Source organism: Halomonas sp. DP8Y7-1 (genome assembly GCF_019801685.1).
GTDB lineage: Bacteria > Pseudomonadota > Gammaproteobacteria > Pseudomonadales > Halomonadaceae > Halomonas > Halomonas litopenaei_A.
On record NZ_JAHVIN010000010.1, the window covers coordinates 57,672 to 115,342 of the forward strand.

37 protein-coding genes (1 of these 37 only partly in view) are annotated in these 57,671 nt (G+C 62.2%); 20 read left to right on the forward strand and 17 right to left on the reverse strand.

Translation table 11 applies throughout. From position 1 onward, the window contains the following. Positions 1-12,233 carry the end of an Ig-like domain-containing protein gene (locus tag KUV41_RS13310; protein WP_222486503.1) on the forward strand. The gene continues 12,562 nt to the left of window position 1, outside the view, so the window shows 12,233 of its 24,795 coding nt (coding positions 12,563-24,795); the start codon falls outside the window, past its left edge; it ends in the stop codon at positions 12,231-12,233. Positions 12,234-12,415: 182 nt separating this feature from the next. Beyond that, positions 12,416-12,748, forward strand: a complete 333-nt coding sequence (locus KUV41_RS13315) for a tryptophan synthase subunit beta like protein (protein WP_206938103.1) — start codon at positions 12,416-12,418, stop codon at positions 12,746-12,748. A 150-nt stretch (positions 12,749-12,898) separates the two neighbouring features. Here KUV41_RS13315 and KUV41_RS13320 read toward each other — a convergent pair whose 3' ends face one another. Genes KUV41_RS13320 through KUV41_RS13340 form a run of 5 tightly spaced genes read right to left on the reverse strand, consistent with a single transcriptional unit; the run spans position 12,899 to position 18,888 of the window. Then, on the reverse strand, positions 12,899-14,827 hold the full coding sequence (locus KUV41_RS13320; protein WP_222486504.1) for an EAL domain-containing protein: 1,929 nt from the start codon (positions 14,825-14,827) through the stop codon (positions 12,899-12,901). Positions 14,828-14,872: 45 nt separating this feature from the next. After that, positions 14,873-15,586 carry a transglutaminase-like cysteine peptidase gene (locus KUV41_RS13325; protein ID WP_222486505.1) on the reverse strand — a complete coding sequence of 238 codons (714 nt, stop codon included), beginning with the start codon at positions 15,584-15,586 and terminating at the stop codon, positions 14,873-14,875. A 19-nt stretch (positions 15,587-15,605) separates the two neighbouring features. After that, positions 15,606-16,775, reverse strand: coding sequence for a cation diffusion facilitator family transporter (locus tag KUV41_RS13330; protein WP_315900590.1), 1,170 nt, complete (start codon positions 16,773-16,775; stop codon positions 15,606-15,608). Further along, on the reverse strand, positions 16,772-17,941 hold the full coding sequence (locus tag KUV41_RS13335) for a 1-acyl-sn-glycerol-3-phosphate acyltransferase (protein WP_206938124.1): 1,170 nt from the start codon (positions 17,939-17,941) through the stop codon (positions 16,772-16,774). Before KUV41_RS13335 ends, KUV41_RS13330 begins: the two co-directional genes overlap by 4 nt. Next, positions 17,938-18,888, reverse strand: a complete 951-nt coding sequence (locus tag KUV41_RS13340) for a recombination-associated protein RdgC (RefSeq protein WP_206938126.1) — start codon at positions 18,886-18,888, stop codon at positions 17,938-17,940. The genes KUV41_RS13335 and KUV41_RS13340 overlap by 4 nt, the downstream gene beginning before the upstream one ends. Positions 18,889-19,204: 316 nt before the next feature. Between KUV41_RS13340 and KUV41_RS13345 the strand changes: the two genes are divergently transcribed. The 8 genes from KUV41_RS13345 (at position 19,205) to KUV41_RS13380 (ending at position 31,549) form a co-directional block, all read left to right on the forward strand. Further along, positions 19,205-19,627 (forward strand): acyl-CoA thioesterase, encoded by a 423-nt coding sequence (locus tag KUV41_RS13345; protein WP_206938128.1) that lies wholly within the window; start codon positions 19,205-19,207, stop codon positions 19,625-19,627. A gap of 181 nt (positions 19,628-19,808) precedes the next feature. Beyond that, positions 19,809-22,580 (forward strand): DNA gyrase subunit A, encoded by a 2,772-nt coding sequence (gyrA, locus tag KUV41_RS13350; RefSeq protein WP_222486506.1) that lies wholly within the window; start codon positions 19,809-19,811, stop codon positions 22,578-22,580. Positions 22,581-22,681: 101 nt separating this feature from the next. Next, positions 22,682-23,785: a 3-phosphoserine/phosphohydroxythreonine transaminase gene (gene serC / locus KUV41_RS13355; protein ID WP_222486559.1), complete on the forward strand. Its 1,104-nt coding sequence runs from the start codon at positions 22,682-22,684 to the stop codon at positions 23,783-23,785. Between the two features lie 106 nt (positions 23,786-23,891). Then, positions 23,892-24,986: a prephenate dehydratase gene (gene pheA, locus KUV41_RS13360; RefSeq protein WP_222486507.1), complete on the forward strand. Its 1,095-nt coding sequence runs from the start codon at positions 23,892-23,894 to the stop codon at positions 24,984-24,986. A 2-nt stretch (positions 24,987-24,988) separates the two neighbouring features. Further along, positions 24,989-27,286, forward strand: coding sequence for a bifunctional prephenate dehydrogenase/3-phosphoshikimate 1-carboxyvinyltransferase (locus tag KUV41_RS13365; protein ID WP_222486508.1), 2,298 nt, complete (start codon positions 24,989-24,991; stop codon positions 27,284-27,286). Beyond that, on the forward strand, positions 27,283-27,975 hold the full coding sequence (gene cmk, locus KUV41_RS13370; RefSeq protein ID WP_206938136.1) for a (d)CMP kinase: 693 nt from the start codon (positions 27,283-27,285) through the stop codon (positions 27,973-27,975). The genes KUV41_RS13365 and cmk overlap by 4 nt, the downstream gene beginning before the upstream one ends. A gap of 185 nt (positions 27,976-28,160) precedes the next feature. Then, positions 28,161-29,837 carry a 30S ribosomal protein S1 gene (gene rpsA / locus KUV41_RS13375; RefSeq protein ID WP_206938138.1) on the forward strand — a complete coding sequence of 559 codons (1,677 nt, stop codon included), beginning with the start codon at positions 28,161-28,163 and terminating at the stop codon, positions 29,835-29,837. 1,334 nt (positions 29,838-31,171) lie between these two features. Next, positions 31,172-31,549, forward strand: coding sequence for a histone-like nucleoid-structuring protein, MvaT/MvaU family (locus KUV41_RS13380; protein WP_222239353.1), 378 nt, complete (start codon positions 31,172-31,174; stop codon positions 31,547-31,549). A gap of 834 nt (positions 31,550-32,383) precedes the next feature. Here KUV41_RS13380 and KUV41_RS13385 read toward each other — a convergent pair. Next, positions 32,384-33,190, reverse strand: coding sequence for a helix-turn-helix transcriptional regulator (locus tag KUV41_RS13385; protein WP_206938142.1), 807 nt, complete (start codon positions 33,188-33,190; stop codon positions 32,384-32,386). Between the two features lie 359 nt (positions 33,191-33,549). On the opposite strand from KUV41_RS13385, the gene KUV41_RS13390 reads away from it, so the two are divergent. After that, positions 33,550-33,846, forward strand: a complete 297-nt coding sequence (locus tag KUV41_RS13390; RefSeq protein WP_222163159.1) for a hypothetical protein — start codon at positions 33,550-33,552, stop codon at positions 33,844-33,846. 288 nt (positions 33,847-34,134) lie between these two features. Here KUV41_RS13390 and KUV41_RS13395 read toward each other — a convergent pair whose 3' ends face one another. From KUV41_RS13395 to KUV41_RS13410, 4 genes are all read right to left on the reverse strand, one after another. Continuing rightward, a complete protein-coding gene (locus KUV41_RS13395) occupies positions 34,135-35,019 on the reverse strand; it encodes a DNA replication terminus site-binding protein (RefSeq protein WP_206938147.1) in 885 nt (294 codons plus the stop codon). Between the two features lie 4 nt (positions 35,020-35,023). Next, complete coding sequence (gene yacG / locus KUV41_RS13400) at positions 35,024-35,260, reverse strand: DNA gyrase inhibitor YacG (protein WP_222163161.1); 237 nt, start codon at positions 35,258-35,260, stop codon at positions 35,024-35,026. A 179-nt stretch (positions 35,261-35,439) separates the two neighbouring features. Beyond that, positions 35,440-36,042, reverse strand: coding sequence for a dephospho-CoA kinase (coaE, locus tag KUV41_RS13405; RefSeq protein WP_222486509.1), 603 nt, complete (start codon positions 36,040-36,042; stop codon positions 35,440-35,442). 48 nt (positions 36,043-36,090) lie between these two features. Further along, entirely contained in the window at positions 36,091-36,930 is an 840-nt protein-coding gene (locus KUV41_RS13410; protein ID WP_222486510.1) for a prepilin peptidase, read from the reverse strand. A gap of 181 nt (positions 36,931-37,111) precedes the next feature. Between KUV41_RS13410 and nagZ the strand changes: the two genes are divergently transcribed. Together nagZ and KUV41_RS13420 are read left to right on the forward strand one after the other, a co-directional pair. Next, positions 37,112-38,125, forward strand: coding sequence for a beta-N-acetylhexosaminidase (gene nagZ, locus KUV41_RS13415; RefSeq protein ID WP_206938162.1), 1,014 nt, complete (start codon positions 37,112-37,114; stop codon positions 38,123-38,125). 22 nt (positions 38,126-38,147) lie between these two features. After that, positions 38,148-38,726 (forward strand): hypoxanthine-guanine phosphoribosyltransferase, encoded by a 579-nt coding sequence (locus KUV41_RS13420; protein WP_206938164.1) that lies wholly within the window; start codon positions 38,148-38,150, stop codon positions 38,724-38,726. A gap of 173 nt (positions 38,727-38,899) precedes the next feature. Here the strand turns inward: KUV41_RS13420 and KUV41_RS13425 are convergent, their stop codons facing one another. Then, positions 38,900-40,609, reverse strand: a complete 1,710-nt coding sequence (locus KUV41_RS13425; protein ID WP_222486511.1) for an AMP-binding protein — start codon at positions 40,607-40,609, stop codon at positions 38,900-38,902. Positions 40,610-40,746: 137 nt separating this feature from the next. Further along, positions 40,747-41,220, reverse strand: coding sequence for a MerR family transcriptional regulator (locus KUV41_RS13430; RefSeq protein ID WP_222163165.1), 474 nt, complete (start codon positions 41,218-41,220; stop codon positions 40,747-40,749). A gap of 460 nt (positions 41,221-41,680) precedes the next feature. On the opposite strand from KUV41_RS13430, the gene KUV41_RS13435 reads away from it, so the two are divergent. The 5 genes from KUV41_RS13435 (at position 41,681) to KUV41_RS13455 (ending at position 47,827) form a co-directional block, all read left to right on the forward strand. Beyond that, positions 41,681-42,847 carry an acyl-CoA dehydrogenase family protein gene (locus KUV41_RS13435; RefSeq protein WP_206938179.1) on the forward strand — a complete coding sequence of 389 codons (1,167 nt, stop codon included), beginning with the start codon at positions 41,681-41,683 and terminating at the stop codon, positions 42,845-42,847. Positions 42,848-42,959: 112 nt separating this feature from the next. Further along, positions 42,960-44,087, forward strand: coding sequence for an enoyl-CoA hydratase/isomerase family protein (locus KUV41_RS13440; RefSeq protein ID WP_222486512.1), 1,128 nt, complete (start codon positions 42,960-42,962; stop codon positions 44,085-44,087). 168 nt (positions 44,088-44,255) lie between these two features. Continuing rightward, positions 44,256-45,164 (forward strand): 3-hydroxyisobutyrate dehydrogenase, encoded by a 909-nt coding sequence (mmsB, locus tag KUV41_RS13445; protein ID WP_222486560.1) that lies wholly within the window; start codon positions 44,256-44,258, stop codon positions 45,162-45,164. Between the two features lie 219 nt (positions 45,165-45,383). Further along, on the forward strand, positions 45,384-46,565 hold the full coding sequence (locus KUV41_RS13450) for an acyl-CoA dehydrogenase (protein ID WP_222484626.1): 1,182 nt from the start codon (positions 45,384-45,386) through the stop codon (positions 46,563-46,565). A gap of 23 nt (positions 46,566-46,588) precedes the next feature. Next, positions 46,589-47,827, forward strand: a complete 1,239-nt coding sequence (locus KUV41_RS13455) for a CaiB/BaiF CoA transferase family protein (protein ID WP_222239420.1) — start codon at positions 46,589-46,591, stop codon at positions 47,825-47,827. 50 nt (positions 47,828-47,877) lie between these two features. Here KUV41_RS13455 and KUV41_RS13460 read toward each other — a convergent pair whose 3' ends face one another. From KUV41_RS13460 to KUV41_RS13480, 5 genes are all read right to left on the reverse strand, one after another. Next, complete coding sequence (locus tag KUV41_RS13460) at positions 47,878-49,050, reverse strand: DUF1513 domain-containing protein (protein ID WP_222486513.1); 1,173 nt, start codon at positions 49,048-49,050, stop codon at positions 47,878-47,880. Positions 49,051-49,054: 4 nt separating this feature from the next. Then, positions 49,055-50,113, reverse strand: coding sequence for an imelysin family protein (locus KUV41_RS13465; protein WP_261396048.1), 1,059 nt, complete (start codon positions 50,111-50,113; stop codon positions 49,055-49,057). After that, positions 50,110-51,528 carry a di-heme oxidoredictase family protein gene (locus tag KUV41_RS13470; protein ID WP_409995808.1) on the reverse strand — a complete coding sequence of 473 codons (1,419 nt, stop codon included), beginning with the start codon at positions 51,526-51,528 and terminating at the stop codon, positions 50,110-50,112. The genes KUV41_RS13465 and KUV41_RS13470 overlap by 4 nt, the downstream gene beginning before the upstream one ends. A gap of 131 nt (positions 51,529-51,659) precedes the next feature. Then, positions 51,660-52,940, reverse strand: coding sequence for an imelysin family protein (locus KUV41_RS13475; RefSeq protein WP_222163170.1), 1,281 nt, complete (start codon positions 52,938-52,940; stop codon positions 51,660-51,662). Between the two features lie 272 nt (positions 52,941-53,212). After that, the gene (locus KUV41_RS13480) at positions 53,213-54,046 is read right to left on the reverse strand and encodes a pyruvate, water dikinase regulatory protein (protein ID WP_206938193.1); all 834 of its coding nucleotides are present in this window, start codon (positions 54,044-54,046) and stop codon (positions 53,213-53,215) included. Positions 54,047-54,464: 418 nt separating this feature from the next. On the opposite strand from KUV41_RS13480, the gene ppsA reads away from it, so the two are divergent. Both ppsA and KUV41_RS13490 read left to right on the forward strand, forming a co-directional pair. After that, positions 54,465-56,837, forward strand: coding sequence for a phosphoenolpyruvate synthase (gene ppsA, locus KUV41_RS13485; RefSeq protein WP_222486562.1), 2,373 nt, complete (start codon positions 54,465-54,467; stop codon positions 56,835-56,837). A 260-nt stretch (positions 56,838-57,097) separates the two neighbouring features. Beyond that, complete coding sequence (locus KUV41_RS13490) at positions 57,098-57,604, forward strand: hypothetical protein (protein WP_222486515.1); 507 nt, start codon at positions 57,098-57,100, stop codon at positions 57,602-57,604. The last annotated feature ends 67 nt before the right edge of the window (positions 57,605-57,671 follow it).

Sequence of the window (57,671 nt, forward strand, 5' to 3'; positions counted from 1 at the left end):
CGGCCACGCTGGCCGACAGCCTGGCCCACGCCGATGGCGTCGATGCACTGACCATCAGCGGCATCACCGTGGTTGGTACTGACACCGACGGCACCAGTACGTCCGCTAGTGTGGTCGTGACGGTGGCCGACGATCAGCCGACGCTGCAGATCGGCGACTCCACTGAGCCTGGCACCGCGACAGTGGTGGAAGGCCAGAGCGTCAATGGCAGCTGGACCACCGATGCCGGTGCCGACGGTGCCATCGTTACCGTAAGCGTGGGCAGCGAGACGCTGACGTTGGGCGACGCCGACAACGACGTCGTGACCTTCAATACCGCCGAAGGCGTGTTGACCGTTGGCCGCGATGGCAGCTGGACCTTCGAGGCGAACAACAACCTCGACCAGGCCGAGAGCCCGTCGGTCAACTTCACCATCTCCACGGTTGATACCGATGGTGACACCGCCTCCGACAGCCACACCGTCACCATCACCGACGGCACTGGCCCGACGGTCACCGTCACCGACAGCGATCCGGCGAGCACCAATGCCGCCGTGTCCCTGGATGATGCTGACACTGAAGGCGACGCTTCCTCTACGGACGTGGCCAGCCTGACCTTTACCGCGGGCAGCGATGCCATTGCCAGCATCGGCTTTGGCAGCACAGATAATATTGATGTGGATGGCCTTAATGGCACCCTGACCTGGACCCTGAACTCCGCCGGTCAGCTGGAAGGGCGCACCGAGGCCGGTGGAGAGCCGGCCATCACCCTGACGCTGAACAACAACGGCTCTGTCGCCGCTGGCCAATCCGCGGTAGTGACCGTGACGGCCACGCTGGCCGACAGCTTGGCCCACGCCAATGGCGTCGATGCACTGACCATCAGCGGGATCACCGTGGTCGGCACCGACACCGACGGCACCAGCACGTCCGCCAATGTGGGCGTGACGGTGGCGGACGATCAGCCCGAAATCGCCATTACCGATGCCCCCGAAACAGTCGTGGAAGGCCAGAGCGTCAACGGCAGCTGGACCACCGATGCCGGTGCCGATGGCGCCACCGTTACCGTCAGCGTGGGTAGCGAGACGCTGACGCTGGGCGATGGCGATGCTGACGTCGTGATCTTCACCACTGCCGAAGGCGTGTTGACCGTCGGTCGCGATGGCAGCTGGACCTTCGAGGCCAACAACAACCTTGACCAGGCCGAGAGCCCGTCGATCAACTTCACCATCGAGACCGTCGATAGCGATGGTGACACCGCCTCCGACAGCCACACCGTCACCATCACCGACGGCACCGGCCCGACGGTCACCGTCACCAGTGGCGACGATGATCCGGCAACCGAGAGCCTGGATCTTACGCTGGACGAAGTGGGTACCATCGGTGGCGCAGAGCAGGACTCTGGCGTGCTGACCTTCACTGCAGGCAGCGACAACCTGACCAGTTTCAGGTTTGCCAATATTGCAACAGACGGCAGCGTGTCAGGCATTACCACCGCTGGGCTGGAGCCAGGGCAGACGCTGGTATGGACAGCGAATGCGAATGGCCAGCTCGAAGGCCGCTTGGGTGGTAGCACTGCTGTCGCGGTGACCCTGTCCCTTGCTGCTCCAGCGTCTGTGGAAGCGGGTGAGGACGGTATCGTGCGAGTTACCGCTGAACTCAGCGAGGCCCTCCCGCATGAGGTGGCCGATGCGCTGGCGAATTCGCTTTCTATTAGCGGCATCGGAGTTGTTGCGACCGAGGCTGACGGTGATAGTGCCACGGCCCAGGTGACCGTCAACGTCGTTGACTCTGCACCGCAGGCCGTAGCCGACGTTAACGCGATTACCGAAGACACGGCGTCCGTCTCTGGCAACGTGATTGACGGCGCTGCAGATGATGCCGGTGCCGATACCCTGGGAGCCGATGCCACCACGGTCACCGCGGTGACCAGCGACAACGCCAGCGGCAACACCGCCACCACCAATGCGGCTGGTGAGCTGGTGATCCAGGGCGAGTACGGCACCCTGACCATCGCGCCCGATGGCAGCTACAGCTACGCGCTGGATAACACCAACCCGGCGGTTCAGGGGCTGGACGGCAGCGAGTCGGTGACCGAGGTGTTCACCTACACCCTGACCGACGCCGACAGCGACGCCAGCAGCACCACTCTGACCCTGACCATCAACGGCCAGGAAGATGACCTGCCCACCATTACCGTGACCGACAGTGACGGTAACGTGACCGGCGCCGACAACAGCGTGGAGGAGGACAGCGGCGAGACCGTCACCGGCACCTTCACCGTGGGCGGCAGTGCAGGCATTGCGGGTGTGACCGTGGCTGGCATTGATGTCACCGGCGCCACCCAGGCGAACCCTGTGGTCATCACCACGGGCACCCAGGGAACCCTGACCATCACCGGCTTCGATGCCGCGACAGGCGAGTTCAGCTACAGCTACACCGAGACCGGCGGCCCAGCCGAGCACAACGCGGCCAACGACAATATCGTCGACAGCTTCGCGATCGTGGTGACCGACAACGAAGGCGATACCGCCAGCGACAGCCTGGATATCCAGATCCTGGATACCGCACCGCAGGCCGTGGCCGACGTTAACGCCATCACCGAAGACACCGCCTCCGTCTCTGGCAACGTCATTGACGGTGCTGCAGATGATGCCGGTGCCGACACCCTGGGAGCCGATGCCACCACGGTCACCGCGGTGACCAGCGACAACGCCAGCGGCAACACCGCCACCACCAATGCGGATGGTGAGCTGGTAATCCAGGGCGAGTACGGCACCCTGACCATCGCACCCGATGGCAGCTACAGCTACGCCCTGGACAACACCAACCCGGCGATACAGGGGCTGGACGGCAGCGAGTCGGTCATCGAGGTGTTCACCTACACCCTGACCGACGCTGACAGCGACGCCAGCAGCACCACTCTGACCCTGACCATCAACGGCCAGGAAGATGACCTGCCCACCATCACCGTGACCGACAGCGACGGTAACGTGACCGGCGCCGACAACAGCGTGGAGGAGGACAGCGGCGAGACCGTCACCGGCACCTTCACCGTGGGCGGCAGTGCGGGCATTGCGGGTGTGACGGTGGCAGGTCTTGATGTCACCGGCGCCACCCAGGCGAACCCTGTGGTCATCACCACGGGCACCCAGGGAACCCTTAGCATCACCGGCTTCGATGCCGCGACGGGTGAGTTCAGCTACAGCTACACCGAGACCGGCGGCCCGGCCGAGCACAACGCGGCCAACGACAATATCGTCGACAGCTTCGCGATCGTGGTGACCGACAACGAAGGCGACACCGCCAGCGACAGCCTGGATATCCAGATCCTGGATACCGCGCCGCAGGCCGTAGCCGACGTGAACGCCATCACCGAAGACACCGCGTCTGTGTCTGGCAACGTCATTGACGGTGCTGCAGATGATGCCGGTGCCGACACCCTGGGAGCCGATAGCACCACGGTCACCGCGGTGGCCAGCGACAACGCCAGCGGTAACACCGCCACCACCAATGCGGATGGCGAGCTGGTGATTCAGGGCGAGTACGGCACCCTGACCATCGCACCCGATGGCAGCTACAGCTACGCTCTGGACAACACCAACCCGGCCGTCCAGGGGCTGGACGGCAGCGAGTCGGTGACCGAGGTGTTCACCTACACCCTGACCGACGCGGACAGTGACGCCAGCAGCACCACCCTGACCCTGACCATCAACGGCCAGGAAGATGACCTGCCCACCATCACCGTGACCGACAGCGACGGTAACGTGACCGGCGCCGACAACAGCGTGGAGGAGGACAGCGGCGAGACCGTGACCGGCACCTTCACCGTGGGCGGCAGTGCAGGCATTGCGGGTGTGACGGTGGCTGGCATTGATGTCACTGGTGCCACCCAGGCGAACCCTGTGGTCATCACCACGGGCACCCAGGGAACCCTGACCATCACCGGCTTTAACGCCGCGACGGGTGAGTTCAGATACAGCTACACCGAGACCGGGGGTCCGGCCGAGCACAACGCGGCCAACGACAATATCGTCGACAGCTTCGCGATTGTGGTGACCGACAACGAAGGCGACACCGCCAGCGATAGCCTGGATATCCAGATCCTGGATACCGCACCGCAGGCCGTAGCCGACGTGAACGCCATCACCGAAGACGCCGCGTCTGTGTCTGGCAACGTGGTGTCTGGCGGCACTGGTGCCGACACCCTGGGAGCCGATGCCACCACGGTCACCGCGGTGACCAGCGACAACGCCAGCGGCAACACCGCCACCACCAATGCGGATGGTCAGCTGGTGATCCAGGGCGAGTACGGCACCCTGACCATCGCGCCCGATGGCAGCTACAGCTACGCGCTGGATAACGCCAACCCGGCGGTACAGGGGCTGGACGGCAGCGAGTCGGTGACCGAGGTGTTTACCTACACCCTGACCGACGCCGACAGCGACGCCAGCAGCACCACTCTGACCCTGACCATCAACGGCCAGGAAGATGACCTGCCCACCATCACCGTGACCGACAGCGACGGGAACGTGACCGGCGCCGACAACAGCGTGGAAGAGGACAGCGGCGATACCGTCACCGGCACCTTCACCGTGGGCGGCAGTGCGGGTGTGGCCAGCGTGACCATCGGCGGTGTGGAGCTGGTGGGAGCGGACTTCACTACTCCGGTGAGCATCCCCAATACCGGTGGCCAGGGCAGCCTGACTATCACCGGCTTCGATGCCGCGACGGGCGAGTTCAGCTACAGCTACACCGAGACCGGCGGCCCAGCCGAGCACAACGCGGCCAACGACAATATCGTCGACAGCTTCGCGATTGTGGTGACCGACAACGAAGGTGATACCGCCAGCGACAGCCTGGATATCCAGATCCTGGATACCGCACCGCAGGCCGTGGCCGACGTTAACGCCATTACCGAAGACACCGCGTCCGTCTCTGGCAACGTCATTGACGGTGCTGCAGATGATGCCGGTGCCGACACCCTGGGAGCCGATAGCACCACGGTCACCGCGGTGACCAGCGACAACGCCAGCGGTAACACCGCCACCACCAATGCGGCTGGTGAGCTGGTGATCCAGGGCGAGTACGGCACCCTGACCATCGCACCCGATGGCAGCTATAGCTACGCGCTGGATAACACCAACCCGGCGGTACAGGGGCTGGACGGCAGCGAGTCGGTCACCGAGGTGTTCACCTACACCCTGACCGACGCCGACAGCGACGCCAGCAGCACCACTCTGACCCTGACCATCAACGGCCAGGAAGATGACCTGCCCACCATCACCGTGACCGACAGTGACGGTAACGTGACCGGCGCCGACAACAGCGTGGAAGAGGACAGCGGTGAGACCGTGACCGGCACCTTCACCGTGGGCGGCAGTGCGGGCATTGCGGGTGTGACGGTGGCTGGCATTGATGTCACTGGCGCCACCCAGGCGAACCCTGTGGTCATCACCACGGGCACCCAGGGAACCCTGACTATCACCGGCTTTAACGCCGCGACAGGCGAGTTCAGCTACAGCTACACCGAGACCGGAGGCCCGGCCGACCACAACGCGGCCAACGACAATATCGTCGACAGCTTCGCGATTGTGGTGACCGACAACGAAGGTGATACCGCCAGCGATAGCCTGGATATCCAGATCCTGGATACCGCACCGCAGGCCGTGGCTGACGTTAACGCCATCACCGAAGACACCGCCTCCGTCTCTGGCAACGTCATTGACGGTGCTGCAGATGATGCCGGTGCCGACACCCTGGGAGCCGATAGCACCACGGTCACCGCGGTGACCAGCGACAACGCCAGCGGTAACACCGCCACCACCAATGCGGATGGTGAGCTGGTGATCCAGGGCGAGTACGGCACCCTGACCATCGCGCCCGATGGCAGCTACAGCTACGCGCTGGACAACACCAACCCGGCCGTTCAGGGGCTGGACGGCAGCGAGTCGGTGACCGAGGTGTTCACCTACACCCTGACCGACGCGGACAGTGACGCCAGCAGCACCACCCTGACCCTGACCATCAACGGCCAGGAAGATGACCTGCCCACCATCACCGTGACCGACAGCGACGGTAACGTGACCGGCGCCGACAACAGCGTGGAGGAGGACAGCGGCGAGACCGTGACCGGCACCTTCACCGTGGGCGGCAGCGCGGGCATTGCGGGTGTGACGGTGGCTGGCATTGATGTCACTGGTGCCACCCAGGCGAACCCTGTGGTCATCACCACGGGCACCCAGGGCACCCTGACTATCACCGGCTTCGATGCCGCGACGGGCGAGTTCAGCTATAGCTACACCGAGACCGGCGGCCCAGCCGAGCACAACGCGGCCAACGACAATATCGTCGACAGCTTCGCGATCGTGGTGACCGACAACGAAGGTGATACCGCCAGCGACAGCCTGGATATCCAGATCCTGGATACCGCACCGCAGGCCGTGGCCGACGTGAACGCCATCACCGAAGACACCGCGTCCGTGTCGGGCAACGTGATTGACGGCGCTGCAGATGATGCCGGTGCCGACACCCTGGGAGCCGATAGCACCACGGTCACCGCGGTGACCAGTGACAACGCCAGCGGTAACACCGCCACCACCAATGCGGCTGGTGAGCTGGTGATCCAGGGCGAGTACGGGACCCTGACCATCGCACCCGATGGCAGCTACAGCTACGCCCTGGACAACACCAACCCGGCAGTCCAAGGGCTGGACGGCAGCGAGTCGGTGACCGAGGTGTTTACCTACACCCTGACCGACGCGGACAGTGACGCCAGCAGCACCACCCTGACCCTGACCATCAACGGCCAGGAAGATGACCTGCCCACCATCACCGTGACCGACAGCGACGGGAACGTGACCGGCGCCGACAACAGCGTGGAAGAGGACAGCGGCGAGACCGTCACCGGCAGCTTCACCGTGGGCGGCAGCGCGGGCATTGCGGGTGTGACCGTGGCTGGCATTGATGTCACTGGTGCCACCCAGGCGAACCCTGTGGTCATCACCACGGGCACCCAGGGAACCCTGACCATCACCGGCTTCGATGCCACGACGGGCGAGTTCAGCTACAGCTACACCGAGACCGGCGGCCCGGCCGAGCACAACGCGGCCAACGACAATATCGTCGACAGCTTCGCGATCGTGGTGACCGACAACGAAGGCGACACTGCCAGCGACAGCCTGGATATCCAGATCCTGGATACCGCGCCTGTTGCTGCCGATGATCGCGTCGACGGTGTGCAGTCCTCGCAGGTTGTGTCGAAAGACGCCACCGAAGGGCTGCTGTCCAATGATGATCAGGGAGCGGATGGCGCCAGAGTGACGGCGGTAGACCTTTCCTCGCTGCAAGGTAGCCTCGAGTGGAACGCCGACGGCAGCTTCGTCTACACCGCGACGGAGTCAGGCAGCTACACCGAAGTGGTGCGCTACACCATTACGGACGCCGATGGTGATACCAGCGAAGCTACGCTGACCATCCAGGTTGAGAATGGTGTGCCGAGCACCCAGCCCAGCAACGTGCAGGTCAACGAAGCAGGCCTTGACGGCGGCTCCCAGGCGGGGAATGGCTCGGCGACGGTTACCGGGCAGCTGGTCGCGACGGATCCCCAGAGCGACACGCTGACCTTCAAGGCGGAGACCATCAAAGGGGAGTACGGAGACATCGTGATCCGTGCCGATGGCTCATTCACCTACACCTTGACCAAGCCAGTGACGTCCTCCGACAACCCGGTGGACGATGCAGAGAGCTTCACCTACACCGTCACCGACAGCCAGGGCAACTCGGCAACTGGCACCATCACCGTAGATGTGATTGATGACGTACCGCAGGCCGTCAATGACACACCGGCCGCGCTGCAGTCAGGCACATCGCTGACGACCACGGCCGACAATGGTCTGCTGGCCAACGACGTGCAGGGCGCAGATGGTGCCGAGGTGGTGTCGATCGATACCAGCGGACTGCGTGGCGAGCTGACGTGGAATGCCGACGGTAGCTATACCTACACCGCGGAAGCCAACGCCAGCTATGAAGAAGTGGTGACCTACGTGATTCGTGACGCCGACGGCGACACGAGTCAGACCAACGTCAAGTTTGTGGTGACGGATGGTTCCCCGACCGCCAATCAAGCAACAGCAACGGTCAGCGAGGCCGGTCTTGCCGCTGGTAGCGACGCCGGCAGCGGCAGTCACAGCGTTTCCGGGCAGCTGAGTGCAACCGATGCCCAGGGAGATGGCCTGAGCTACACCGAAGCGCGGATCGAGGGGGATCATGGCGTACTGGTGATCAGCAGCGATGGTTCCTTTACCTATACGTTGAGCAGCGCTGTGACCGGGAGCCAGGCGGACAATGGCGGCAACACGCTGACCGCCCAGGAGACCTTCAGCTACAGCGTGACCGATGCCCACGGCAATACCGCCGGTGCCAGCATCAGCATCAACATTGTGGATGACGTGCCGCAGGCGGTGGATGACACGGCCGCCACGGCTGAGGACACCGCGGTCACCGTTGATGTGCTGGCCAATGACATTGGTGGAGCCGATGGTGCTGTGCTGCAGTCGGCTGCACTGGCGCCTGGACACGAGTCTGCCGGTCGGGTGACGGTGAACAGTAGCACCGGAGAACTGACCTTCACGCCAGGACCTGGGGTCGAGGGAACCGTCGTCATTCGCTACACCATCGTCGACGCCGATGGAGATACCAGCGAGGCCAGCTTGACCGTCAATGTGGCTGCGGATTCTCGACCCGAGGGGGCTATCGACAAGGCGCTGCTCGATGAAGACGGATTGCCGGGCGGGATCGCTGGCGGCGTCGGTGACCTGGCGGGTGAGGCCACAGTGGTCAGCGGTACATTGGGATATTCCTTCGGCGCGGACGGTGCTGCCAGCCAGAACGCCTTTGCCTGGAGCCTGTCGGGACTGCCGAACGTATCCTCTGGCGGGGAGCCGGTCAGCTATGGCCTGAGCAACGATGGACGTACGCTCACAGGCCGTGACGGCTCCGGGGCCCTGGTGCTGAGCGTGGCGCTGACGGACGTCGCCAGCGGTGCCTACGAAGTGACCCTGCATCAGCCGCTGGATCACCCTGACAGTGAGAGTGAGGATGTCCTGGCGTTCAAGATCGGCTACAGCGTCACCGACGGTGACGGCAGTTCTGCCGATGGGGCGCTCCAGGTGCTGATCAATGACGACAGCCCTGAGGCGTTCACGGCGCAGACCGCTACCCTGAGGGATGGCGGCGGTGGCAGCATCGACTTTGCCGACGCCGCAGGGGCAGATGGCGTATCCAATGTGGTGTTTGCCGGCATGGATGGCCAGGTCGCCACGGACACCGATGGTCAGCCGCTGTACTTTGAAGGTGAAGCCTTGACCTATCGCATGTCCGCTGACGGTTCTCAGCTTGACGCTGTGACGGCGGATGGCACCGTCGGCTTCAGCGTGGTGCTGGACGCTGCGGGCGACAGCTACCGTCTCGAGGTCAGCGATGGCGACGTCAGCAACGGGCGCACCGAGCGTGCGGAAGTGTCGGATCTGGATCTCTCGGGTGTCGTGCGCTACCACGGCGCCAACTATCAGGATCTAGAAACTGACAACGATGTCCTGTACTCGACGCCCAATGGCGTCGGCATCGTGCCGCTTGAGGGCGGAATTGGTGTGGCCGGCGGCCTCAGTACGGGGATCGAACTCAATGAGGCTATTCGCATCAGCTTCCTGGACAGCCTGGCATTCTCAGGAGTGGGAGAGCCGAGCTGGCAAGGGCATGAGCGCGTAGCTGAAGTGCGCCAGACTATCCACGTCGATGGGGATAATGCGAAGGCCGTGGTGACCGTCGCTGCCATCGACTATGTGGCAGACGGTGCGGGCGGTGGCTCACCGGCCCAAGGGGCGAGCAGTGACTTCCGTCTGACTGTGGACGATGTGCGCATCGTCGACCACACGGGCACCGATGTGACCAGCCAAGTAGGCATTACCGTCGACGGTGCGGGCCGACTGGTGCTGGATGGCATGCAGGATGGCTGGTCATTCGTGCTGAGCCCGGAAGGCGGCATGGAGGGCATCGAAGTCACCGGCGGTGGCACAGTACCGTTCGTGCTGGGAGACATGGACTATCGCCTGGGCGAGGCAAGCAATGCCTTTGATATCGAGCTTGGGTTGTCGGGCATCGACGGTGATGGAGACACCGCCAGCGGTAGTCTGACCCTCGAAGTCAGCGCTCCGGATCAGCTGTTTGTCGGTGATAATTCCGACAACAGCGTGACCGGTGGCGGTGGCAGCGATGTCATGATCGGCGACGGCGGAGGCAAGTTCACCGTCATCAACCCGGCCCAGAACTACAACGTTTCGTTGATCCTCGACAGCTCCGGCAGCATGAGCGCTGACTCGGGCACCCAGGGCCTGTCGCGCATGGCGTTGGCGAAGCAGGCCCTGGCCAACCTGGTGGAGCAGCTGGCGGACTTTGACGGCATCATCAATCTGCAGGTGGTCGACTTTGATACTGGGGCGCGGTTTACCCAGACCCTGGATCTTGGCTCGTCAGAGAGCGAAGTGGACCGTATCGTCGACTACATCAATAGTGTCGACGGTTCGCGCAACTCGGGAGGTGGTACCAACTACGAGGCGGCCTTCGAGGCCTCCAAGGGATGGCTCGAGGAGCAGTCCGCGGCGAATGGCTACGACAACCTGACGTACTTCCTGACCGATGGTTTGCCGACCTTCTACGTCACCGATAGCGGTGGTACCGGTGGTAATGGTAGGGATACCGGCTTTAACGAGGTCAACAACGCTCTGGAAGCCTTCGAGGGCCTGTCCGCCATCAGTCGCGTCGAGGCCATCGGTATCGGTTCGGGGATCAACGAAGACGTGCTGCGCTTCTTTGATAACACCGATGTGACGGGCGTCAGCCAGGTGATTCCTTACTCCTCGGCCTCCTACACCGGAAGCCGCGGCTTGGTGGACTTCTCTGGCAGCGATAGCCCGTTGGATACCCAGACGGGCTGGACGAAGTCCGGTGACAGCTCCGGCCTCTTGTTCGTCGGCTCAGGCTCTCTGACCCTGGTGGATATTAACTCTGGTAGTAATTCGGGACGAGCGGTAGCGACGAGCACGGCCTTCACCCTCGAGGCGCCAGAGCACGGCTATTCTACCCTTCAGTTCCGCTATCAGACGGATGCCTACGGCGGTTCGGACAACTTCCAATACTTCGTGCAGCAGTCGGACGGTCAAGGTGGCTGGAATACAGTCCATTCCGGCCGAGGTGGCCAAAGCACTTCCTGGTCCACGTTCGAGACAGGAGTTCTGGAAAGCGGTGTCTATCGTATCGTTCTGGATGTCTATAACGGCAGTGGCGCGGAGGATTGGATTCGACTCGATGACATCACCATCAGGGATTACGAGTATCCGACAGCTCCGGTGGGCGAGGCCTCCATCGTCAACACGGCAGAAGAACTGGAAGCGGTACTCAACGGCGGGTCTTCCTTCGACAAGCTGGCGGCCCTTGGCGATGACACGCTCGATGGCACGGACCGTGCCGACATCATCTTTGGTGACACCGTCAACACCGACCACCTGGAGTGGACCGATGGTAGCGGCAAGGTGTTTGCTGCCGGTGAACATGATGGTCTGGGCTTCTCGGGTCTGTTCGAGTTCCTGAAATGGTCCGAAAACGGTGGTAGCGATCCCGACCAAGATCAGATCATGGATTACATTCGCAGCAACTATGAGGCGTTGCTCGATAGCGGCCGCAAGGATGGTGGCGCTGACACCCTGAAAGGCGGTGACGGTGACGACGTGCTGATCGGCGGGGGCGGCAATGACACCCTGCACGGTGAGGATGGCGATGACCTGCTGCTGGGGGGTGCGGGTGACGACCTACTGCTGGGTGGACTCGGTGCCGACACCTTCGCCTGGGTCCTGGGTGACCAGGGCGAGGCAGGCGCCGCCGCCGATGACGTGATCGCGGACTTCCATGTCGCGGCAGCGGGCACGGCGCCTGGCACCGATCCGGAGGCCGATGTGCTGGATCTGAGCGATCTGTTGCAAGGCTTCGATGCAAGTGATGATCAGCAGTCGCTGAACGACTTCATCCACGCTGAGCAGGACGGTGATGACGTGGTGCTGTACATCAAGAGCGATGGTGGGCTGGCTGGCGATAATGCCAATGCCGATCAGTTGATTACCCTGGAAGGGGCGAGCATGTCTGGGCAGTCGGGCGAGGACTTCTTGACCCAGCTGCTGAACCAGGGACAGCTGGACGTCTGATCACGCCAGTGGGCGGGAGACGACGGGGTAGTCAACAGTCGTCAGTAGTTGCAGGTCGAGGGGGCCCCATCCGTGGGGCCCTAACGAGAATCGAGCAGCGCCCCTGCAGAGTGAGGTCAGGTGCTGGGGCACAAGAGAAAGTTGATATATGCTCGATCAACGAAGAACAGGGAGAAAGCGGCATGTACGTCCAGCGTGACGGGGAAGGTAAGCTTGTCTGCGTGAGCCGAGAGCCAACGGCTATCTGCGACGAGTTCATGGCACCAGATGACCAGGAGTTGCTGGCATTCCTGTCTGACGGCAGCCCGCGCCATGAGCAGTCGCAGTTTCACGCGTCTGATCTGGCGTTTGTGCGGGTACTTGAGGATGTGCTGGACCTGCTGATGGACAAGGGGGTGATCAGCTTTACCGATCTCCCTGAGGCGGCGCGTCGCAAGATCATGGATCGCCAGTCACTGCGTCGTCGCTACAACGACGTGGACCTGGTGGGCGGCGATGATGACCCTCTGATTTAACAGCGCCGTACGCAACAACAAGGCCACCTTTTCAGGTGGCCTTGTTGTTGCTGCCTAGTGGTGTTGTGCGCTCTGGTGGCTTTGTGCTGTCCGTTTGTCAGAGCAAGGCCTGCGTGTAGTCAGGCCTTCGATGGCACTGCGACGAGCCGTCTATCGCCCTGACGCCGCATCCGCGCGGGCCGAGACGGCGGGACCGGTCACGCCGTCGAGGCCTAGCTCGAACAGGGTCTCGATGTCCTCGTCTTCATCGATACCTTCAGCAATCGCCTTGATCGCCAGCGAATGACACAGCGTTGCCATGCCCCTGAGGATGGTCTGCTGCTCTGGACGGTGGGAGACACCTCGACACAGGGTGGCATCGATCTTGATGTAGGACAGGCCAAGATCGCGCAGGTCACCGAGCTGGCGGAAGGCGGCACCGACATGCTCCATGCCCAGGTGGCAGCCGAAGGGCGCCAGCGACTGGCACAGGTAGCGGAAGCTCTCCAGGTCGGCCCGGGCAATGGACTCTGGCACCTCGATCCACAGGAAGGGGGCCGAGTCTGGGCGTGCACTCAGTCGTTGCTGCAGGGCAATGACCACGTTGGGTTGGGTGATGGCGGCGTGGGACAGGTTGATGCCGAGCGGCTGACGGTGGTGATGAATGGTCTCAAGCGCCGTATCGATGACCCGGATATCCAGGCTGTCATGCAGACGCAGACGTGCGATCCAGGGCATGAAGGTGCCCGCCTGGCGCCACTCGCCCTTGATATTGAGGCGTGCCGGCGCTTCGTGGTGAAGCAGGCTGCCCTGGCGGTCCAATACCGGGTACTGGCCCAGCAGGACGCCGTGCTCCATGGCCTCGACCAGGGCGGAACGCCATTCGGCGCGGCTATGGTAGAGAGCGGCCTGTTCTGCGTGGCGGCAGGTTTCAATGGCCTGGCCGGGGCGTGTTTCGGCCATGGACAAGGCGCCGTCCAATGCCGACATCAGCGTGGTGCGGCTTTGACCATGATGATAGGTGCCGAGAGCAGCGGGCAGACGCAGCACCGGTGAATTCTGTTCGGCCAGAGCGGAGAGGTTGTCGCTCAGGCGCTCGCGGGCCCAGGCTTCATCGACGTTGCCGCACAGCAGTAGGGCAAAGTCGCTGCCATTGAGGCGGCCCACATAACCTTCACCATGGGCATCGGCGATGGCCGTCAGGCGCTGGCACAGGTCGCTGAGCACGGCGTTGGTGTGCAGGTGGCCGCGACGCTCGTTGAGCGCGGCCAGGTCGGTGGCACGAATCAGTGCAATGATGCCGTAGCTGGACTCGCCGTCCTGCTCCAGGCTGTAGCTGAGCCGGTCGATAAAGGCGTCGCGGGTCAGGGCGCCGGTGATGGCATCGTGCAGCAGTTGCCGCCGCAGTCGATCGATCTGTTCACTTTCACGCTCCAGCATCTCACGCACGCTTTCCGACAGACGGTTCATCGCTTCCGACACCTCGCGCAGTTCCAGCGTGCGGGGTAGCGGAGCAATGGTGAAGCGGCGCTCGCCAATGTCATGAGCCTGACGCGTGACGGTCTTGAGCGGTCGGCTGATGTGACGCACCAGCATATAGGCGATCAGTAGACTCAGTGCGCCGGCGGCGACGAACCAGCCGGCCATGCGCAGCGTGCTTTGCCACAGCGATTGATAGGCGAAGGCGTGGGTGCTGTCCACCTCCAGGGTGCCGAGCAGGGTCCAGCCGTCCTGAACCGCGGCGGTGCCGCTGGGCACATCGAAGGAGATCAGCTGGCGGAACCAGCCGGGAACGCTATGGTCTTCCGCCACTTCCGAGACGCGCTGAATGATCGGTCGTCCTTCGCCGTCGACCAGCTGCAGCTTGCGGTAGTAACCGGTATCGAACTGCGCCGCGATCATCAGTTCAATGCCCACCAGATCCTGATTGGGAGCATTGCTCATGGCTTGCGCCAGCACATTGGCATTGTCGGTATTCTTGATCTCGAGCTCTTGCTCGATATAGGCACGACTGCCGGTCACCGCCACCAGCAGGCTGCCGCCCAGGGCGATCAGCAGGATGACGATGATGGCGAGCCAGAGTTGTTTGATCAACGACATGGCGGCGTCTCTAGATAAGCGTGAAGCGGAAGATAGGGCATTGGGTCATTGAATCCCTTGTCGGCGCATGCGATCAATCGCATTACGCCAGCGCGAAAGTCGGGCCAGGGGGTCGGCGCGCGACTGCGTGGAGCCTCCTGCCCATAGGCCACTACTATTGAAGCTGAATAGCGGGTCCAGGTCGGTTCGCAGGCTCGCGCGAGAAACGCTGGCGGCGATGTTGTCGAGGATAAGCGGCTCGGCGCTTGGTGTCTCGTAGTACCCCAGGACCATATGGGCCTGGGTAATCTGGCTACGTCCTAGCCTGGCACGTACGTAGATCATGCGCAGTTTGCTGACCGGGATGCCCAGCTCCTTGAGCGTGACGTACTTGGCAATGGAATAGTCTTCGCAGTCGCCGGCACCGCGTCCGAGAGACTCGAGCGGGGTGGCCCAGTAGTCACTCTGGCGCCAGATGGTGCGGTCCTCGAGCCAGCGAACCTTGCGATTGAAGAAGTCGTTGACCTCGCGCAGCTGAGTCGCGATATCGGCACCCCTGAGTCGGTTGATCAGGCTTAGCCACTCCTCCAGCACCTGCACCCCTTGAGCACCAAATTCTGCGCTCATGGCCGAGCGCATTCTGGCGTGGTCCAGAGCGGCACCCGCTGGCTCAGGTGTCGACAGCAGGCCGCCGCCGAGCAGGCTCGCAGTGCCCAGTCCCAGCCAGCGCAGCACGCTGCGGCGGGATACATAGGCGTCGGTCGACGCGGGTGAGGTCATGACAGGGTCCGGGTCGTGGTCAGGCCTTTCCCGGGCCTTGCCACAGCGTCAGCTGTCCCACCCAGGGGAGAGGGGCTAGGTCTCGGCATAATTCGTGAGCTAACTCATCAAGGTCGTCATGATGGATCTGAGAGTCAACGTACAACGAAATATCTACCCGGTCATCCAAATAGTGCAGGTTCAGCGCGAGACGTCGGCGCCAGGCGGGATGTTCTGCCCATCTTTGATCCAGGATTTGCTCGATGTCTGCCCGTAGCGGCAGGCCTGGTCGCAAACTGTGCGCAATCAGGCCTTCATCGTCCTCTGGGTCAATATGGAATGTCACGTCCTTCAATCGGCGCGAGGACTGGCGCAGCTCACGGCTGACGGCGTTACCGATCTCATGGGCCTCCGACACCGTGACCCTGGGCGCCACGACAATGTGCAGGTCGAGCACCACGTCGCTGCCCAGTCGGCGAGTGCGCAGGTCGTGGACGCTCGTGACCCCTGGCACGGATTCGGCCAGACGACGCAGCTGCCGTTCATCTTCGGCCGGAAGTGCGGTATCGATCAATTCCCGGGAGGATTGCCACATCAGTCTTCCCCCCACCCAGCCGACCATCAGGCCCACCACGATGGCGGCTGCGGCGTCCATCCAGCCCACACCGAACTGTCCGCCAATCAGGCCGACCAGCACGACCAGGGTGGAGAGGGCATCGGTGCGCGAGTGCCAGGCGTTAGCCTCGAGCAGTGCCGAGTCCAGCCGCCGTGCCGCGTGCAGCGAATAGTGGAAGATTGCTTCCTTGGCGAGCAGTGATACCACCGCGATACCGATGGCCGTGGCCCCTGGTGCGGTGGCGAGCTGGTCGTCGAGCAGACGCTCGACGCTGGAGGCGGCAATCGCACCGGCGACGAAGATCAGCACGCCGCCCAGCCATAGCGTCGCCAGTGTCTCGATGCGGCCGTGGCCATAGGGGTGGTCACGGTCCGGCGCCTGCCGCCCGTAGTGGGTGGCGGCCAGCACGAAGACATCGGTCACGATATCGGAGAAGGAGTGGATGCCGTCAGCAATCAGCGCGGCAGAGCCGACGATCATCCCGGTGATCAGCTTCATGACGCCGACCACCAGGTCCACGCCGGCGCCAATCAGGGTGACGCCCTGAGCCGTCCAGTAAAAACGACGGGGTGCCGGCGAGGAGGGGGTGCTCACGGCGCGATCTCTCGCCCCGCGCAGTTGATGACCGGATTGGCGTACTGTGCCAGCCACCAGGGTTTGAGATCGTCGGGCACCTGCGCCAATCGCTGTGCAAAGCGCTCCCGGTCGGCGTCGGTGACCTCAGAGAAGTCGAGCAGGTCCGGGTGCGTGCCCAGGGCCTCGAGCGCCAGGTAATGACTGGGAAACAGGTGGTAGTCGCCCAGCACCTGGCGATCGATCTCGGCCGCCACGGCCTCGGGGGTGTCGAAGCTGCGGTCGATGGGTGTGCCGAAGCGCAGGTGAACGCGGCCTTTGTGACCAGTGATGCCCGCCACGATCGAGCTGATATCCTCGAATTCGCTCTTGTTGTAGCCGCCATCCTCGCTGACGGCTTTCAGTTCTCTGGCCTTCTGGATATCGCAGGGGTCGTATTCGTAGCTGATGGCCACCGGGACCAGGCGCAGCGCCTCGACGCCTTCGCCCAGGGGGGCGTGACGATTGTCGGCACGATGGGCCATTGTCATCATCTTGATAATGGCCGGATCGGTACGGTCGATACCGTCCTTGGCGCGGCCCTCGCGCTGGGCCATCCAGATCGAGTGGTTGTCGTCCTGAATCGAGTGGCGAATGTAGCTCGAGAGCTGAAGGTAGGCCTGCAGCATGGCGCGCTTGCCGCGGGCGCTGCGAGGCACGATGAAGCTCTTGTTCAGGCGCATCAGGTCGGTGACATAAGGCTTCTTGAGCAGGTTGTCACCGATGGCGATGCGCACCGTATTGCGGTTGGCCAGGTACAGGGCATAGTTGACGAAGGCCGGATCCAGCGAGATGTCGCGATGGTTGCCGATGAACAGATAGGCCGTGTCGGCATCCAGCGCGTCGAGACCATCTACTCGGAAGTCGTCGGTGGAGGTGCGCAGCATGCGCTGCATGTAGCTGGCGATGCGCTGCTGGAATTGCGCGACGCTGGTCACATCGCGGGTCTCACGCTTGATCGCCCAGCTGGCCAGAGCGCGGGAGACGCGAGGCATCAGTCGCGAGAGACGCGGCAGGCGATAACGCGTCAACGCGGTCAACAGCTCAGGGTCTTCTGACAGGCGTGCAAGCGTCGCCGCCACCTCGTCATCCTGATAAGGGCGTATGTCGTGCCAGGGATCCTGCCCGGCCTCAGCATTCGAAGTCATGTTGTCGTCGCAGTCAGGTCAGTAGCCGTAACGGAGTTGCTCTGGGCTTCACCGCCCAGCCAGTCGATCAGGCGATCCACGCTGTCACCCAGCGTTTGTGCCATCAAAATAAAGTCGGTTTCCATCCGCAGAACGGCATCGTCACCGTCATCGGCCTGGTTGGCTTCATCAATCAAGGCATCATCAAAGGCCAGCGACTTGACGGCCAGGTCGTCATGCAGCACGAAGCGCAGACGTCCCTCCATGGCCAGTGCCAGCTTGCTGGCCTGGCGCCCACCTTCCAGAAGTTGCTGGATGTCGTCACCGTCCAGGTCCACCTGGCGTGCCTTGAGTACGCCATCGTCGCCCTTGGCCTTCAGCTCCACCTGATCACCCAACAGCATATCGGCGGGACGCGATGAGGCGTCATTGAGCCAGGTGGTCATGGCGCGAATCGGCAGGGTCTGGGCCGCCAGCGGCGTCACCTTGAGGCTTCCCAGGGTTTCGCGCAACAGGTCCAACAGCTCTTCTGCACGCTTGCGGCTGGAGCTGTTGACCGCAATCAGGTTGCGCCGGGTGTCCCACCAAAGGTCAGTCTTCTGGCTGCGGACGAAGGCGCGGGGCAGCAGCTCTTCGTAGACCTGCTCCTTGATCGCCTGTTTTTCCTGGCGGCGCAGCTTGCGGCTCTCCTGGGCTTCGATGACCTCAACTCGCTCCTCGACCTCTTCCTTCACGACCGAGGCCGGCAGAATGCGCTCCTGGCGCAGGGCGGTCATCAGCCGCTGGCCTTGCAATTCGTGCAGGTAGCGATCACTGCCACGACCGGCGGGGGCTGTCCAGCCGCTGCGGCGAGCCTCGCTGCTGCCGAGCGGACGAAAAGCCTGTTCAGCGAGGGCTGTTTCCAGCTGCTCGCTGTCCAGTGTGCTGGCGTCGTGCAGACGATAGAGGTGCAAGTGCTTGAACCACATGAAGCAATTCTCGGGTCGAAAAGGAGGCACATTATGGCGAATGGTGTTCTCGGGTGCCAGTGACCCGCTCAGGTCGGTCGCGATTGCGCCAACGCTGGCGGCCTAGGGTGAAAAAGATGCAGCGGTCAGGCCTGTATCGAAGGCAAGCGTAGCAGCGAAGCGCCGCTTCGCCTCTGCCTCTTTGGGGGCGGTATTGCCAGCAGGCTCGACAGCGCTCAGTATCAAACAGTAGTTTGAATGTTGGGTGTCGGCGTCTTGTTATCGACGTTGAGGTATCGACACCCTCTTTGAGCGGAACATCGACAAGGAGAGCAGCATGCAGGACAAGATCGGCAAGGTGACGGTGGCCGTGCGTGGCTACCACCTGGACGGCTATGGCCACGTCAATCACGCCCGTTACCTGGAGTTCATGGAGGAGGGGCGGTGGGACTATTTCGACCGTCATCCGGCGTTGATGTCGCGCCTGGCGACCGGTGACATCGCCTTCGTTGCGGTGAATCTGAACGTCGACTACCGCGAAGCGGCGGTGACGGGGGATCGCCTCGAGGTGGCAACCCGTCTGTCGGTGCTGGGTGGGCGCAGTGCCAAGATGCACCATGAGATCCTGCGACAGCGGGATGGTGCCACGGTGGTCCGCGCTGAGCTGACCTTTGTTCTGCTCGATGTCGCCAGCAACAAGGCAATGACCATCGATGGAGAGCTGCGTGATGCCCTGGCGGCGCTGGTGGTAGTGGACTGACGCTGCCTGCTGCGCCATTGGCGTCTGCGAGCCGCTGAAGAAATGATGACAAGTGCCTGGAAGCAATGACAGACGCTGCGCTATAGCCACCAAGGGTGGTATGCTACGTGGCTGTATTTGTGCGCCTTGTCACGGCTGCGTGACGCGCCTACCTGTTGCTGTGCAAAGGACTTGACGACCCATGGGTGACATCGCCAGAGAGATTCTGCCAGTCAATATCGAGGACGAGCTGAAGCAGTCGTACCTCGATTACGCGATGAGCGTGATCATCGGCCGAGCGCTGCCGGACGTGCGCGATGGCCTGAAGCCGGTTCATCGGCGTGTGCTGTTTGCGATGCACGAGCTGGGTAACGACTGGAACAAGCCGTACAAGAAGTCTGCCCGTGTGGTGGGTGACGTCATCGGTAAATACCACCCCCACGGCGACAGTGCGGTGTACGACACCATCGTGCGCATGGCGCAGGACTTTTCCATGCGCCATGTGCTCGTCGATGGCCAGGGCAACTTCGGTTCCATTGATGGCGACAATGCCGCCGCGATGCGTTACACCGAGGTTCGCATGGCCAAGCTGGCCCATGAGCTGCTGGCTGACCTCGAGAAGGATACCGTCGACTGGGTCGACAACTACGACGGCACCGAGCGTATTCCCGACGTACTGCCGACCAAGGTGCCCAACCTGCTGGTCAACGGTTCGTCCGGTATCGCGGTGGGCATGGCGACCAACATCCCGCCCCACAACATGAACGAGATCATCAACGCCTGTCTGGCGCTGGTCGACGACTACACCCTGAGCGTCGATGATCTGATGGAGCATGTGCCGGGGCCCGATTTCCCTACCGGCGGCATCATCAATGGCCGCGCCGGTATTCTCGAGGCCTATCGTACCGGCCGCGGGCGCATCTATATCCGTGCCAAGCACACCATCGAGCATGACGATAAGAGTGGTCGTGACCACATCATCGTCACCGAACTGCCTTACCAGGTGAACAAGGCGCGTCTGATCGAAAAGATCGCCGAGCTGGTCAAGGACAAGAAGATCGACGGTATCGCCGAGCTGCGTGACGAGTCCGACAAGGACGGCTTGCGCGTGGTGATCGAGGTCAAGCGTGGCGAGAGCGGCGAGGTAGTGGTGAACAATCTGTTCGCCCAGACTCAGCTGCAGAACGTTTTCGGCATCAACATGGTGGCGCTGGAAGACGGCGAGCCGAAGACCATGAACCTCAAGGAGGTTCTGGAAGCCTTCATTCGTCATCGGCGTGAAGTGGTGACCCGCCGGACCCTGTTCGAGCTGAAGAAGGCCCGAGAGCGCGGCCACATCCTCGAGGGCCTGGCGGTTGCCATCTCCAACATCGATGAAGTGATCGAGCTGATCAAGGCCTCGCCCAACGCTGCCGAAGCCAAGGAAAAGCTGCTGTCGAAATCCTGGCAGCCCGGCCAGGTGACCGGCATGCTCGAGCGCGCCGGCGCCACGTCGTGCAAGCCCGAAGATCTGGAGGAAGGCTTTGGTCTCAACACGGTGGGTACCGAGTACCGCCTGTCGCCGGCTCAGGCCCAGGCGATTCTCGAGCTGCGTCTGCATCGCCTGACCGGACTCGAGACGGAAAAGCTGCTGGACGAGTACCTGTCGATCCTCGAGAAGATTGCCGAGCTGATGGCCATTCTGGCTTCCGCGGACCGTCTGCTGGAGGTGATTCGCGAAGAACTGATCGCCGTGCGTGACCAGTTCGGCGATGAGCGTCGCACCGACATCCAGGCCAGCCACCTTGATCTGTCGATCGAGGACCTGATTGCCGAGGAAGACATGGTGGTGACCGTGTCTCGTTCGGGCTACGCCAAGACCCAGCCGTTGTCCGACTACCAGGCCCAGCGTCGCGGCGGGCGCGGCAAGTCGGCCACGGCCATGAAGGACGAAGACGTCATCGAGCACCTGCTGGTGGCGTCGACCCATGACACGGTGCTGCTGTTCTCCAACCGCGGCAAGGTGTACTGGCTCAAGGTCTACGAAATGCCGGCCGCCAGCCGAGGCTCCCGTGGCAAGCCGCTGGTCAATCTGCTGCCGCTGGATGAGGGTGAGGCGATCAACGCCATCATGCCGGTGAAGGATTACGATCCGAACTGCTACATCTTCTTCGCCACGGCTCGCGGTACGGTCAAGCGCACCAGCCTGGAGCAGTTCTCGCGCCCGCGCAGCGTCGGTTTGATTGCCATCGACCTCGAGGAGGGCGATCGCCTGGTCGGCGCCGCCATCACCTCGGGCAGCGACCATGCCATGCTGCTGTCGTCCAACGGCAAGGCGATCCGCTTCGAGGAGTCCCAGGTGCGTGCCATGGGGCGTACCGCACGTGGGGTGCGCGGCATGCGCCTGCTCGATGATGCGGAAGTGATCAGCCTGATCATTCCCCAGAGCCTGGAAATCGATGCGGACGCCGAAGGCGGAGAGCACGGTGAGGCCAGCGACGTCGAGAGCGTGGGTGATGATGGTCAGATCTATATCCTGACCGCCAGTGAAAACGGTTACGGCAAGCGCACCCGTCTTGAGGAGTTCCCCCTGCGCGGTCGCGGTGGTCAGGGCGTTATCGCCATGCAGACCAGCGCACGTAACGGCGCCATGGTAGCCGCCATGCAGGTGCTGTCCTCCGACGAGATGATGCTGATCACCGACCGCGGCACGCTGGTGCGTACTCGGGTCGAGGAAGTCTCGATCAGCTCACGTAACACGCAAGGGGTGACGCTGATTCGTCTCGGCGATGCCGAATCCCTGGTCAAGACCGTGCGTATTCAAGAGCTCGAGGGCGAGGACGCCGAAGACCTCGATGACGAGTCTGCGTCCCCCGAGAGCGCGGCAGAGGAGATCTCTGCAGAAGAGGACGCTGCAGAGGGAAGCACTTCAGAGGAAGGTTCTGGAGAGGACGGCCCCTCTGACGACAGCGCTGCCGATAACAATAACGACTGATCCCGGGATGGCGCGGCGCCCATAGCGGGTGCCGCCCCCCCGCCCTGTGACAGGTCGGCGCCTGCGGGCGCCTCCCCATGACGATCGATCGCCAGGACACCATGACACGCCACTATAATTTCTGTGCGGGCCCAGCCGCCCTGCCTACCGCGGTACTTGAGCGCGCTCAGCGCGAGATGCTGGACTATCAGGGGCGCGGCCTCTCGGTGATGGAAATGAGTCACCGTTCCAGCGAGTACGTTGCCATCGCTGAGCAGGCCGAGGCGGACCTGCGCGAGCTGCTGGCTGTCCCCGACAACTACCGCGTGCTGTTTACTCAGGGCGGAGCGACCCAGCAGTTTGCCGCGGTACCTTACAACCTGCTGGGCCACGGCGGTCAGGCCAACTTCCTCGAGACCGGTATCTGGGGCAAGAAGGCCATTAAGGAGGCGCAACATCTGTTCGGTCGCGCTCACATCGCCGCCTCCAGCGCGTCAAATGGGCATGTGGAGGCGCCTCGCGACAGTGATATTGCGCTGTCTGATGATGCCGCTTACCTGCATGTGACGCCTAACGAGACCATCGGTGGCCTGGCGCTGGACTATCTGCCCAGCGCCCGTCGCGCAGATGGGGTCGAGGTGCCACTGGTGGCCGACCTGTCGTCCACGATCCTGTCGGGGCCTCTGGATGTGTCGCGCTACGGCGTCATCTACGCAGGCGCCCAGAAGAACATTGGGCCCGCTGGCCTGGTGCTGGTGATCGTGCGTGATGATCTGCTGGACCGGGCGGTGGACAGCATGCCAAGCCTGTTCAGCTATCGTGCCCTGGCTGAGGCCGGTTCGATGATCAACACCCCGGCCACCTACAGCTGGTATCTGGCGGGGCTGGTGTTTGACTGGCTCAAGCGGGACATCGGTGGGGTAGACGCCATGGCTGAGATCAATGCACGCAAGGCCGGCAAGCTTTACGCCGCCATCGATGCCAGTGACTTCTATTCCAATCCCATCGCGAGGCGCAACCGGTCTCAGATGAATGTGCCCTTCGTGCTGGCGGACAGCGCCCTGGAGGGCGATTTCCTGCGCGAAGCGGACGCGGCGGGCCTGCTCAACCTGAAAGGGCACCGCAGTGTGGGTGGCATGCGTGCGAGTCTGTACAACGCCGTGCCGGAAGCCGCAGTGGATGCGCTGGTGGCCTTCATGAGCGATTTCGAGACGCGGCGCGGCTAGGCAGCAGGGCAGCGATACGACATGTGTCGCGGCCCGCGCCAGGTTGGATCAGCCGTCCTATGCCACATGCCCGTACCTGCGGCAGGGCGTGACAAGGAGACACATGATGAGTGATTCGAAAGAATCGGGACTCGCGTCGCTGCGTCAGCGCATCGACCATATCGATACCGAGATTCTGCGCCTGATCAGCGAGCGTGCCGAGTGCGCGCGCCAGGTTGCCGAGACCAAGACCGCCAGTGACCCCCAGGCGGTGTTCTATCGTCCTGAGCGTGAAGCCCAGGTTCTGCGCCGGGTCATGGAGCTGAACCAGGGGCCGCTGGACAGCGAGGAAATGGCCAGACTGTTTCGCGAGATCATGTCCGCGTGCCTGGCGCTGGAGCAGCCGATCAAGGTGGCCTACCTGGGCCCCGAGGGGACCTTTACCCAGCAGGCGGCGCTCAAGCACTTTGGCGATAGCGCCGTGAGTCTGCCCATGGCGGCGATTGATGAAGTCTTCCGCGAGGTGGACGCGGGCGCGGTCAACTATGGCGTGGTACCGGTGGAGAACTCTACCGAAGGGGTGATCAACCACACGCTGGACTCGTTCATCGACTCTGGCCTGCGTATCAGTGGTGAGGTGGTGCTGCGCATCCATCATCATCTGCTGGTTGCGGACACCACGCTGAAGGACAAGGTCTCTCGGATTTATTCCCATCCCCAGTCCTTCGCCCAGTGTCGCAAGTGGCTCGATGCCCACTATCCTCACGCCGAGCGCGTGCCGGTGTCATCGAATGCCGAGGCCGCTCGCCTGGTCAAGAGCGAGTGGCATAGTGCGGCCATTGCGGGAGACATGGCCGCCAAGCTTTACGGCCTGACGCATGTCGCCGAGAAGATCGAGGATCGCCCGGATAACTCCACGCGCTTCTTGATCATCGGCAATCAGGATGTGCCGATGTCCGGTGTCGACAAGACATCGCTGGTGGTGGCGACCCGCAACCAGCCCGGGGCATTGCACGACCTGCTGGAACCTTTCCACCGCCACCAGATCGATCTGACTCGTCTGGAGACGCGCCCCTCCCGCACTGGCGCCTGGAACTATGTGTTCTTCATCGATTTCAGCGGACATGTGGAAGAGCCGAGGGTGTCGGCGCTACTGGAGGAAGTGCGCCTGCGCGTGTCCGAAGTGAAGGTGCTGGGGTCCTACCCCCAGGGGGTTCTGTAGGCATGGGGAGTAGTGGTTCACCTTTGCCATCTTCATCGCGTATCGTCATCGTAGGTCTTGGATTGATTGGCGGCTCCCTGGCCGCCGCCCTGCGCCAGGCAGGCGTCGGTCAGGCTGACGGCAGTACCCTGTTGGCGTGTGATTGCGACGAGCGGGAGGTCGCGCTTGGCGTCAAGATGGGCCTGATTGATGCGGGAGGCCCATCTCTCGAGTCGGTGATCGACGGGGCGACTCTGGTGATCCTGGCGGTGCCGGTGATGGCCATGGGCAAGGTCATGGCGGAGCTGCAGGCGCTGCGGCATCGGGCCGCGGACGACCTGGTGATCACCGACGTAGGCAGCACCAAGGGCGCCATCGCCGAGGCCGCGGTGGCGGCATTTGGCGAGTTGCCGCCGCGCTTCGTCCTGGGACACCCGATTGCGGGTTCGGAGAAGAGCGGCGTGGCAGCGGCCAACCCGGATCTGTACCAGGCCCACAAGGTGATCCTGACGCCCATGGCCGATACCGACCACGAGGCGCTGATGCGGGTTCGCAGCCTGTGGCAGCTCGCCGGGGCCGAGGTGCTGGAGATGGACATCGCGCGTCACGACCAGGTGCTTGCTCGCACCAGCCATCTGCCCCATCTGCTGGCGTTCTCCCTGGTCGACACGCTGGCACGCCAGGACGAGCGCCTCGAGATCTTTCGCTATGCCGCCGGTGGCTTTCGCGATTTTACCCGGATCGCCGGCAGCGACCCTGTGATGTGGCGTGATGTCTTTCAGGCCAATCGCGGCGCCGTGCTTGAGGCGCTGGATGACTTCGAGGCCGGACTCGCACAGTTACGTGAGGCGGTGGAGCGCGGTGATGGGGATCATCTGCTGGGGACCTTCGATAGGGCCAGCCACGCGCGCCACTATTTTGATACCTTGCTCAACCAGACCAGTTATCAGGCGGAATATCAGATGCAAGAAACAGCCATGCTGCGCTATCGGGTAGCCCCCGGTGGTAGCGTTACCGGTCGCATTCGCGTGCCTGGTGACAAGTCGGTGTCACATCGTTCCATCATGCTGGGTGCCCTGTCTGAAGGGGTGACCGAGGTGTCCGGTTTCCTCGAGGGCGAGGACAGCCTTGCCACCTTGCAGGCGTTCCGCGAGATGGGCGTGGCCATCGAAGGGCCCCATCATGGGCGAGTCACCATTCATGGCGTCGGCATGCACGGCCTGAAGAAGCCGGCGGGCCCTCTCTATGTGGGCAATGCCGGCACCGCCATGCGCCTGTTTGCGGGTCTCTTGGCCGGCCAGGCATTTGATACCGAGTTGACCGGCGATACCTCGCTGACACGTCGTCCGATGGGGCGTGTGGCAGACCCTCTGCGTCAGATGGGGGCCGTCATCGACACCGCCGAGGGCGGTCGTCCGCCGCTCAAGATCAAGGGTGGTCAGGCGCTCAAGGGAATCCATTACGACATGCCCATGGCCAGCGCCCAGGTCAAGTCGTGCCTGCTCTTGGCGGGCATGTTTGCCGAAGGCGAAACCCGTGTGCGTGAGCCTGCGCCGACCCGGGATCATACCGAGCGCATGCTCAACGGCTTTGGCTACGACGTGCAGCGAGACGGTGACACCTGCTGGCTGCAGGGGGGCGGTCACCTGACTGCGGGTCCCATCGATGTGCCGTCCGACATCTCTTCGGCGACCTTCTTTCTGGTAGCGGCAGCCATCACGCCGGGCTCTGACCTGGTGCTGGAACATGTCGGTATCAACCCGACCCGGATTGGCGTGATCAACATCCTGCTGGCCATGGGGGCGGACCTGCGCCTCGACAATCAGCGTGAGGTGGGCGGCGAACCGGTCGCTGATCTGCATATCCGCTATCGGCCCCTTTCCGGCATCGATATTCCGGTGGACCAGGTGCCGCTGGCCATCGACGAGTTTCCTGCGCTGTTCATCGCGGCCGCCAATGCCCAGGGCGTCACGCGCCTGCGTGGGGCTGAGGAGCTGCGCGTCAAGGAGTCTGACCGCCTGCAGTCCATGGCCGACGGCATGAGCGCGCTGGGTATCGAGAATACCCTCTACGATGATGGCATCGACATCGTCGGCAAGGGCGGCGACGGCGCCAATTACGCTGGCGGCACTGTGGAGAGTCATGAAGATCACCGCATCGCCATGGCGTTCACCATCGCGGCGCTGCGGGCCAGTGCGCCGATCGAGGTCAACGACTGCGCCAACGTGGCGACGTCATTCCCCGGCTTCGTGGAGCTTGCCCGCGGTGTCGGTCTTCAGCTCGATGAGCTGCGTGAAGAGGCGCGTGAGGAGGGGGTATGAGCCAGATCGAACACGCTGACGTCCCGGTATTGACCATTGATGGTCCTGGTGGGGCGGGCAAGGGTACGATCAGCCGCCTGATCGCCGAGCGGCTGGGCTGGCATCTGCTGGACAGCGGCTGTCTGTATCGCCTGACGGCCCTGTCAGCCCTTCAGCGGGGTATTGCGCTGGATGACGAGGGTCAGCTGGAGCGGCTGGCGCGTCAGCTCGATGTGGTGTTTCGGGCGACGGATGGTGAGGTCATCGTCGAGCTGGAAGGCGTGGATGTGACCCGGGAAATTCGCACCGAGCAGGTCGGTAACAGTGCCTCTCTGGTAGCCGCTCTGCCTGCGGTGCGCCAGGCGCTGCTCAAGCGTCAGCGGGACTTCCGCAAGGCCCCTGGGCTGGTGGCCGATGGTCGCGACATGGGCACCGTGGTGTTCACCGCTGCGCCACTGAAGATTTTCCTCACCGCAAGCGCAGAGGAGAGGGCGCGACGGCGCCATCTCCAGTTGCGGGAGGCAGGCGTCGATGCTAGTCTATCGAGTCTTTTGAAGGAGATTCAGGCGCGAGACGACCGCGATACGAATCGCAGTGTCGCCCCGCTGGTGCCGGCCGATGATGCCATCGAGCTGGACACGACAAGCCTGAGCATACCGGAAGTGGTGGATCGGCTGACCCAGCTCTTATCCCGAAAGGGTCTGTGCTGAGACTTCTGAACTCCCTTGCGGCGTCCCCGGCAAGATGTCACGACGTGCTCGAGTGCATGAAACGGAAAACTCGTTCAGGTCTAACCAGTGTCAACATCCCCGGGGGTTTTTGAATATGGCCCGCACTTGCTGGTGGTGCGGAGAAGCGGCCCTGCCGCACTCAACGTTGATCACGTAGGAACATCATGAGCGAAAGCTTTGCTGAACTGTTTGAACAGTCTCTCCAGGACATCAACATGGAGCCGGGCGCGATCGTCGCGGCTACTGTCGTCGACATCGAAGGTGACTGGGTCACCGTCAATGCCGGCCTGAAGTCCGAAGGTCAGATCCCTGCCGCGCAATTCCGCGACGACAGCGGCGAGCTGACCATTGCCGTTGGTGACGAGGTCCACGTGGCCCTCGAAGCCGTGGAAGACGGCTTCGGTGAAACCCGCCTGTCCCGCGAGAAGGCCAAGCGCGCCGAAGCGTGGAAGGTGCTGGAAGCTGCCTTCGAGAAGGAAGAGATCGTCAAGGGCGTGATCAACGGCAAGGTCAAGGGCGGCTTCACTGTCGACGTCGACTCCATCCGTGCCTTCCTGCCGGGCTCCCTGGTCGACGTTCGTCCGGTGCGCGACACCACGCACCTGGAAAACAAAGAGCTGGACTTTAAGGTCATCAAGCTCGATCCGAAGCGCAACAACGTTGTCGTTTCTCGCCGCGCCGTGCTCGAAGCCGAGAACAGTGCCGAGCGTGAAGCTCTGCTGGCGACCCTGCAGGAAGGTCAGCAGATCATCGGTATCGTCAAGAACCTGACCGACTACGGTGCCTTCGTTGATCTGGGCGGCGTTGACGGCCTGCTCCACATCACCGACATGGCGTGGAAGCGTATCAAGCATCCGAGCGAAATCGTTGCTGTTGGCGACGAGATCAGCGTCAAGGTGCTCAAGTTTGACCGTGAGCGCAACCGCGTTTCTCTGGGTCTCAAGCAGCTGGGCGAAGATCCCTGGGTCAACATCAAGGATCGTTACCCGGAAGGCACCAAGGTGCACGCTCGCGTCACCAACCTCACCGACTACGGCTGCTTCGCCGAGCTGGAAGAGGGTGTCGAAGGTCTGGTTCACGTCTCTGAAATGGACTGGACCAACAAGAACATCCATCCGTCCAAAGTGGTTCAGGTCGGTGACGATGTCGACGTCATGGTGCTGGACATCGACGAAGAGCGTCGTCGTATTTCCCTGGGTATCAAGCAGTGCACTGCCAACCCGTGGGAAACCTTCAACGCCCAGTTCAACAAGGGCGACCGCGTTGCGGGTACCATCAAGTCCATCACCGACTTCGGTATCTTCATCGGTCTGGACGGTGGCATCGACGGCCTGGTTCACCTGTCCGACATCTCCTGGACCGAGACTGGCGAAGAAGCCGTGCGCTCCTTCAAGAAGGGCGACGAAGCGGAAGCCGTCATTCTGTCTATCGATCCGGAGCGTGAGCGCATCTCCCTGGGTATCAAGCAGCTCGATACCGATCCGGTTGCCGAGTTCCTGTCTGTGAACGACAAGGGCACTGTGGTCACTGGTCGCGTTGTTGAAGTTGATGCCAAGGAAGCTCACGTCGAGCTGGCTACCGACGTCATCGCCGTGCTGAAAGCCTCTGAAATCAGCGCTGATCGCGTCGAAGACGCACGCAACGTGCTGAACGAAGGCGACAGCGTCGAGGCCCGCATCGTCGGCGTCGATCGCAAGAACCGCCAGATCGCCCTGTCCGTCAAGGCCAAGGATCAGGACGACACGCGTCGCAACATGACCAAGCTGCGCGAGCAGGAAGTCGAGACCGGTGGCCCGACCACCATCGGCGACCTCATCAAGCAGCAGATGGGTCAGGACTAAGTCGCCTCTCGACTCACGTCGAGCACGACAAGGTTCAAGGCGCCTCCTTCGGGAGGCGCTTTTTTTTGTCTCATCATTTATATGTACCGCTCGCTTGGGGTCTCGGATATAAAGTGACGGCACAATACCAAGTGCACCGACGGAGACATTGGGCGGGTACTTAGCAACCCCGACACGGCGAAGCGAATAGACGGAGTGATACTGGACGTGGGTTCCAAGGCGTCAAGCCGATCTTGCTAGTTGTAAATATATGTCAGATTGGCGACGCCTCGGCCGGGCAAGACGCCCTTCCTGCAAAGACGCTTCTCCTAGCAAGACACCCTTCATAGCAAGACAACCTTCATGGCGAGAAGATCTTCATGAACAAAGACCCTTCAGGGAAAGATAGCGCTTTATAAAAGCGCTATCTCCTTTGAATGGGTGTCCTCCGCGAAAACCCTATGCAAACCCCCGTGCAAACCGAGAGGGCGGGGCATAGCGGTCACACCACCATATGCTGAAAGAGGTTGTCAGGGAGAATGAGAGAGCCATTTCTGTGATACCGGCCACGCCTTGCTGGTGAATGCTTCACCAGATCTTGTTCGCCGTAACATGGAGGCGCGCTCTTCGTGGCATCTAGATGCCGAGCGTACCCGAAAATAGCGAGCGCCTGGCAATAGACGGTGCCTCGCAATAGAGGATGCCTGGCGATAGATCGTTCTGAGCGGTAGAGAGCTCCTGGTGATAGATCGTTCTGGGCGGTAGAGACTGCCTGGTAATAGATCATCCAGAGCCGTAGAGAGCCTTTGTCAGCTTGGTGCTCCAGTGCCGTGGGTAGCGTCAAGGAGGGTGGGATAGCCGTGTGTCTGTGCATTCAGGGATATGGCGGGAGCCCATAGTAGGCTCACTGCGGTAGGGCGCTGCTGTTGTCGTGTGGCGAAGGCGATAACGGCAGGGCAACAGTTAATACTGTTTACTTTGTGAGACAAGGGTGTTGAATGTCGCGCCTGTATCGATATGGCGACATATTGTTCCACGCACCGTTGCCAAATATGCCTCAATTATATTAGTAAAATCTTTAGTGGCTATTTCCTTTTTTTGTTCACGTTGTCATATGTTCGCTCAAGCCAAGTATTCCATTCCGCTTGCCAGATAGTGGGACAGAAGGTGGGGCTGGACAACGTTAGCGATGGGGGTTAGGTTAATTATTGTCCGATCTTGCCCCTACATTGCCGCAGTGTATCTATCATTGTGGTGTCTCGACCTAGTGTGCGTTGTTAAAGATGGTTGTCACACAGAGATGCAAGAGTGATAATACCGCGGCATCCGAAAGCAACTACTACAGGTTTACGCCAATGTCTTCATTGTTGAATGACTACATGCAGATGGAGCAGCAGCTGCAGCAGCTCCAGCAGCGACTCGATCAACTGCAGAATGACGATCGTCTCAAGTCAGAGCTCGAGTTCAAGGGAAAGCTCGAAGAACTGATGAAAGAGTTCGATAAGAGTGCCTCCGACGTTATCGCTATTCTTCAGCCGAAGCCCGCTGCTGCTGGCAAGGCTGCTGCACCCGCCGCTGGTGGTCGCCGCAAGCGCAAGCTGAAGATCTACAAGAACCCGAATACCGGCGAAGTGGTGGAAACTCGTGGTGGTAACCACAAGACACTGAAAGCCTGGAAGGAAGAGCACGGCAACGATACCGTCGAATCCTGGCTGGTTCGTGTTGAAGGCTAAAGCCAGCGCTTTGTGACGGAGCGGTGATACGGCATTTGATGTAGCGTAGCTCCCGTCATGATCGCTCGCCCGGGTAGGGAATGGTGAAATGTCACCGTCATCCTGCTCGGGCGATGTCGTTTTAGCGCCGGTAGGGCGAGGCTTGGTGTGTCCTTTTGGCGTTTACTCGATATCGCCTCGCCACCGTCAGGGTGCGTAGCCCACCAGCGTCTCTTTGTTGATGCTGTCGCCGGCACCCGGGGGCTCTCTCACATCCCGCAGGGTTCTTGTAGAGTCTGTTGACGAGGGTGGTATTGAGAGGAGGGGGCCCGAGATTTGGCCCCTGTGGCGTCCAGGCAGGGCCGCCAAGGCTGTGTCCATTGTGTTCTTGGATGTATCGCTATATGTCATGGCGTGACATTGCGCTGACAGCATATAGGCGTGGCCGTGTAGCAGGTCAGCCTGATCGCCGTAGCACGATGCCTGCTGTCCGTTGCCTGGGGGAAAGGTCAGGGGTGCAACTGATACAGAGGGGACAGTCGCCTTGGATGTCCTGAAGGTCGTTATCTGGGCAGTCGTCCTGGCTAGCGCCAAGGCTATTGTTGGGGCAGTGGCTCGGGTTGTAGAGTGGCGTAGATTGCTGCAAGCGCCTCGTATTCCCCGCTGTCTGCTTGTGGGTAGCCCCTTGTGGGTAGCCCCTTGTGAGTAGCCGCGTGTGGTAAAGGCAGTGTACAGCCCTCAGTGGTGGCTGACGGTGGCAGCGACGGCGTGAAATTCTGGTATGATGACCGCAGAAAAAAGTGGCCACCGAGGTGGCCACTTCAAGGGAAGGCATGAATGTTGGTTCGCGGAAGGTCAGTCTTCCTCGAGTAGCGGCAATCTCAGTTCCAGCCCATACTTGCCTTTGACCAGTTGCGGTGCCTCACCGCTGAGGTAGACCCCGTGTTCAGACAGTCCTCTGCAGGCCATGAACAGCATTGCACTGGTGAGGTGTGAACTGTCCTCAAGGGTGATGCAGGCATGACGCTGCGCCGGCAACATGACGAGTCGGAAGGGCAGCGGTAGCGCCAGGCGGTGGGCATGTTCCTCGTCGACATGGACTCCAAGGTCGATACGCGGGGATTCACTGGCCAGCGGATGGTCATGCAGGATGGCGATTGGCGCTGCGTTGGTGAGGCGTGCCGGCAGATCGTAGGCGCCTTCTGCATTGCGTTGCCAGTTATCCAGGTTCTCGATGATTTCCGGCGGCTGATACAGACGGGTGACCGCGGCGCGGCGCAGAGGCAGGTCTGCCATCTTGACCGAGAAGTGAGGCAGGTTGTGGCGCTGGCGGTAGAGTTCCAGGCGCTGATTCTGACGATATTCGCGGGGGGCGACGCGATAGCGGCGCTGGAAGGCGCGAGTAAACGCCGAGTGGTTGCGATATCCGCAGCGCCTGGCGATATCATGGACGCCGTGTGGCGTGTGGATCAGGAGCCTGGCGGCTTTTTCCAGTCGCAGCATGTCGCGATAGGCGCTGGGCGAGATGCCAAATGACTGGCGGAAGCGCCTGCGCACCTGAGATGAGGAGTACCCCATACGGGTGGCGAGGTCTTCAATACTGAGCTGGCTGTCCAAGGTCTCCTGGAGCCAGATTTCGGCGCGCATCATCTCGTTGAACATGGTCATGCCTCCCTGAACCATCGCGATGGACCTGACCCCTTGCTGGGTCCTCGGAGGACGAATCCGAGCGTCTGTCCCGTGGTCATTGTTACCGGGACATCCATCTGTCCCGAAATATAATGATGAAAGTTTGTTGCGTTAAGATACATCCTGTTACGTAGTTATGCAGTCTAGCCACTTTGGTTGGCAAGTGCAATGTGCCGTTTTGATTGTTTGTGCACAAAAATCCTGTGCCATTTGAGCAGTTAAGATACTGTTATAGAGGAAGAAATCGCGATTTCTTGGTCCTTTTTTGATACGCTGGTTTGCCAGCATGCTCGATTCGGCTTATCCCTGTTGATGTTAACGACTGGTAACAAATGAAATCTCAGAGTTCCCCCAAGCCTATGGACGAACGCGAAAAACTGCGCCGCTTTCGTGAGTTGGATGATGCCTTCGCGGAAGCGCTTCGCAGCCTGGACAACCCGAGCAAGGCCGCCGAGATTCCCACCGGACCGCCTGTGCGCACCATTGACAGCGTTGAGGAAGAGGAGCGCCGGCAGCGTGAAGAAGACTTCGAGCGTCGCTTGCATGCGTTGATTCAGGAATACGCTCAGAGTCCGGAAACCGTCGCCGAACTCGTCACGCTGCTGCAATCCATGGGGCGCGTGGCCTGATAGCGGTGCCCGCCGGAGCCGGCAGTGGTCAGGTCATCTTTCGCCTGTTGCGTCTCGGTAGTGACGCGAGTGATTACAGTTTGTGACATGATGGCCCGACTGTGCTGTTTCTGCAGTCGTCTTGGGCGACGACTCCTTGTTGGATATTCCGCAAAAGAATGTCAGTGAAATCGCACGCATAAGTCGCACTGACGTCGCCAAGGGGAGTATCGACCCTGACTGGCCTGGCGTCTGCCGCCTTGCTGGCGCACAGGCAGTGGTTGCTGGCGGCACGGAGTGCTGGTGCGATCAGCGGTAGCGGTAGGCTCTCAGACTCGGCAGAAAAGGTGTGTCTTCGAGGCGCTCGTCGCTGCGTCGAGCGCGCTGACGCTCCAGTGGCGGGGCAAGGGGAGGCAGGTTGTGTCGTGGAAGGTGCTGCTGCGGCAGGAAAAGCGGTAGGGCGACATTCATGGCTCGCCGCATGCGGCCGTCAGTCAGTGGCTCGTGATAGAAGAGATTGGCGCGCATCAGCGGCGCCTGGCGTTGCACCTGTGCCAGCATCTCGCTTGAGGGAATACCCGCTAAACGCTTCAGTTGTATGCGGATATGGGCTGCCTCGCTGTCGAGTGCCAGCAGTTTCTGCTCCGCATCGGCCACACTGATCCGCTTGATCGACCTGCCGCTGCTGTACCATGCCAATCGCACGCGATCCACGGAGGCCTCGGCCACGGGGACGTGGCGCCATGCCTGTTTGAGGTGAAGACGGGCAAGGCCCGCACCGCCTAGATGCTGGTTGAGGTCGGGATGTCGCTGGGGCAGCCGAGCCTTGATCTCTGCCATCAACTGCGGCGAGTGCTGACGAATCTCTGCCAGTTGGTGGGACAAATCACTCTTGGCCTCATTCAATCGTTGCGCAGCGGCGTAGGTGGCGTCGTCGCAGCAGACCAGTCCAACGTGGCTTTGGGTGACTCGGCCATCCTGGCCGTCGACATACCATAGGTCGAGCAAGGACTGGCGAAGCCACTCAGGATCCACCTTATCCCTGCCAAATGCCCATCCGCCGAGCCCGGACGCCGCCCAGGCATCGGCGACCTGATGCGCCCTGTCTACCAGGCGATCAAAGGCCTGATCGAGTGCCGCGAGCCATTGATAGGACGGCGCTGAGGCTGACGTGTCGTGCCCATCGCGTGGCATTGGCTCAGTCCTGCTGGTACAGGTCGCGTTCTGCCCGCGCAACCCATTCGTCAATACTGGTTTCGTCCATCGCGGGCTCTCCCGCAATACGATGGCTGCCGTCGGCCCAGGCGCCCAGGTCGAGCAGCCGGCAGCGTTTGCTGCAAAAAGGCCGAAACTCGTTGTCGCTGGTCCAAAGCACCTCTTTGCGGCACTGGGGGCAAGCGACCTTGAGTGGCCCCTGGGATGCCGTGTGGGACATGTTGGGTCTCCTTGTGTCAGGTGGTGGGGCTTGGCACCGTCTTCAGCGGTGCTCGCCATGTGTCTCGGAACGCGGTTGGGGCGTGAGTCTGGACCTGCGAATGGCTATTCGCCAGTACTATTCTCCAGTGCTATTCGCCAGTGCTATTCGCCAGTGCTATTCGCTCAGCATTAGCCGTATCAGCTGCCCGCCATGGCGCGGTAGCGTCCATCCAGCGCTTTTACCGCGTCGACTAGTGCGCTGAGATCCCCTTCGTTGACGAGGACGTCATCGGCGAGAGAGAGGCGCTTTTCTCGCGGCATTTGTGAACCCAGGATAGCCTTGGCCTGGTCAGCATCGATCTTGTCGCGGGCCATGGCGCGTTCCATCTGGACGCCCTCGGCCACATCGACCACAAGCTTGCGCTGGACCATGTCGGCTTGACCGGACTCAAACAACAGCGGAGAAACCAGCAGCACGTAGGGGCTGTCCTGCTGTTGCAGCAGGGCCAGTCGTGTGGTCAGCCGTTCTCTGATCCGTGGGTGGGTGGTGACTTCGAGCCAGCGACGTTCCTTTTCGTTGGCGAAGACGATGTCACGCAGTGCGCTGCGGTCGAGACGACCTTCACGGTTGAGGATGGTGTCACCGTAGCGATCGACGATGGCCTTCAAGGCCGGTTCACCGGGGGCCACCACTTCACGCGCAATGTCATCGGCGTCGACCCACCTGACACCAAGCTCGCCGAACAGTCTTGCGACAGTCGATTTTCCTGAAGCGATACCGCCCGTCAATCCAATGATCATGCCGCCATTACTCCATTGTTGCCTTTGTGACGACCCGCATGGGTCGCATCATGCGCCAAGCATGGCCTTGTACGTCAACAGCATTTCTTCGCCCGCCAGCAAGGCCAGGCCGCCAGCGATGACCAGGGAGGGCCCGAAGGGCAGCGCCTGTCCTTTGAGATGTGGTCTTTGCCACTGTACCAGCAAGCCCGAAATCACGCCCACTACCGCGGCGACAAGAACGACCAGGGGCAGCAGCTGCCAGCCCAGCCAGGCACCGAGGGCGGCGAGCAGCTTGATGTCGCCACGCCCCATGCCTTCACGCTGGGTGATGGCGTAGTAGATCGCACCCACGGCCCACAGCACGCCATAGCCTGCCACCACCGCGATGACCGCGTCTGCCAGATGCGCGGGGCTGAATAGTAGCTGGTAGAGCAAACCTGCCCATAGCAGCGGAAGGGTCAGTGCGTCCGGCAGTAACTGGGTGCGCAGATCTATGACCGCCAGTGCCAGCAGGGTCAGGCAAGCCGCGAAGATCCATAGCGCGCTCCATTGCAGTCCGAACAGCTTAAGGCAGGTCAGCGCCAGAATGGCGCTGGCCAGTTCGACCAGCGGATACTGGACGCTGATACGTCCCTTGCATACAGCGCATCGACCGCGGCGCTTGATCCAGCCCAACAGGGGCAGATTGTCGTGCCATGCGATGGGGTGTCCGCAGCGGGGACAGCATGAGCCGGGGCGGGCCAGTGAGATGGGAGCCTCGATGTCATCCTCAAGCTCCAGAGCGGCACGTGCCTCGGTGCGCCACTGCTGCATCAGCATGACGGGCAGGCGGACGATGACGACGTTCAGGAAGCTGCCCAGGCAAAGTCCCAGGGTGATGACGATGATGGTGGTGATGACATCCATAGGCAGCAGTGCGGCTCCAGCAGCAGGCAAATCGAGAGAACGGACCCTGAGGTCCGCGGGTGCTATTCTATCGTCGCTGCCATGGGTTGTCTGTGGTCGTGCCTGGCATTGCGCTGTCGGGGTGTCACGACGTAGCCCATTGGTCTAGAATCGTTCCCTTTTTTCCGACCAGGTAAGCGACATGACCCAGACATTCGGACCTGTGATGCTGGATCTCGATGGCCTCGAGCTGTCGGCCGAAGAGCGCGAACTGCTTCTGCATCCCGCCCTTGGCGGAGTCATCCTGTTTGGCCGCAACACCCATGATGCCGATCAAGTCAGGGCGCTGTGCCGGTCGATCCGAGAGCTGCGTCCCGGCCTTCTGCTGGGGATCGACCAAGAGGGTGGTCGCGTGCAGCGGCTCAAGGAAGGGGTGACGCGCTTGCCGCCCATGTCCCGGCTGGGTCAGGAATACCGCAGCGCGCCCGAGGTGACCTTGCGCCTGTGTCAGGATGCCGGCTGGTTGCTTGGCATGGAGATGGCGGCCTGTGGGCTGGATCTCAGCTTTGCTCCGGTGCTGGATGTCGATGTAGGCCTCTCGTCGGTGATTGGTGACCGCAGCTTCGATGCAGATCCCGAGGTGGTGGCGCGGCTCGGTGGTGCCTTTATCGAAGGGCTGCACGAGGCGGGCATGGCGGCCGTCGGCAAGCATTTTCCGGGGCATGGTGGGGTCAAGGCGGATACCCATCACGAGGTCGCCCGGGACGAGCGGAGTCTCGATCAGCTGCGTCAGCACGACCTGGTGCCCTTCGAGCGCCTAGCCGGCAAGCTGGATGGCATGATGCCGGCTCACGTGGTCTATCCGGCGTTCGACCCTCGTCCGGCGGGCTTTTCGCCCTCCTGGTTGGGAATGCTGAGGGAGACCCTGGGCTTCAAGGGCACCATCTTCTCCGATGACTTGACCATGGCAGGGGCGCAGGTCGCCGGTGGCCCCGCTGAGCGCGCCAAGGCTGCTCTGGAGGCCGGTTGCGACATGGTGCTGGTATGCAATGACCGTCCAGCTGCCACGGCGGTGCTTGATGCCTGTGTCGATCAGGCGCCGCGCAGGGCCTCGCGTCTTCGCTATGCCCGAGCCCGCCCCGACCTTGATGCCCTGTCTGCCTTGTCGCGTTGGCGCCGTGTCCACGCGCGCCTGGCGGCGATGACTTCTGATTGATGAATGAAACGAGCTGACTGATATGCCGAAACTTGATCCTGCCCATAGCGCCTCACGTGATGACATGCGTGAGGTAATGGACACCGCCGACTGCCTGATCAGTCATGATGAGGTAGAGCGTGCGTTGGACCGCATGGCGGAAGAGATCACCCGGGACCTGGGTGACAAGCTGCCGGTGTTTTACTGCGTGATGAACGGTGGCTTGATCACCACGGGACATCTGTTGCCCCGGCTCGGGTTCCCGCTGGAGGTGGACTACCTGCACGCCACGCGTTATCGCGGCAAGACCCGCGGCGGAGAGCTGTTCTGGCGAGTGTCGCCAGAGATCCCCATGGCCGGCCGTGATGTGGTGATTGTCGATGACATTCTCGACGAGGGCGCGACCCTGGCGGCCATTCTGGACTATTGCCGTGAGGCAGGGGCCAAGAGCGTGTCTACAGCCGTGCTGGTGGACAAAAGCCACGATCGCAAGGCGGTGCCGGGCCTCAAGGCAGATTACTGCAGTCTGGAAGTGGCCGACCGCTACGTGTTCGGCTTCGGCATGGACTTCAAGGGTTACTGGCGCAACGCGCCGGGGATTTTTGCTCCCAAGGGCATGTAGACCCGCCTGCAGATATCCAGGCCAGGCCCGCCCGCCTGGCCAGACAAAAGGCGTCCCATTGATGGGGACGCCTTTTTTGCGGGTGGGGCTGAGCGATTGAGTGTCAGCGCTTGAGTTTCAGTGCTTGAGTGTCAGTGCTTGAGTTTCAGGGAGTGGCCCACGAGCCAGGGGGCTTACAACCCTAGTTCGTCGGTGGCTTCCTTGCGCATCTTGAACTTCTGAATCTTGCCGGTGACGGTCATCGGGAACTCGTCGACGAACTTTACGTAGCGGGGCACCTTGTAGTGGGCAATCTTGCCTTTGCAGAATGCCTTGAGAGCGTCTTCATCGAGCTGCTCGCCCTCGCTCAGCTTGACCCAGGCCATGACCTCTTCACCGTACTTGCGATCCGGCACGCCGATCACCTGCACGTCCGAAATGGCGGGGTGGGTATACAGAAAGTCCTCGATTTCGCGCGGGTAGATGTTCTCGCCGCCACGAATGATCATGTCCTTGATGCGTCCGACGATCGAGACATAGCCCTCGTCATCCATGGTCGCCAGGTCGCCGGTATGCATCCAGCCTGCCGCATCAATGGCCGAAGCTGTTGCCTCTTCATTGTTCCAGTAGCCGAGCATCACGCTGTAGCCGCGCGTACACAGTTCGCCAGGTTCACCCCTGGGCACGACGGCCCCGCTGTCAGGATGCACCAGCTTGACTTCAAGGTGAGGATGAATGGTACCCACGGTGGTCACGCGCTTGTCCAGCGGGGCGTCAGTGGTGGTCTGCAGGCTGACGGGGCTGGTTTCGGTCATGCCATAGCAGATGGTGACGTCCTGCATGTTCATCTGATCGATGACGCGGCGCATGACTTCGATGGGGCAGATGGAACCCGCCATGATGCCGGTGCGCAGTGACGACAGGTCATAGTGCTTGAAGTCGGGATGCTCCAGCTCCGCAATGAACATGGTGGGCACGCCGTACAGTGTCGTCGCCTTCTCCTCGGACACCGCCGCCAGAGTGGTCTCCGGGTCAAAGCCGTCGGCGGGGTAGATCATGGTGGCACCATGTGTCACGCAGCCCAGGTTACCCATGACCATTCCGAAGCAGTGGTACAGCGGCACCGGGATGACCATCCGGTCCTGATCGGTGAGGTTCATGGCCCGTGCCACAAACATGCCGTTGTTCAGGATGTTGTGGTGGGAGAGGGTGGCGCCCTTGGGGGCCCCGGTGGTGCCGGAGGTGTACTGAATATTGATCGGTTCATCGAACTGCAGGCCCGCCTGGACCTCGGCAAGCTCCGCCGCGCTGACTTCTTCCGTGCGATCGAAGATGCGCGGCCATGCCAGCATGCCCGGGAGTGCCTTGTCGGCGTCGAGGCAGATGACGCGCTTCAGCTCTGGCAGGCCCTTGAGCGTCAATGGTCCCGCCCCTGGGATATCGTGAAGCTCGGGCGCCAGTTCCGCCAGGGTGGCCACATAGTCCGATGTCTTGAAACTGCCCTGCAGGATCAGGGTCGAGGTGCCGGACTGCTTGAGCGCGTAATCGAGCTCATGGGTGCGGTAGCTGGGATTGATATTGACCAGGATGGCGCCGATCTTGGCCGTGGCGAACTGGGTGATCGTCCATTCGGCGCAGTTGGGCGACCAGATCCCGACTCTGTCGCCTTTCTTGACGCCCATCGCCAGCAGCGCTCTGGCAGCCTGGTCGGTCACTTCTCTGAGCTGCTGCCAGGTGTAGCGCAGTCCCTGATGTCGACTGATGAGGGCGTCCTGGTCAGGGAAGCGAGCGACCGTCTCGTCGAAGCAATCACCAATGGTCTGGCCCTTGAGAGGCTGGTCGCTGATCCCGCTCACATAGCTGGACGGGATCCTGGGGGCTGAATGGGCGGTCTGGCGTGTCATTGTGGGTCTCGTTATGTCGTCGGGTTGTGCTGGATGTTGTCGTTATTGATGGTCAGGTCGTCATTGGCCGACGGGTTGCTGAGGCCGGGGCGAGTCGGCTGAGGTTCGGGCTCAGCTTCAGCCTCTAAGTGAGAGCATCACTCGTCCAGCTGATCGAGAGCCTCTCTGGCGCGCCGGTCAACGTCGTCCATCTCCAGGCGCATCAGGCGTATGTCCTCAAGCTGACGATCCAGTTCAGCGCGTTTTTCGGCGATGATTTCCAGAAGTCGCTTCAACTGGCGCGCATTTCCGTCGGGCATGGCGTCGTACATCATGACCACTTCGCGAATCTCGGCCAGGGAGAAGCCAAGACGCTTGCCTCTCAGGGTCAGCTTCAGCCGCACGCGATCCTTCTCGCGATAGATGCGCTTCTGTCCTTCGCGTCGAGGCGCCAGCAGCCCTTCCTGCTCATAGAAACGAATGGTGCGGGGGGTGACTTCGAACATCTTGGCCAGTTCACCGATGGTGTAATGGCGAGACGTCACGGAGACCCCAGTAGAGCTCTTCGCTGTTTGCCCGGCGCTGGCAGCCCCGGGGCGAGTGGTAGAGGGGGCGCTGGCAGGTTTGCTCATGATGCGTTGTCCTGTTGAGGGACCCGATGTACTGGAGTCCTTGGAAGAGACACTAGTCAAAGTTGACGTTAACGTAAAGTGAATGTTGCTGGGTCGGTGACGACCCTTACCATGCAAGGCCAGGGTCCCGTACTCGCCAACCAGGCGCTGGCAGGGCTGGCGTTTGAGGCTATTGGCCGACACATGGCGTGAGCGATATCGACGGTGTGTACGACTATGGATTGATAGGTACAAAACCAAGCAAGTGCTAGGTTGGGGCCGCATAAGGTGCCCGTAGCAGCGCCGTCATCGCGAACACCCCGACGAGCCTGTAGTCGCTGAGCCGCCTGTCGCGCAGTCCCCATGGCTCACGTTGCAGGGGCTTGGCGCAGGGCGTCGTCGGTAGGCTGACACGGGCCGATCCAACATGAATATCCAGGGATGTGGCGGCCACCGCCATCCTGGAGACGAGGAAGCTGTCATGGACTTTGCTCTCACCGATGACCAGAAGGCCTTGGTGGCCGCCGCAGCGGATTTTTCACGTGTCGAGCTGGCCGATCATGCGGCCGAATGGGATGCTCAATCACACTTTCCCGTGGATGTGATCCGGCGTGCTGGAGAGGCCGGTTTTCTTGGCATCTATACCCCTGAGGAACAGGGCGGGCTCGGGTTGTCGCGCCTGGATGCCTCGCTGATCTTCGAGCAGCTGTCCCAAGGCTGCATCGCCACCACCGCGTATCTCACCATTCACAACATGGTGACCTGGATGATCGCCAATTGGGCGGTTGACGAGGTGCGCAGTCAGTATGTGGAGGCCATGGTCAGCGGTGAGCTGCTGGGATCCTACTGCCTCACCGAGCCAGGTGCCGGTTCTGACGCGGCCAACCTGCGAACCAAGGCGGTGCGTGATGGCGATCATTATGTCATTGATGGCGCGAAGATGTTTATCTCTGGTGCCGGTGCTACTCAGGTGCTGGTGGTCATGGCACGCACCGGGGCAGCGGACAGTGGTGCCCGTGGCGTATCGGCCTTCGTCGTGCCGGCCGACGCACCGGGCATCAGCTACGGCAAGAACGAAGACAAGATGGGCTGGAAGAGCCAGCCGACGCGGTTGGTCAGCCTTGATGGCGTGCGCGTGCCGGCCAATCATCGCTTGGGCGAGGAAGGAGAAGGGTTCCGGTTTGCCATGAAGGGGCTGGACGGTGGCCGTCTCAACATCGCCAGCTGTTCACTGGGCGCGGCGCAGCACGCGCTGACGCTGGCGCGCAATTATCTGGGTGAGCGCAAGCAATTCGGGCGTGAGCTGGCCTCCTTCCAGGCGTTGCAGTTCAAGCTGGCAGACATGGCGACCGAGCTGATGGCCGCTCGCTTGATGGTGCGCCAGGCCGCCTGGCGATTGGATCAGGCCGACCCCGAGGCCACCGCGCATTGCGCCATGGCCAAACGCTTTGCCACCGACATCGGTTTCAAGGTCTGCAACGAGGCGCTGCAGCTGCATGGGGGCTACGGTTATATCAGGGAATACCCCTTGGAGCGCCTGGTTCGTGATACCCGTGTCCATCAGATCCTTGAGGGCACCAACGAGATCATGCGACTGATCGTCGGTCGTCGGCTGCTTGCCGATGGCGTGATCGAAGCGCTGCAGTAAGCGTCGCCGATACATCTAGCCCTGCGCGGTTGGCCATGCCCAACGTCGCGGTATTGCACTGCGGCAAGGCATTTCACTACCGCAAGGCATTTCACTACGGAGAGTATCTTGCATGCATCAGGATCTGGTCAGATTTCAGCGGCGACCTGCAGCGGGTGGCGGCTGTGTCGGTATCGCAACCCTTAACGCGCCCAAGGCACTCAATGCCCTGTCGCTGGAGATGATCGAGCAGCTGGATGAGCGTCTGGAAGAGTGGGCCCAGGATCCCGACGTGCACGCCGTCTGGCTGCAAGGGGAGGGTGACAAGGCATTCTGCGCCGGGGGCGATGTGGTCGCTCTGGTGCGCGAGTTGCAGCGCGAGAAAACGCAGCGGGTCCAGCCAGGTACCTACGCCACCCAGTATTTTGCCGCCGAGTACCGGCTTGACTACCGTCTGCACACTTACCCAAAACCGCTGCTGGTATGGGCCGACGGTATCGTCATGGGGGGAGGCCTGGGGCTGACCGCCGGTGGCCGCCATCGTCTGGTCACCGAGACCACGCGCATCGCCATGCCCGAAGTGACCATCGGGCTGTACCCGGATATCGGGGCCAGCTGGTTCTTGAACAAGATGCCTCCCGGCGTAGGCCTGTACCTGGGCTTGACCGGTGCCAGTATTAACGCGCGTGACGCCCTGGATCTGGGCATGGCCGATCGATTCGTGCCCAGGGAGCGCGGTGACGAACTGTTGGACGCCTTGTGTGACTGCCACTTCGCCGCCGGTCACGTGGTCGATGCTGAGGCACTGGTATGCGAGGTGCTGGCCCGCTTTGAATCACCCGAGCAGGCTCCCGCAGCGCAGGTCTGGCCGCATCTCGATCACCTGCGTTGGCTGGTGGGCAAGGGGCGGGTCGAGGATGCCGTCGCTGCCATCACCGCCGATCACAGTGACGACGCCTGGCTCGCCGCCAATCGCAAGCGACTCACCCAGGGATGCCCGCTGACCGCGCACCTGGCGTGGCACATGCTTAAGCGACATCGCCACTCGTCCCTTGGGGATACCTTTCGGGATGAACTGGTGGTGTCGGTGCAATGCAACGTGCTGGGAGACTTCGCCGAGGGTGTAAGGGCACTGCTGATCGACAAGGACAAGTCACCGCAATGGCGTCACCGGGACGTATCCAGCGTGCCTGCGGCTGATCTGGCGGCCATGTTCGGCGCGCCCTGGGGCAAGGCTCCCGGCCCGCTTGATGACCTGTAGCGGCCCCCAGCAGCGCGCGCCGGCCTCATAGACATATTCTGATGAAGGGGCGGTCGAAGGTTCTGGCGCTTGTTCAAGCAAGACCAGTCGGCGGATCACCCTATCGCCAGCGACAACGAAAACAATGCAAACCGTCCTGAGCACAGCCAGGACATGTGGAGACAGCCAATGCACATTGCCTTTATCGGGTTGGGTAACATGGGGGCCCCCATGGCGGCCAATCTGGTCAACGCGGGTCACCAGGTCTGCGTGTACGATCTCGTAGAAAGCGCCATGGCCGCGCTGGAGCAGAAGGGGGCACGGCGCGGGGTGTCGGCCATTGATGCGGCCACCGGGGCCGACGTCGTGGTATCGATGCTGCCGGCTGGCGCCCACGTCAAGGCGCTGTATCTGGGGCGTGACGGAGAAGCGGGCTTGCTGGATGCCCTGGAAGGCACCCCCTTGCTGCTGGATGCCTCCACCATTTCGCCGGATGACGCACGCCTGGTGGCGGCGGAAGCGGCCAAGCGTGGGTGTACCTATCTGGATGCGCCGGTGTCCGGTGGTATCGGTGGAGCCCAGGCCGGCACCCTGACCTTTATCGTGGGCGGTGACGCAGCAGGCTTCGAGCGCGCCAGGCCGGTGCTCGAGGTGATGGGCAAGAATCTGTTTCACGCTGGCGGCAGCGGAAGCGGCCAGGTGGCCAAGATCTGCAACAACATGCTGCTGGGTATCCTGATGAGTGGCACCGCCGAGGCGCTGGCGCTGGGGGTGAAGAATGGGCTCGACCCCGCGGTGCTGTCCGACATCATGAAGCAGAGCAGCGGCGGCAACTGGGCGCTCAATGTGTATAACCCCTGGCCAGGTGTCATGGAGGGATCTGCGGCCTCGCGTGACTATCAGGGTGGCTTTCTGACGGATCTGATGGCCAAGGACCTGGGGCTTGCCTGGGAACTGGCGCTGGGCTCCCGCTCCAGCGTTCCCATGGGCTCGCAAGCGCGCAATCTCTTCGCGCTGCACAGTGCCCAGGGCAACGGTGGCCTGGATTTCTCGAGCATCCAATCCCTGTATCGCGCCGGAGAGCCAGGTCAGGACTGACGCTTTGGTGTGACGGCTGGGTGATCAAGCGGCACCGCCTGCCCGGGCGGTGCCGCTTTTGTTTGGGGCGCGTTGCGCCGCTCGCGGATGTCCTCAGCGCTTGCCTAGGTTTCAGCATATTGGGGCAGCATCACGTTGGGTTCGACCAAGGTGGTGGTTGGCACCATGGGGAATTAGGTCTACATTTATCCAAAATGTAGACATTTTGGAGTTTGGCTAATGAGCAGCATTACCCCCGTCACCTGGGACGACCCCTTCCGTCTGGTCGATCAGCTGAACGAAGAAGAGCGAATGGTCCAGCAGACCGCTCACGACTATTGCCAGGAAAAGCTGTTGCCGCGGGTGCTCGAAGCCAACCGCCATGAGCATTTCGATCGCGAGATCATGAACGAAATGGGCGAACTTGGCCTGCTGGGCGCCACCATCGACGGCTGGGGTTGCGCTGGCATGAACTACGTCAGCTACGGCTTGATAGCGCGTGAAGTGGAGCGCGTGGATTCCGGCTATCGCAGCGCCATGAGCGTGCAGTCGAGCCTGGTGATGTACCCGATTCACGCCTTTGGCAGCGACGCCCAGCGGGATCGCTACCTGCCTAAGCTTGCCAGCGGTGAGTGGGTTGGCTGCTTCGGCCTGACCGAGCCAGACCACGGGTCTGATCCGGGCAGCATGTCGACGCGGGCCTATCGCACGCAGTCGGGCTGGAGGCTGAACGGTACCAAGACCTGGATCACCAATTCCCCGATCGCCGATGTCTTCGTGGTGTGGGCCCGTGACGAGGAAGGGGTGATTCGCGGCTTCGTGCTGGAGAAAGGCATGCCGGGGCTTAGCGCCCCCAAGATCGACGGCAAGTTCAGCCTGCGTGCATCGATTACCGGTCAGATTGCGATCCAGGACGTCGAGGTCTCGGACGAGCAGCGTCTGCCTGGCGTGCAGGGACTCAAGGGGCCATTTTCCTGTCTCAACCGTGCGCGCTATGGCATCAGCTGGGGCGCCATGGGGGCGGCCGAAGCCTGCTGGCACGCGGCCCGTGACTACACTCTCGAGCGCAAGCAGTTTGGTCGACCGCTGGCGGCGAACCAGCTGATTCAAAAGAAGCTGGCGGATATGCAGACCGAGATTGCCCTGGGTCTGCAGGCCTCGCTGCGAGTGGGGCGGATGATCGACGAAGGCCAGCTGGTGCCGGAAGCGATCTCCCTGATCAAGCGTAACAATTGCGGCAAGGCGCTGGATATCGCCCGCCAGTCTCGCGATATGCACGGTGGCAACGGCATCAGCGACGAGTATCACGTGATTCGTCATGTGATGAACCTGGAAGCGGTCAACACCTACGAGGGCACCCACGACGTCCACGCCCTGATCCTCGGGCGCGCCCAGACCGGCCTCCAGGCTTTCAGCGGTTGAGCGAGAGGGTCACGATGAGCGAGATGTCGACTGCTGCAGCTGCCGCTCCCGGCCTGGGGGCGAATCAACCGCTGTCCGGTGTGACGGTGCTCGACATGTCACGGGTGCTGGCTGGACCCTGGTGCGGTCAGCTGCTGGCTGACATGGGGGCCAGGGTGATCAAGATCGAGCATCCAGGTCGGGGTGATGACACGCGTGGCTGGGGTCCCCCCTGGCACCAGGGGGTGGCGCAGGCTGAACAGGACGTCGAGCGTCAGGCGGCGTACTACCTGTGTGCCAATCGGGCCAAGCAGTCGTTGGCGATCGATATTGCCAGCGGCGAGGGCCAGCGCCTGGTCAAGGCGCTGGCCCGCGGCGCGGACATCGTGCTCGAGAACTTCAAGGTCGGAGGGCTGGCACGCTACGGCCTGGACGCTGCGTCGCTGCGGGCGCTGAATCCTGCCTTGGTGGTATGTTCCATCACCGGCTTCGGTCAGACTGGCCCCTATGCCCATCGGGCGGGTTACGACTTCATGATCCAGGCCATGGGCGGCTTGATGAGCCTGACCGGCGAAGCCGATGGCATGCCGATGAAGACTGGCGTGGCCATCACGGATGTGATGACGGGACTGTACGCTGCCGTTGGCGTTCTGGCGGCACTGAATCGCCGGCGTGACACCGGGGAGGGCAGCCATGTCGACCTGGCACTGCTGGATGTCCAGGTGGCGACCTTGGCCAATCAGGCGCTGAACACGCTGGTCAGCGGTCGTGCACCAGAGCGCTATGGCAACGCCCACCCCAATATTGTTCCCTACCAGGCGTTTGCCTGTCGGGATGGACACCTGGTACTGACAGTAGGCAATGATGGGCAGTTTGCACGCCTCGCTGAACTGCTCGGGCATCCTGAGTGGAGTCAGGGCGAGTACGCCACCAATGAAGGGCGTGTGGCCCATCGCGACGACCTGGTGGCCTTGATCCAGGGCATACTCAGTGGCGATGAACGGGATGTGTGGCTGGCGCGATTCGAAGCCCTGGGCATTCCCGCAGGGCCGATTCACACCCTGACGGAAGTGTTTGCCGATCCCCAGGTGCAGCACCGGGGGATGGCCCGTGAGATCGATGGCGTGCCCCAGGTCGCCAACCCGCTGCGCTTCGATGGCGAGAGTGCCACCGCCGATGTTCCACCCCCCAAGCTCGGCGAGCACAGCGAGCGTGTGCTGGCCGACATGGGGCTCAGTGCAGACGATATCGCGCGACTCAGGCGCGAGGGCATCATTCGCTGAGGCGCCTTGTCCCTGGTATTGCTTCTCAGGTAATACGTGGATGTTGTTGCTCAGGTCAGATGGTTGTCCCAGCGCAGCGGCAGCGAGGCGACCAGGCTATGGTGACCTGACGACGCAAGGTGGTGGACATCACCGCTGCCGGTGGTGATCAGATAGCCGCCGCTGCCGTCGCAGCGAAGCCCGGCAGCATCGTCGATCGGGAGCTCTGCCTGCAGCGCGCCACTGTTTCGGTCGATCAACAGCACGCGATTTCCTCTGGGTGCAGATACCGCTGCAGTGGCGGCAACCTGGCTGACCGCAACACTTGCCGTGTATTGGGCAAGGCCCGCTTGGATCTGGTCGGGCAGTGTCCACTCCTCAAACCCACCATCTGCGGATCGCTTAGCGATCAGCGGGTGGTGGGTTTCCCATTCGGGACCCTGGAATTGATAGCCGACGATGATGCTGCCATCGTCGGCAATATCCAGGTGGCGGCAGCTCAGCTGGTGGTGAGACGGGCGGTGGCGCTCCACAATGTCACCGCTCTGGCGATCGATCAGCAGCAGGGCCGGTGCCATCTCAGCCAGGTTGAGCTTGGCGCGGCCGCTTTCGGGACGGGTCAGGATGCCGCCCAGGGCGACCGCCAGGCTGGCACCGTCGGGCATCAGGCCGATCTCGTGGGGCCCGATACCGTCCAGTTCCCACTCATTCACCAGGCGATAGTGATCCTCTGCATCCCGCACCTGCACCAGCCCCATGGCATCCTCGACGCGATTGGCGGTGAGGTAGAGCCAACGGCCGCTGGGGTCGAATACCCCATGTCCATAGAAGTGGCGCCCGTCACCCGCTTCAATGGTCATCAGCGTCGCTTGATGCGATGCGTCGATGACGTGGAAGCGGTAGCCGGGACGACGTGCAAACAGCACCGCCTGGTCGTGGCCTGGCCGCAGGCAGCCGCCGTGACAGCGCTCTGGCGCTGGCAGCAGAAAATGCTCGCTGCCGTCACGCCGAAGACCCGCCAGGTGATGGCCGCCATGGGTGTCGTCCACCGCGCTGAAAAACCACTCACGCCGCTGCTGCTCGTCGCTGGCCCACAGCGATGTGGGCACACCCGATAACGCAAGGCCAGTCAGGGCGAGTCCCGCACTGGAGCCGACCAGCAGCCGTCGGCGCAGGGGGTCCTGAACCGACGCTGGTCGAGAAGTCGACCGCTGTCTGCGGCCGATGGCTAGCCTCGATGACATGGGATCAGTCTCCGTCGCTCGAGTTGAAACCGCGAACGATACCTAGCGCCGGGGCGATTTCATCGCCGAGCACCTGGCGTAGCTGGGCAACTTCCAGGTAGAGCGTGGCCAGCTGCTGGCGCGCCTGGTCGTCTTGCAGTCCGGCGGCAATCCCTGTGTCCAGTTGACGTGCCTGGTCGAGCGCATCCTTGAGCTGGTCACTGAATGCCGCGGCAAGCTCGTCCTGGTGCTGCTGCGAGAGCCACCGCGCTAGCCCCGGGACGAAGTGATCCTGCAGTCCCTCCAGGGTGGCCGTCGCCAGGGTGATCGAGGCATCACTGCGCCAGGCCTCTGCGCGGTAGCCATTGGCCGGTGCGCCCATCATCCCCAGGGGCTCGCCCAGACGCTTGTCCTCGAGGATCTCTAGGGACTGCAGCGCGGCGTGAACGGTGGCCTCGGAGTAGCTGTCGGTGGCCAGATAGTGGGAGCGGAAGGCTTGCCAATCGCGGTTCAGCTCGCTGGCGACCTGAGCAAGGTGCTGACTGATGGCCTGGGCCAGCGCACAGGCATTCGGCTGCTGGAGCGAGTGCTGCGTCATGGCGTCGTCAAACAGCAGGTACTCCAAGGCAGGGAAGCCCTGCTCGGCAACGCCGGCGGCGGCGATGTCAGCGGGCGTGACCGCCGTCTCCTGACGCAGTCGGCTGGCGATGCGACTGCCGACCAGGTTCTTGTTGTCAGGCCAGAACTGAAGCTGCCAGGCGCGACTGTCGACCTCGATCGGGCCAAAGTCGACGAAGCGGACGGCCTGCCAGGCCTGGTAGGCGTCCAGCCAGTGCGATGCCAGGGCGTCTTGATCGAGCGCATCGCAACCCGGCGTGAAGGCCTCCGCCAGGGACTCGGTGGTGCGGTTCAGCTGCTGGTAACCCTGCTGGATATCGTGATGCCACGTCTCACGGGGCGAAGTATCCGCCTGGTCAGCGAGGGCGGCGCTACTGTACATCGCGACGATCGACGCCAGCGTGGCGCCACCCAATGAAAAGGCGCGAGAAAGTGACGCGAAGGGGGAACGTGAGCGGTACGTCATAGTGAATTCAGGAACTCCAGCAAGTGTGCACGCTCCTGCTGCGCAAGAGCGCGATAACGATCCCGGGCGGTGAGCGCTTCACCACCGTGCCACAGGATGGCCTCTTCAAGGGTTCGTGCCCGGCCATCGTGGAGAAAGCCTGCCTGGGGGTTGACCTGCTGGGCAAGACCGATGCCCCACAGCGGCGGGGTGCGCCATTCGTTGCCATCTGCCTGGTACTCGGGGCGGCCGTCGGCAAGCTCGGGGCCCATGTCATGCAGCAGCATATCGGTGTAGGCCCACAGGGTCTGGCCCGCCAGTTCAGGACGAGCCGTGTCCTCCGGGGTGGTCAGGCTGGGGCGGTGGCAGGCGGCGCAGCCGAGTTCGTTGAACTGGCGGGCGCCGGCCTGTACCGCAGGATCCTGCATGTTCCTTCGCTGCGGAACGGCCAGGCTCGAGGCATAGAAGGTGACAAAGTCGGCCACTTCGTCGCTGACCTCCGGGTCGCCGCCGTCGGGGAAGTCCTCGCAGCCCTGGCCTGGCATGCAGTCGGTAGCGGCGGCCAGACGTGAGGTCAGCCCCATGTCGCCGGCGAAGGCATGCAGGCTCTGCTGTTCCACACTGGGTTCGCCGGCCTTCCAGCCAAATCGTCCCAGCACCGTCTCCTGCTGGCGCACGTCCCAGACGCGATTGGCGCGCCCGGAGATACCGTCTGCGTCGCTATCGTCGGGATCCGCCCACTGCAGCAGCTGGTCCTCGTCCACGACTTCAAGCAGGCCCAGTCCGATCATCGGTGGCGCCACCCGAGGCGAGGTCAGCAGCGTCTCGGGCAGGTCGCCGTAGGCGGGATCCTCGATGTGGTAGGTGGGCACCGCCAGCGTGACCTGGTGGCCATCATCGAAGGTAATCTCTCGGGGCGAGAGTGAGCGAACCATGTCGGCTTCAGGCGTTGCGCCCGGAATTGCCGCGGTTTGCAGCTGACGGCCGTAGTGGGGCACCGGCACAGCGCCGGTTCGCCTGACCAGCTCGTGGTCGTCTGCGGTGGTGGCCGGCACGGATAGCCTCAGGAACAGGGACACCGGTGGTTCACCGTCTGCCGGCGGGTGACCGCGACCGTCCTTGATATGACAGCCCTGGCAGCTGTTGGTATTGATCAGTGGACCAAGGCCGTCACGGGCATCGGTGCTGGCGGGGGCCACGACCCAGGGATTGCGAAAGAAACTGTTGCCGACGCTGAAGTCGAGCCGCTTGGTCATGCTCATGTTGCCCAGCGGCAGCGAGTAGGCGTTGTGGTCGAACTGCTTGACCGAGCCTTCGCCGCCGGAGCGAGGATCGGTCTGGAGTGATGGCTCGCCGCTGGCAAGGACCTGCGTGCCAAGGGTGAGCCCAGCCAGCAAGACTGGCAAGGTACGGTTTAGTGTGGGCATGTGACGCATCTGGCGATTCCTTGACACAGTCAAGCCGCACGCCTTGGCGTGCGGCTTCTCGAGGCGAATGAATCGCATTTCATCATTTAGTTCCTGGCCTGGATGTGATCTACATCAACAAAGCTCCGGCCAGGAGAAGATCAGAAGTCGTGACCGGCATCATCCGGCTCGAGTGAGGTGACGCCAAGCTCGCCCGCGGCCTGCTCGATGGAGACAGTCTGGGTGACCAGGGCAAGAATGGCGTCGTTGACGATGGCCGCACCTTGCTCATTGCCTGGAGCGATCATCATGTCGAAGGTCATGGGCGACTCGCTCTGCTCCGCCGTCTGCTTGAGGGTGCCCAGGGCTGCCATGGAGCTCTCAAGCTGCTGCTCGAGGGTCTGCGCCAGGTCGCTGTCGGTCTGCGCCAGCAGGGCCTCTACACTGGGTCCCTCGAGAACGCTGCCATCGATGCGCTGATATTGGCCGGTGTAGACGTTCTGAATGCCCTTGCCATTGTAGTAGTGCGAGTTGTGGGTGTTGTCGCTGAAGCAGTCGTGCTCGTCTTCATAGGAATTGGCCTCCAGCGCGACCTTCATGCGCTCACCGGCCAGCTCGCCCAGTGACAGCGACCCCATGCCAAACAGAATACGGCGCAGGCCTTCTTCGCTCGGTACGCTGGTCAACTCGCGGCGATAGTTGTCTTCGTCCACCGGTGCCCATTGGGCCACCATCCACTCCAGATCCTGGATCAGCAGCTGGCTGGCGGCTTTCAAGTAGGCGCGGCGGCGATCGCAGTTACCGTTGGTGCAGTCATCGCCAAGGGCGAAGTCGCTGGCCCCACGCTCGCCGGCACCCGGCTCGTAGCCATGCAGGTCCTGTCCCCATAGCAGAAACTCAATGGCGTGATAGCCGGTGGCGACATTGGCTTCGGAGCCGCCAATTTCATTGAGCTCTGCCAGTAGTTCCGGCGAAAGGGTGGAGACGTCGATCTCGTCGCCGCCGACGGTAATCGAGGAGGAGGCGATAATGTTGGCGGTAGCACCGGCGTTGCCGAGCTCATGCTGATAGCCGTCCTGGCTGACGTAATCGATCATGCCCTCGTCCAGCGGCCAGGCGTTGAGCTGGCCTTCCCAGTCATCGACCACGGCATTGCCGAAGCGGAAGACCTCACTCTGCTGGTAAGGAATACGTGCCTCGCGCCAGGCCTTCTTGGCGGCAGCCAAGGTTTCGGAGGTCGGGGCCGCCAGCAGCTCATCGATGGCGACGTCCAGCGCCTTGGCGGTCTTCAGCGCATCGCTGTAGGTGGTGTGTGCCAGGTCAGCGTAGTGGCCGACGACGGCGTCGGCGGTGACATCCTCGGCGGAAGCATGGGAAGCCACGGCCAGAGCACCGGCCGCGATAGCAAGTGCCAGAGGGCGACGCACAAGACGAGAGATCATGGAATTGTCCTTTTCACGAAGGCAGGAAGGAGGCGCTGGAACGCGTCCTTGAAATAGTAACGAGATTGACTCTCATTGCAAGCTGAGCGGCCTGCTGTCGAAGAGGTAAAGGACGTGGGCGAAGCGATAGAGACAAGCACTTGCTGCAAAGATGACGAGTGGACGTCTGTCCGTGGGCCGACAGTCAACCGTGCCGACCGTGAGGCCCATCGGACAGAGAGAGCAGATGTAACCGGGGACTCGGAGCACTTGCCCCGATGTCCTGAGCGCGATCAGCGAGGGGAAAAGCGGCGGTTGATGCCGGTTTCCGCAATCATGCGCGTCGAAATCTCTTCCACGGAAAAGCGCGTGGCGTCGATGAACGGAATATGCAGCTGTCGGAACATGGCTTCAGCCTGAGCGACCTCCTGCATGCACTGGTCCATGCTGCTGTAGCGGCTATTGGGCCTTCGTTCGTGGCGAATCGCTGCCAGTCGCCTGGGATCGATGGTCAGGCCAAATAGCTTGTGGCGTTGCTTGGCCAGCACGGCCGGCAGTTTCAGGGTGCCGCTGTCGTCCTGGTCGTCTTCGGTCAGCGGGTAGTTGGCGGCACGAACGCCGAACTGCAGTGCCAGGTAGAGCGACGTTGGGGTCTTGCCGCAGCGCGACACGCCGACCAGGATCACGTCCGCCTGGTCGTATTGATGGGTGCGCGCGCCGTCATCATTGTCGAGGGCGAAGTGCACCGAGTGAATGCGGTCCATGTAGACGTCATCGCTGGAAATGGCGTGAGTGCGCCCCACGCTGTAGGACGAATGTGTTTCCAGTTCCTTTTCCAGCGGCTCCAGAAAGGTCGAGAAGATATCGACCTTGAACCCCGGCGCCTGACGAATCACAGCGCGAATCTTTTCGTCGACGATAGTGTCGATGATGATCGGCTGCACGCCGTCCCTCACCGCGGTGGCTTCGATGATCCCGACCAGCGAGCGCGCCTTCTCGATAGTGTCGATATAAGGCTTGGTCAACTTGCGTATCTCGACGTTCTCGAACTGGGCCAGCAGGCTGCGTCCAAGACTTTCGGCGGTGATGCCGGTGCCGTCGGAAATGAAGAAAGCGGTACGGGTCATGGCGGATACCTTGTAAAGAGTGCTGGCATTGTCCGCTGCATGGCGGGGACAGACAAGTTGTGCGCGTTCGAAGTAAAATTAGCCAGGATTGGCCTCCCTGACTACAAGCAGATCAATCGGCTGTGCTGGCCCAATGATGGGCCGAGACCGTCGGCCCCCAGGTTAGGTGAGGGAAGGGCCGGCGGGATATCAGTCGGACGCCGCCATGACCCTGATGGAGGCGTTGCGTAGTGGCACGCCGATGCCCCTGAAGGTGTCCAGACTACAGAAAGCTGGCTTTTTCCCCCGGTGTTGTAAAAATCCTCCAGTGACTTCGCTCTTAGACCAATGGCGAATATGGTGGGGCGCTGATAGAGTCGCCAGCATCCAGTCATGACGGCGTGTCATGGACGAGTTCGTCGACATCCAAGGGGGTCACGTGGACAAGTACATTCTGTGGTTTGATCAGTTGGGCATGAACGACGTCGAGCGCGTTGGCGGCAAGAACGCTTCTCTCGGCGAGATGATTTCCAATCTGGCGGGGGCGGGGGTCACGGTGCCCGGCGGTTTCGCTACTACCGCTGATGCCTATCGCGAGTTTCTCTCCCACGAGGGGCTCAATGATCGAATCAATCAGGAACTTGCACGCCTGGACGTCGATGACGTCAATGCCCTGGCCGAGGCCGGAGGTAAGATTCGTCAGTGGGTGATCGATACACCCCTGCCGCCCGCCTTCGAAGCGGCGCTGCGCGAGGCCTACGAGCAGATGCTGGGCAAGCATCCGAACCTGAAGGTGGCCGTGCGCAGCTCTGCAACGGCGGAAGACTTGCCTGACGCTTCCTTCGCTGGCCAGCAGGAAACCTTCCTCAACATTGAAGGCTACGACAATATCAAGCGTGCGGTGCACGAGGTGTTTGCGTCGCTGTTCAATGACCGCGCCATCTCCTACCGCGTGCATCGTGGCTATGCCCACGAGAACGTGGCGTTGTCCGCCGGGGTGCAGAAGATGGTGCGCTCCGAAACCGGCGCCAGTGGTGTCATGTTCACCCTGGACACAGAGTCCGGCTTCCGCGACGCGGTATTTGTCACCTCTTCCTGGGGCCTGGGGGAGACCGTGGTACAAGGCGCGGTGAACCCCGATGAGTTCTACGTGCACAAGCACACCCTGGCGGCAGGGCGTCCTGCAGTGCTGCGCCGCAACCTGGGATCGAAGCTGATCAAGATGATCTACACCGGAGACGCCAGCGCGGGTAAGTCAGTCGAGACAGTGGACGTGCCCCTGTCCGACCGCGGTCGCTTCAGCATCAACGATGAACAGGTCATGGCACTGGCGCGCCAGGCGATGACTATCGAACAGCACTATGGCCGCCCGATGGATATCGAGTGGGCGCTGGATGGCGACGACAACCAGCTGTACATCGTGCAGGCGCGTCCTGAAACCGTGGTGTCTCAGCAGGAAGGCGGCTCGCTGGAGCGCTTCCAGCTGAAAGAGAAGGGGCGCACCCTGGTCACCGGCCGTGCCATTGGTCAGCGCATTGGCCGTGGTGCGGTCAAGGTGATCCTGAGCCCGGACGAGATGGATAAGGTCAACAGCGGCGACGTGCTGGTGACGGACATGACCGACCCGGACTGGGAGCCGATCATGAAGCGTGCCTCGGCCATCGTCACCAATCGCGGTGGACGTACCTGTCACGCGGCGATCATTGCCCGTGAGCTGGGCATCCCCGCGGTGGTTGGCTGTGGTGATGCCACTGAGGTACTGCGTGATGGTCGCGAAGTGACCGTATCCTGCGCCGAGGGTGATACCGGCCATGTCTACGACGGCCTGCTGGAATTCGATCGTAACGTGACCAGCGTCGACGCCATGCCCGACATTCCGTTCAAGATCATGATGAACGTGGGCAACCCGGATCGTGCCTTCAGCTTCTCTACGCTGCCCAACGCGGGCGTTGGCCTGGCGCGCCTGGAGTTCATCATCAATCGGATGATCGGTGTGCACCCCAAGGCCCTGCTGGAGTACGACACCCTGCCGGGTGAGCTGCAACAGACCATTGACCTGCGTATTGCCGGCTACGATGATCCCGTCAGCTTCTATGTCGACAAGCTGGTAGAGGGTATCTCGACCCTGGCCGCCGCTTTCTACCCCGAGCGTGTCATCGTGCGCATGTCGGACTTCAAGTCCAACGAGTACGAGAACCTGATCGGCGGCAAGCTGTACGAGCCCGGCGAAGAGAACCCGATGCTCGGCTTCCGCGGCGCGTCGCGCTATATCTCCGAGACCTTCCGGCCGTGCTTCGAGCTCGAGTGCCGTGCCATGAAGCGGGTGCGCGACGAGATGGGACTCGACAACGTCGAGCTGATGATTCCCTTCGTTCGCACCACCGAGGAAGCCAGCGAAGTGGTTGACCTGCTGGCGGCCAACGGCCTCAAGCGCGGCGACAACGGGCTCAAGGTCATCATGATGTGCGAGCTGCCTGCCAACGCCCTGCTGGCGGACGAGTTCCTCGAGTACTTCGATGGCTTCTCTATTGGCTCCAACGACCTGACCCAGCTGACGCTAGGTCTCGATCGCGACTCCGGCATTGTGGCGCACCTCTTCGATGAGCGTAATCCCGCCGTCAAGAAGCTGCTGGCCATGGCGATTCAGGCCTGCAAGGCCAAGGGCAAGTACGTGGGCATCTGTGGCCAGGGGCCGTCGGATCATCCGGAGCTGGCCAAGTGGTTGATGGAGCAGGGTATCGACTCCGTGTCCCTGAACCCGGACGCTGTACTGGAAACCTGGTTCATGCTGGCGGGCGAAACCATCGGCTAGACTAGCAGCGTCCTCTATTGAGGGCGTGTGACGAGAACTTCCGACGAAAGCGTCTGTAAGCACCCTCCGTATTCACGCCGCGGCCATGGCCGCGGCGTGTTACGTTGGTTCGGGGTGCATGACATCGCCGTATCAGGTGTAGTGGCCGATGATGCCGCGACGAGCGGCGCGTGCCGAGCAGGCAGCAAAGTGGCCTCCAGGGCTCCCCAAGGGCCATGAGAATTGGCACCATACAGGCAGTTTGTTGATAGGACGTTGTAATGGCATATCTGTTGGTCATGGGGAGCGTGCTGCTGTCCATCGGGGTGTGCCTGGGATGGATGTGCTGGTCGCTTGGGCGCTGGCTGCTGGCGGGTATCCTGCCTGAGCGGACCCCGGCGGCGAAAAAACCGACACCCAAGGCGCGCAGCAAGCGGGCTCCGGCGAGTCGCGCCAAGAAGGGGGGCAGCGACAAGGCCGCTGCGGCCAAGGCGACCACCTCTGCACCAAAGACACCGCGACCCAAGCGCGAGCCCACCCCGCCCTGGTCATTGACCAAGGCGCTTGCGCGTGTGCGCTCGGCGCTGCCGTTGGGCCTGCTGATGGCGTTGGTGTTTGGGGTGGTGCGCCTGGCGGAAAAAGGCATGGCCGAGCGCGCCGAGGATGTACCGCAGGGGTACCATCAGTTGGTTTCCACCCTTGGCGGGTTGACGCTGGTGATGCTGGCCTTGGCGCTTATCTGCGCGTTTTGCCGCTTGCGCATCCGGCGCCACGAGAAGCGAGCATGAGCGTGCGGTATCGTAGGCTGCGATAAACTATGCTGAAGCAGCAACTATGCATCAGCACACCTATGCA

What these genes read in the sequence shown, in the direction of transcription:
- KUV41_RS13320 (WP_222486504.1), bottom strand. Translation starts at nt 14,827, where the DNA reads ATGTCGTTGATCAAACAACTCTGGCTCGCCATCATCGTCATCCTGCTG.
- KUV41_RS13325 (WP_222486505.1), bottom strand. Translation starts at nt 15,586, where the DNA reads ATGACCTCACCCGCGTCGACCGACGCCTATGTATCCCGCCGCAGCGTG.
- nagZ (WP_206938162.1), top strand. Translation starts at nt 37,112, where the DNA reads ATGACCCAGACATTCGGACCTGTGATGCTGGATCTCGATGGCCTCGAG.
- KUV41_RS13365 (WP_222486508.1), top strand. Translation starts at nt 24,989, where the DNA reads ATGGGGAGTAGTGGTTCACCTTTGCCATCTTCATCGCGTATCGTCATC.
- KUV41_RS13475 (WP_222163170.1), bottom strand. Translation starts at nt 52,940, where the DNA reads ATGATCTCTCGTCTTGTGCGTCGCCCTCTGGCACTTGCTATCGCGGCC.
- KUV41_RS13390 (WP_222163159.1), top strand. Translation starts at nt 33,550, where the DNA reads ATGAAATCTCAGAGTTCCCCCAAGCCTATGGACGAACGCGAAAAACTG.
- KUV41_RS13450 (WP_222484626.1), top strand. Translation starts at nt 45,384, where the DNA reads ATGAGCAGCATTACCCCCGTCACCTGGGACGACCCCTTCCGTCTGGTC.
- KUV41_RS13385 (WP_206938142.1), bottom strand. Translation starts at nt 33,190, where the DNA reads ATGTTCAACGAGATGATGCGCGCCGAAATCTGGCTCCAGGAGACCTTG.
- rpsA (WP_206938138.1), top strand. Translation starts at nt 28,161, where the DNA reads ATGAGCGAAAGCTTTGCTGAACTGTTTGAACAGTCTCTCCAGGACATC.
- KUV41_RS13455 (WP_222239420.1), top strand. Translation starts at nt 46,589, where the DNA reads ATGTCGACTGCTGCAGCTGCCGCTCCCGGCCTGGGGGCGAATCAACCG.
- pheA (WP_222486507.1), top strand. Translation starts at nt 23,892, where the DNA reads ATGAGTGATTCGAAAGAATCGGGACTCGCGTCGCTGCGTCAGCGCATC.
- KUV41_RS13435 (WP_206938179.1), top strand. Translation starts at nt 41,681, where the DNA reads ATGGACTTTGCTCTCACCGATGACCAGAAGGCCTTGGTGGCCGCCGCA.
- cmk (WP_206938136.1), top strand. Translation starts at nt 27,283, where the DNA reads ATGAGCCAGATCGAACACGCTGACGTCCCGGTATTGACCATTGATGGT.
- KUV41_RS13460 (WP_222486513.1), bottom strand. Translation starts at nt 49,050, where the DNA reads ATGTCATCGAGGCTAGCCATCGGCCGCAGACAGCGGTCGACTTCTCGA.
- yacG (WP_222163161.1), bottom strand. Translation starts at nt 35,260, where the DNA reads ATGTCCCACACGGCATCCCAGGGGCCACTCAAGGTCGCTTGCCCCCAG.
- KUV41_RS13430 (WP_222163165.1), bottom strand. Translation starts at nt 41,220, where the DNA reads ATGAGCAAACCTGCCAGCGCCCCCTCTACCACTCGCCCCGGGGCTGCC.
- gyrA (WP_222486506.1), top strand. Translation starts at nt 19,809, where the DNA reads ATGGGTGACATCGCCAGAGAGATTCTGCCAGTCAATATCGAGGACGAG.
- KUV41_RS13315 (WP_206938103.1), top strand. Translation starts at nt 12,416, where the DNA reads ATGTACGTCCAGCGTGACGGGGAAGGTAAGCTTGTCTGCGTGAGCCGA.
- KUV41_RS13465 (WP_261396048.1), bottom strand. Translation starts at nt 50,113, where the DNA reads ATGACGTACCGCTCACGTTCCCCCTTCGCGTCACTTTCTCGCGCCTTT.
- KUV41_RS13340 (WP_206938126.1), bottom strand. Translation starts at nt 18,888, where the DNA reads ATGTGGTTCAAGCACTTGCACCTCTATCGTCTGCACGACGCCAGCACA.
- KUV41_RS13420 (WP_206938164.1), top strand. Translation starts at nt 38,148, where the DNA reads ATGCCGAAACTTGATCCTGCCCATAGCGCCTCACGTGATGACATGCGT.
- KUV41_RS13380 (WP_222239353.1), top strand. Translation starts at nt 31,172, where the DNA reads ATGTCTTCATTGTTGAATGACTACATGCAGATGGAGCAGCAGCTGCAG.
- KUV41_RS13335 (WP_206938124.1), bottom strand. Translation starts at nt 17,941, where the DNA reads ATGACTTCGAATGCTGAGGCCGGGCAGGATCCCTGGCACGACATACGC.
- KUV41_RS13425 (WP_222486511.1), bottom strand. Translation starts at nt 40,609, where the DNA reads ATGACACGCCAGACCGCCCATTCAGCCCCCAGGATCCCGTCCAGCTAT.
- KUV41_RS13470 (WP_409995808.1), bottom strand. Translation starts at nt 51,528, where the DNA reads ATGCGTCACATGCCCACACTAAACCGTACCTTGCCAGTCTTGCTGGCT.
- mmsB (WP_222486560.1), top strand. Translation starts at nt 44,256, where the DNA reads ATGCACATTGCCTTTATCGGGTTGGGTAACATGGGGGCCCCCATGGCG.
- serC (WP_222486559.1), top strand. Translation starts at nt 22,682, where the DNA reads ATGACACGCCACTATAATTTCTGTGCGGGCCCAGCCGCCCTGCCTACC.
- KUV41_RS13395 (WP_206938147.1), bottom strand. Translation starts at nt 35,019, where the DNA reads ATGCCACGCGATGGGCACGACACGTCAGCCTCAGCGCCGTCCTATCAA.
- KUV41_RS13480 (WP_206938193.1), bottom strand. Translation starts at nt 54,046, where the DNA reads ATGACCCGTACCGCTTTCTTCATTTCCGACGGCACCGGCATCACCGCC.
- KUV41_RS13440 (WP_222486512.1), top strand. Translation starts at nt 42,960, where the DNA reads ATGCATCAGGATCTGGTCAGATTTCAGCGGCGACCTGCAGCGGGTGGC.
- KUV41_RS13410 (WP_222486510.1), bottom strand. Translation starts at nt 36,930, where the DNA reads ATGGATGTCATCACCACCATCATCGTCATCACCCTGGGACTTTGCCTG.
- KUV41_RS13490 (WP_222486515.1), top strand. Translation starts at nt 57,098, where the DNA reads ATGGCATATCTGTTGGTCATGGGGAGCGTGCTGCTGTCCATCGGGGTG.
- KUV41_RS13345 (WP_206938128.1), top strand. Translation starts at nt 19,205, where the DNA reads ATGCAGGACAAGATCGGCAAGGTGACGGTGGCCGTGCGTGGCTACCAC.
- coaE (WP_222486509.1), bottom strand. Translation starts at nt 36,042, where the DNA reads ATGATCATTGGATTGACGGGCGGTATCGCTTCAGGAAAATCGACTGTC.